The 44,444-nt window shown below is 63.7% G+C and carries 45 protein-coding genes, 1 tRNA gene and 2 pseudogenes; 20 read left to right on the forward strand and 28 right to left on the reverse strand.

Going from position 1 to position 44,444, the window contains the following annotated elements:
• Positions 1–91 precede the first annotated feature (91 nt).
• On the reverse strand, positions 92–727 hold the full coding sequence (locus EBBID32_RS02655; protein ID WP_006950150.1) for a hypothetical protein: 636 nt from the start codon (positions 725–727) through the stop codon (positions 92–94).
• Between the two features lie 59 nt (positions 728–786).
• Positions 787–2,235 carry a sigma-54-dependent transcriptional regulator gene (locus tag EBBID32_RS02660; protein ID WP_006950152.1) on the reverse strand — a complete coding sequence of 483 codons (1,449 nt, stop codon included), beginning with the start codon at positions 2,233–2,235 and terminating at the stop codon, positions 787–789.
• Between the two features lie 153 nt (positions 2,236–2,388).
• Between EBBID32_RS02660 and EBBID32_RS02665 the strand changes: the two genes are divergently transcribed.
• The 5 genes from EBBID32_RS02665 to EBBID32_RS02685 all read left to right on the forward strand — a co-directional run bounded on the left by EBBID32_RS02665 (position 2,389) and on the right by EBBID32_RS02685 (position 6,284).
• On the forward strand, positions 2,389–2,514 hold the full coding sequence (locus EBBID32_RS02665; RefSeq protein ID WP_006950154.1) for an aa3-type cytochrome c oxidase subunit IV: 126 nt from the start codon (positions 2,389–2,391) through the stop codon (positions 2,512–2,514).
• Positions 2,515–2,550: 36 nt separating this feature from the next.
• Positions 2,551–3,672, forward strand: coding sequence for an NAD(P) transhydrogenase subunit alpha (locus tag EBBID32_RS02670; protein WP_006950155.1), 1,122 nt, complete (start codon positions 2,551–2,553; stop codon positions 3,670–3,672).
• A gap of 76 nt (positions 3,673–3,748) precedes the next feature.
• A complete protein-coding gene (locus EBBID32_RS02675) occupies positions 3,749–4,033 on the forward strand; it encodes a proton-translocating transhydrogenase family protein (protein ID WP_006950157.1) in 285 nt (94 codons plus the stop codon).
• Positions 4,033–5,454: an NAD(P)(+) transhydrogenase (Re/Si-specific) subunit beta gene (locus EBBID32_RS02680; RefSeq protein WP_006950159.1), complete on the forward strand. Its 1,422-nt coding sequence runs from the start codon at positions 4,033–4,035 to the stop codon at positions 5,452–5,454. The genes EBBID32_RS02675 and EBBID32_RS02680 overlap by 1 nt, the downstream gene beginning before the upstream one ends.
• A gap of 140 nt (positions 5,455–5,594) precedes the next feature.
• Positions 5,595–6,284 carry an aspartate/glutamate racemase family protein gene (locus EBBID32_RS02685; RefSeq protein WP_006950161.1) on the forward strand — a complete coding sequence of 230 codons (690 nt, stop codon included), beginning with the start codon at positions 5,595–5,597 and terminating at the stop codon, positions 6,282–6,284.
• Between the two features lie 10 nt (positions 6,285–6,294).
• On the opposite strand, the gene EBBID32_RS24400 is transcribed toward EBBID32_RS02685, so the two are convergent.
• The 9 genes and pseudogenes from EBBID32_RS24400 to EBBID32_RS02730 all read right to left on the reverse strand — a co-directional run bounded on the left by EBBID32_RS24400 (position 6,295) and on the right by EBBID32_RS02730 (position 14,414).
• Positions 6,295–6,672 carry a hypothetical protein gene (locus tag EBBID32_RS24400; RefSeq protein ID WP_006950168.1) on the reverse strand — a complete coding sequence of 126 codons (378 nt, stop codon included), beginning with the start codon at positions 6,670–6,672 and terminating at the stop codon, positions 6,295–6,297.
• Between the two features lie 136 nt (positions 6,673–6,808).
• Positions 6,809–7,225 carry a DUF2147 domain-containing protein gene (locus EBBID32_RS02695; RefSeq protein ID WP_006950170.1) on the reverse strand — a complete coding sequence of 139 codons (417 nt, stop codon included), beginning with the start codon at positions 7,223–7,225 and terminating at the stop codon, positions 6,809–6,811.
• A gap of 130 nt (positions 7,226–7,355) precedes the next feature.
• Positions 7,356–8,345: a type II secretion system F family protein gene (locus EBBID32_RS02700; RefSeq protein WP_006950172.1), complete on the reverse strand. Its 990-nt coding sequence runs from the start codon at positions 8,343–8,345 to the stop codon at positions 7,356–7,358.
• Positions 8,346–8,360: 15 nt separating this feature from the next.
• Positions 8,361–9,359: a type II secretion system F family protein gene (locus tag EBBID32_RS02705; RefSeq protein WP_006950173.1), complete on the reverse strand. Its 999-nt coding sequence runs from the start codon at positions 9,357–9,359 to the stop codon at positions 8,361–8,363.
• Between the two features lie 53 nt (positions 9,360–9,412).
• Positions 9,413–10,705 (reverse strand): type II/IV secretion system ATPase TadZ/CpaE,associated with Flp pilus assembly, encoded by a 1,293-nt coding sequence (locus EBBID32_RS02710; RefSeq protein WP_006950175.1) that lies wholly within the window; start codon positions 10,703–10,705, stop codon positions 9,413–9,415.
• 1 nt (position 10,706) lies between these two features.
• Complete coding sequence (locus EBBID32_RS02715) at positions 10,707–11,351, reverse strand: CpaD family pilus assembly protein (RefSeq protein ID WP_006950176.1); 645 nt, start codon at positions 11,349–11,351, stop codon at positions 10,707–10,709.
• A gap of 16 nt (positions 11,352–11,367) precedes the next feature.
• The gene (locus EBBID32_RS02720) at positions 11,368–12,870 is read right to left on the reverse strand and encodes a type II and III secretion system protein family protein (RefSeq protein ID WP_006950178.1); all 1,503 of its coding nucleotides are present in this window, start codon (positions 12,868–12,870) and stop codon (positions 11,368–11,370) included.
• Position 12,871: 1 nt separating this feature from the next.
• Positions 12,872–13,885 (reverse strand): Flp pilus assembly protein CpaB, encoded by a 1,014-nt coding sequence (gene cpaB, locus EBBID32_RS02725; protein WP_006950180.1) that lies wholly within the window; start codon positions 13,883–13,885, stop codon positions 12,872–12,874.
• A gap of 51 nt (positions 13,886–13,936) precedes the next feature.
• A pseudogene (locus tag EBBID32_RS02730) lies at positions 13,937–14,414 on the reverse strand (A24 family peptidase).
• Between the two features lie 41 nt (positions 14,415–14,455).
• Between EBBID32_RS02730 and EBBID32_RS02735 the strand changes: the two are divergent.
• Genes EBBID32_RS02735 through EBBID32_RS23405 form a run of 3 tightly spaced genes read left to right on the forward strand, consistent with a single transcriptional unit; the run spans position 14,456 to position 16,718 of the window.
• Positions 14,456–15,418: an alpha/beta hydrolase gene (locus tag EBBID32_RS02735; protein WP_196805578.1), complete on the forward strand. Its 963-nt coding sequence runs from the start codon at positions 14,456–14,458 to the stop codon at positions 15,416–15,418.
• Positions 15,415–16,518: an NAD(P)/FAD-dependent oxidoreductase gene (locus EBBID32_RS02740; protein ID WP_037488373.1), complete on the forward strand. Its 1,104-nt coding sequence runs from the start codon at positions 15,415–15,417 to the stop codon at positions 16,516–16,518. Before EBBID32_RS02735 ends, EBBID32_RS02740 begins: the two co-directional genes overlap by 4 nt.
• A gap of 23 nt (positions 16,519–16,541) precedes the next feature.
• Complete coding sequence (locus EBBID32_RS23405; RefSeq protein ID WP_006950185.1) at positions 16,542–16,718, forward strand: YegP family protein; 177 nt, start codon at positions 16,542–16,544, stop codon at positions 16,716–16,718.
• Positions 16,719–16,852: 134 nt separating this feature from the next.
• Here the strand turns inward: EBBID32_RS23405 and rplI are convergent, their stop codons facing one another.
• Genes rplI through rpsF form a run of 3 tightly spaced genes read right to left on the reverse strand, consistent with a single transcriptional unit; the run spans position 16,853 to position 18,141 of the window.
• Complete coding sequence (gene rplI, locus EBBID32_RS02745; protein ID WP_006950192.1) at positions 16,853–17,449, reverse strand: 50S ribosomal protein L9; 597 nt, start codon at positions 17,447–17,449, stop codon at positions 16,853–16,855.
• A gap of 13 nt (positions 17,450–17,462) precedes the next feature.
• Positions 17,463–17,687, reverse strand: coding sequence for a 30S ribosomal protein S18 (rpsR, locus tag EBBID32_RS02750; protein WP_006950194.1), 225 nt, complete (start codon positions 17,685–17,687; stop codon positions 17,463–17,465).
• Positions 17,688–17,700: 13 nt separating this feature from the next.
• Positions 17,701–18,141 (reverse strand): 30S ribosomal protein S6, encoded by a 441-nt coding sequence (gene rpsF / locus EBBID32_RS02755; RefSeq protein ID WP_006950195.1) that lies wholly within the window; start codon positions 18,139–18,141, stop codon positions 17,701–17,703.
• A gap of 296 nt (positions 18,142–18,437) precedes the next feature.
• On the opposite strand from rpsF, the gene EBBID32_RS02760 reads away from it, so the two are divergent.
• Positions 18,438–19,838, forward strand: a complete 1,401-nt coding sequence (locus tag EBBID32_RS02760; protein ID WP_006950196.1) for a GntP family permease — start codon at positions 18,438–18,440, stop codon at positions 19,836–19,838.
• 6 nt (positions 19,839–19,844) lie between these two features.
• Here EBBID32_RS02760 and EBBID32_RS02765 read toward each other — a convergent pair whose 3' ends face one another.
• Positions 19,845–20,252, reverse strand: coding sequence for a BLUF domain-containing protein (locus tag EBBID32_RS02765; RefSeq protein WP_231382087.1), 408 nt, complete (start codon positions 20,250–20,252; stop codon positions 19,845–19,847).
• A gap of 132 nt (positions 20,253–20,384) precedes the next feature.
• On the opposite strand from EBBID32_RS02765, the gene EBBID32_RS23410 reads away from it, so the two are divergent.
• A protein-coding gene (locus tag EBBID32_RS23410) for an IS630 family transposase (protein ID WP_440590954.1) occupies positions 20,385–21,343 on the forward strand; the annotation gives its coding sequence in 2 pieces (ribosomal slippage) (positions 20,385–20,726 and positions 20,729–21,343; 957 coding nt in all).
• A 108-nt stretch (positions 21,344–21,451) separates the two neighbouring features.
• Here EBBID32_RS23410 and EBBID32_RS02780 read toward each other — a convergent pair.
• The 5 genes from EBBID32_RS02780 to EBBID32_RS02800 all read right to left on the reverse strand — a co-directional run bounded on the left by EBBID32_RS02780 (position 21,452) and on the right by EBBID32_RS02800 (position 27,234).
• Entirely contained in the window at positions 21,452–21,868 is a 417-nt protein-coding gene (locus EBBID32_RS02780) for an RcnB family protein (protein WP_006950207.1), read from the reverse strand.
• Between the two features lie 318 nt (positions 21,869–22,186).
• Positions 22,187–23,392, reverse strand: coding sequence for an ABC transporter permease (locus tag EBBID32_RS02785; RefSeq protein WP_006950209.1), 1,206 nt, complete (start codon positions 23,390–23,392; stop codon positions 22,187–22,189).
• Between the two features lie 190 nt (positions 23,393–23,582).
• Positions 23,583–24,284 (reverse strand): ABC transporter ATP-binding protein, encoded by a 702-nt coding sequence (locus tag EBBID32_RS02790; protein WP_006950211.1) that lies wholly within the window; start codon positions 24,282–24,284, stop codon positions 23,583–23,585.
• A 5-nt stretch (positions 24,285–24,289) separates the two neighbouring features.
• Positions 24,290–25,771 (reverse strand): efflux RND transporter periplasmic adaptor subunit, encoded by a 1,482-nt coding sequence (locus EBBID32_RS02795; RefSeq protein WP_006950212.1) that lies wholly within the window; start codon positions 25,769–25,771, stop codon positions 24,290–24,292.
• Positions 25,768–27,234 carry an efflux transporter outer membrane subunit gene (locus tag EBBID32_RS02800; RefSeq protein ID WP_006950214.1) on the reverse strand — a complete coding sequence of 489 codons (1,467 nt, stop codon included), beginning with the start codon at positions 27,232–27,234 and terminating at the stop codon, positions 25,768–25,770. Before EBBID32_RS02800 ends, EBBID32_RS02795 begins: the two co-directional genes overlap by 4 nt.
• A gap of 159 nt (positions 27,235–27,393) precedes the next feature.
• Here EBBID32_RS02800 and fabD point away from each other — a divergent pair, with 159 nt between their 5' ends.
• The 3 genes from fabD to fabG are packed head-to-tail and all read left to right on the forward strand — an operon-like array spanning position 27,394 to position 29,871.
• The gene (gene fabD / locus EBBID32_RS02805) at positions 27,394–28,329 is read left to right on the forward strand and encodes an ACP S-malonyltransferase (protein ID WP_006950216.1); all 936 of its coding nucleotides are present in this window, start codon (positions 27,394–27,396) and stop codon (positions 28,327–28,329) included.
• Positions 28,326–29,132: a crotonase/enoyl-CoA hydratase family protein gene (locus EBBID32_RS02810; protein WP_006950218.1), complete on the forward strand. Its 807-nt coding sequence runs from the start codon at positions 28,326–28,328 to the stop codon at positions 29,130–29,132. Before fabD ends, EBBID32_RS02810 begins: the two co-directional genes overlap by 4 nt.
• A 1-nt stretch (position 29,133) precedes the next feature.
• Entirely contained in the window at positions 29,134–29,871 is a 738-nt protein-coding gene (gene fabG / locus EBBID32_RS02815; RefSeq protein WP_006950220.1) for a 3-oxoacyl-[acyl-carrier-protein] reductase, read from the forward strand.
• On the opposite strand, the gene EBBID32_RS02820 is transcribed toward fabG, so the two are convergent.
• Positions 29,825–31,066 (reverse strand): glycosyltransferase family 87 protein, encoded by a 1,242-nt coding sequence (locus EBBID32_RS02820; RefSeq protein ID WP_006950222.1) that lies wholly within the window; start codon positions 31,064–31,066, stop codon positions 29,825–29,827. The two genes, fabG and EBBID32_RS02820, sit on opposite strands and share 47 nt — an antisense overlap.
• A gap of 206 nt (positions 31,067–31,272) precedes the next feature.
• On the opposite strand from EBBID32_RS02820, the gene EBBID32_RS02825 reads away from it, so the two are divergent.
• The 3 genes from EBBID32_RS02825 to mltG all read left to right on the forward strand — a co-directional run bounded on the left by EBBID32_RS02825 (position 31,273) and on the right by mltG (position 33,927).
• The gene (locus EBBID32_RS02825) at positions 31,273–31,506 is read left to right on the forward strand and encodes an acyl carrier protein (protein WP_006950224.1); all 234 of its coding nucleotides are present in this window, start codon (positions 31,273–31,275) and stop codon (positions 31,504–31,506) included.
• 179 nt (positions 31,507–31,685) lie between these two features.
• A complete protein-coding gene (gene fabF, locus EBBID32_RS02830) occupies positions 31,686–32,945 on the forward strand; it encodes a beta-ketoacyl-ACP synthase II (protein ID WP_006950228.1) in 1,260 nt (419 codons plus the stop codon).
• A 10-nt stretch (positions 32,946–32,955) separates the two neighbouring features.
• A complete protein-coding gene (gene mltG / locus EBBID32_RS02835) occupies positions 32,956–33,927 on the forward strand; it encodes an endolytic transglycosylase MltG (RefSeq protein WP_006950229.1) in 972 nt (323 codons plus the stop codon).
• A gap of 114 nt (positions 33,928–34,041) precedes the next feature.
• Here the strand turns inward: mltG and EBBID32_RS02840 are convergent, their stop codons facing one another.
• The gene (locus tag EBBID32_RS02840) at positions 34,042–34,461 is read right to left on the reverse strand and encodes a hypothetical protein (RefSeq protein ID WP_006950235.1); all 420 of its coding nucleotides are present in this window, start codon (positions 34,459–34,461) and stop codon (positions 34,042–34,044) included.
• A 71-nt stretch (positions 34,462–34,532) separates the two neighbouring features.
• Positions 34,533–34,952, reverse strand: coding sequence for a hypothetical protein (locus EBBID32_RS02845; RefSeq protein WP_006950243.1), 420 nt, complete (start codon positions 34,950–34,952; stop codon positions 34,533–34,535).
• 109 nt (positions 34,953–35,061) lie between these two features.
• Between EBBID32_RS02845 and EBBID32_RS02850 the strand changes: the two genes are divergently transcribed.
• Positions 35,062–35,601 carry a peroxiredoxin gene (locus tag EBBID32_RS02850; protein WP_006950244.1) on the forward strand — a complete coding sequence of 180 codons (540 nt, stop codon included), beginning with the start codon at positions 35,062–35,064 and terminating at the stop codon, positions 35,599–35,601.
• Positions 35,598–36,101: a 2'-5' RNA ligase family protein gene (locus tag EBBID32_RS02855; RefSeq protein WP_006950245.1), complete on the forward strand. Its 504-nt coding sequence runs from the start codon at positions 35,598–35,600 to the stop codon at positions 36,099–36,101. Before EBBID32_RS02850 ends, EBBID32_RS02855 begins: the two co-directional genes overlap by 4 nt.
• Before the next feature lie 229 nt (positions 36,102–36,330).
• On the opposite strand, the gene EBBID32_RS02860 is transcribed toward EBBID32_RS02855, so the two are convergent.
• The 3 genes and pseudogenes from EBBID32_RS02860 to EBBID32_RS02870 all read right to left on the reverse strand — a co-directional run bounded on the left by EBBID32_RS02860 (position 36,331) and on the right by EBBID32_RS02870 (position 39,608).
• Positions 36,331–37,557, reverse strand: a complete 1,227-nt coding sequence (locus EBBID32_RS02860) for an NAD(P)/FAD-dependent oxidoreductase (protein ID WP_006950247.1) — start codon at positions 37,555–37,557, stop codon at positions 36,331–36,333.
• 134 nt (positions 37,558–37,691) lie between these two features.
• Positions 37,692–38,231 (reverse strand): annotated as a pseudogene (locus EBBID32_RS24735) (ABC transporter substrate-binding protein); the annotation flags it as partial.
• 48 nt (positions 38,232–38,279) lie between these two features.
• On the reverse strand, positions 38,280–39,608 hold the full coding sequence (locus EBBID32_RS02870; protein ID WP_006950251.1) for a PAS domain-containing protein: 1,329 nt from the start codon (positions 39,606–39,608) through the stop codon (positions 38,280–38,282).
• A gap of 188 nt (positions 39,609–39,796) precedes the next feature.
• Between EBBID32_RS02870 and EBBID32_RS02875 the strand changes: the two genes are divergently transcribed.
• Positions 39,797–39,872: transfer RNA gene (locus tag EBBID32_RS02875), tRNA-Thr, on the forward strand.
• A gap of 91 nt (positions 39,873–39,963) precedes the next feature.
• Here the strand turns inward: EBBID32_RS02875 and EBBID32_RS02880 are convergent.
• Together EBBID32_RS02880 and EBBID32_RS02885 are read right to left on the reverse strand one after the other, a co-directional pair.
• Entirely contained in the window at positions 39,964–42,411 is a 2,448-nt protein-coding gene (locus EBBID32_RS02880; protein ID WP_006950255.1) for a TonB-dependent receptor, read from the reverse strand.
• 86 nt (positions 42,412–42,497) lie between these two features.
• Complete coding sequence (locus EBBID32_RS02885) at positions 42,498–43,388, reverse strand: LysR family transcriptional regulator (protein WP_006950257.1); 891 nt, start codon at positions 43,386–43,388, stop codon at positions 42,498–42,500.
• A gap of 86 nt (positions 43,389–43,474) precedes the next feature.
• Here EBBID32_RS02885 and EBBID32_RS02890 point away from each other — a divergent pair.
• Positions 43,475–44,444: acyl-CoA dehydrogenase family protein (locus tag EBBID32_RS02890; protein WP_037488385.1), on the forward strand; the 970-nt coding region annotated here is incomplete at its 3' end.

The following is a 44,444-nucleotide window of genomic DNA, read 5'->3' on the forward strand; positions in this document are numbered from 1 at the left end:
TAGCGATGACGGAGGGGTGTTGCCCTATCGAGAGGGGGACACCCCTCCGTCTGGCCTGCGGCCAGCCACCTCCCCTTAAAGGGGAGGAACTTTAAGGCGCGACCGGCTTTGCTGTCACGCTGTTGTCCGCGTTGGCCGGAGCCGCTGCCGCTTCGCCCTTGGGCGCGAAGATGCGCAGGCTGGCTAGGGTCTTGTCGACGATCGGCTGATATTGTTCGCTCAGCATTTCGGGATAGACGAAGGTGGCGGTCACGATCGATCCGTCGGGCTGCTTGAGCAGGCGGACCGCGACATTATTGCCTTCGCCATCATTGGCGGTGCCGCGATATTCATTGTCGCCGATGAAATCGCCATCGACCCCTTCGGCCCCGCTGCTGACCGCTTCGACGATCTGCTGGAGCGTTTCGTCATTGTCATTCTTCTGCCAGAAAACGCGCACGTCCGCGCCTGCGCCCTTATCTTCATAGACGGCACCGTCGGCGGTACTGGCCTCCGCATTTTTCATCCAGCCTTCGGGGAAGCTGACCGAAAAGCCGCGTTCGAGATTGACGTAATTGCGCGGTTCCGCGTCCTCCGCTGCCTGCTGCGTGGCGAGCGCGCTGGCAGCGGCGGCATTGGCGGCGGCGGCCAGTTCCTCCTGGCTCGGCATGTCGGCCACCGGTTCGGTGCGACCGCAGGCGGCAAGGAGCAGGACGGGCAGGCAGGCGATGATCGCGGCGTTTTTCATGTGCCGATCCAAAGCATAGCCGGGGAGAGAATACAACGGTCGAGCGACGGGGAGCCGCTTCAGGCGGCGCTGTCGATGCCCAGTTCAGCGAGTTTGCGGTAGAGGGTCGATCGGCCGATGCCCAGGCGGCGGGCCACTTCGGTCATGCGGCCGCGATAATGGCCGATGGCGAGGCGGATGACGTCGGCTTCGATCTCGGCGAGCTGGCGGACATGGCCGTCGCCTTCAAACAGGGTGATGCCTGCGCCGTCGCGGTGCGGCTGGCTGGCGGCGCGCGGGCGGATGGTGAGGCGATCGATCGGGTCGCCGGTCCTGATCTGCGCGGCGATCTGAGGGAAATCCTGCGGCGTCAATGCGTCGCCATCGCATAGCACGGCGGCGCGGAAGAGGGCGTTTTGAAGCTGACGGACATTGCCCGGCCAGCCATGCTGCATCAGCAGCGCCAGTGCATCGTCGGTGAGGCCCAGGCCACGCAGCCCCGGCTGGGTCGCGATCCGCGCGAGCAAATGGCGGCAGAGCGCGGGAACATCCCCCATCCGTTCGCGCAACGGCGGGATGGTCAACTGAACGACGTTGAGGCGGTAATAAAGATCCTCGCGGAAGCGACCGGCCTCTATTTCCTCGATCAGCCGCTTGTTGGTGGCGGCGATGACGCGGACATCGACATGGATCGGGCGGCGCGCGCCGATCGGCTGCATTTCACCATCCTGCAACACGCGCAACAATTTGACCTGTGCGTCGAGCGGCATTTCGCTGACTTCGTCCAGGAAGATGGTGCCGGTGTCGGCGCTGGCGAATTTACCGACATGGCGGTCGAACGCGCCGGTAAAGGCGCCGCGTTCATGGCCGAAAAGTTCGGATTCGACCAGATTGGCGGGGATAGCGCCGCAATTGACCGTAACCATCGCCTGTTTGTGACGGGGGGAGGCGGCATGGATGGCGCGAGCGATCACATCCTTGCCGACGCCGCTTTCACCCTCGATCAATACCGGGACGCGGGCGCGGGCGGCCTTGGCCGCGATGGCCAGCGCGGCGCGGAATTGCGGGGCGGAGCCGACGACATCCTCGAAGGAGAGGGGGGCGGTGATCTTTTCGGTGAGCGGGCGCAGTTCGCCATGGGCGGCGCCTTCGCTGATCGTTGCGTTGAGCGCGGCGAGCAGCCGTTCGGGCGCAATCGGCTTGGACAGATAGTCGGTCGCGCCAGCGCGCATCGCCTCTACGGCAACCGCGACATTATTATGGGCGGTGAGAATCAGGATGGGCAGTGCAGGGCGTCGCTCGCGAATCTCGCGGATCAGGCCTGCGGGTTCATAATCGGGACTCCACTGGTCCAGGATGATCGCATCAAGCTGCATCCCGTCCTGCGTGCCCAGCGTCGCAATGGCGGTTTCTCCGTCGCCGGCAAAGATCGTCCGCCACCCGGCACGCGCCGCCAGCGCCGAAACCAGCCGCCTTTGCGCCGGTTCGTCGTCGATCAGCATCAGCATCGGTATGCCGTCGCGCGCCATTCACACCCCTCAATAGCAACAGGGGACCTATGGTAAGGGCGGGGGGTAAAGGCGGGCTTAACCGCGAAAGATTTTCTTGTGGCGCTACGGGTTGAGGGGGGGGGCGCGACAGGATAAGAGGTTCGCCGCAACCGCCACAGAAGGGGACCGGACATGGCGTCAGACGGAAATATCAAGAGTGCGAACGAAACCTATGCCGGTTTCATTGGCGTGATGAAGTGGGGCACGATCGCGTCGATCGCGGTGGCAGCGCTCGTGGTGCTGCTGATCTCCGGCTAAACCGGGACGCGAAGAACAGGAGGGGATGCCATAATAATGAAAATTGCAGTTTTGAAGGAGCAGGCCGCGGGTGAAGCCCGTGTTGCCGCTACGCCGGAGACGGTGAAGAAGTTTATCGGCCTGGGGGCGCAGGTCGCCGTCGAGGCGGGGGCCGGGCTGACGGCGTCGGTCGCCGACGCCGATTATGCCGCCGCTGGTGCCAGCGTGGCGGATCGCGCCGCGACAGTGGCTGGCGCGGACATTGTCCTGGGCGTGCAGGGACCGGACGTCGCCAGCATCGCCGGCGCCAATCCGGGTGCGTGGATCGTCGCCGGTCTCAACCCCTTTGGGGAGCGGGCGCGGGTCGACGCCTATGCAGCGGCGGGCTATGAAGCATTGGCGATGGAATTCATGCCGCGCATCACCCGTGCGCAGTCGATGGATATCCTGTCGTCCCAGTCGAACCTGTCGGGCTATAAGGCGGTGCTGGACGCCGCCAGTGAATATGGCAAGGCCTTCCCGATGATGATGACGGCGGCGGGCACGGTGTCTGCCGCGCGCGCCTTCATCATGGGTGTGGGCGTGGCGGGCCTCCAGGCGATCGCCACCGCGCGCCGTCTGGGCGCGCAGGTCAGCGCGACCGACGTGCGGGCGGCGACCAAGGAGCAGATCGAATCGCTGGGTGCCAAGGCGATCTTCGTCGAGAAGGTCGCGGGTATCGAGGGTGAAGGCTCTGGCGGCTATGCCACGGAAATGTCCGACGAATATAAGGCGGCGCAGGCCGAGCTGGTATCGGCGCACATCGCCAAGCAGGACATCGTCATCACCACCGCGCTGATTCCGGGTCGTCCCGCGCCGCGCCTGATCACCGACGCGCAGATCGCGTCGATGAAGCCGGGCAGCGTGATCGTCGATCTGGCGGTCGAACAGGGCGGCAATGTCGAGGGTGCAGTGGCGGGCGAAGTGGTCGTGCGCCACGGCGTCAAGATCGTCGGCCATCGCAACGTGCCATCGCGGCTCGCCACCGACACATCGGCCCTGTTCTCGCGCAACCTGTTCAACTTCCTGTCCGCCTTCTGGGACAAGGAAAAGGGTGCGCCGGTGCTGGACGATGAAATCGGCAACGCCATCCGCCTGACGCAGGGCGGCAAGGTCGTGAACGAGCGGCTGCTCGGATAGGGGAATCGCCTGCTCGCGCCCCGCGCGTTCAGGCCAACGTCCCGCAGCCAAATCGGGACGAACGGGGAGTATGACGATGGACTTTATTTCCATCCTGTCGGTTTTCGTGCTGGCATGTTTCGTCGGCTATTATGTGGTGTGGTCGGTGACCCCGGCGCTCCACACGCCATTGATGGCGGTTACCAACGCCATTTCGTCGGTCATCATCGTTGGCGCGCTGGTCGCGTCGGCGGAAGCGGGGAGCGCTGCGGCCAAATATCTGGGCCTGCTGGCGGTCGTCTTTGCATCGGTCAACATCTTCGGCGGCTTTGCGGTCACTGAGCGGATGCTGGCGATGTACAAGAAGAAGGAGCGCAAGTGATGCATGAGATCGCACAGATCCCATGGGGCGTGAGCCTGGCCTATCTGGCCGCTGGCGTCCTGTTCATCCTGGCGCTGCGCGGGCTTTCCAGCCCGGCAACCAGCCGTCGCGGCAATCGCATGGGCATGATCGGCATGGCCATCGCCGTGGGAACCACGCTCTACACGCATGATGTGGTGAGCCTGCCCGAAATTATCGGCGCGATCGTCATCGGTGGCGGCATCGGCTTCATCATCGCGCGGCGGATCGCGATGACGGACATGCCGCAACTGGTGGCGGCGTTCCACAGCCTCGTCGGCATGGCCGCGGTGCTGGTGGGCGCGGCGGCCTTCCTTAATCCCGGCGCCTTCGGGATATTGGACGCGGTGACGGGCGAAATCCACAATGCCAGCCGCATCGAAATGGGGCTGGGCGTGGCGATCGGCGCGATCACCTTCTCCGGATCGGTCATCGCCTTCCTGAAACTCAACGGCAATATGTCGGGCAAGCCGATCATGCTGCCGGGGCGTCACCTCATCAATCTGGGCACGCTGGCCGCGATCCTGGGGCTGATCGGCTATTTCGTGACCGATCAAAGCCCGTGGGTATTCTGGACCGTGACGGCGCTGAGCTTCATCATCGGGTTCCTGCTGATCATCCCGATCGGCGGGGCGGACATGCCGGTCGTGGTGTCGATGCTCAACAGCTATTCGGGCTGGGCGGCGGCCGCGATGGGCTTCACGCTGGGCAACAGCGCGATGATCATCACCGGCGCGCTGGTGGGTTCGTCGGGTGCGATCCTGAGCTACATCATGTGCAAGGCGATGAACCGCAGCTTCATCAGCGTGATAGCGGGCGGCTTTGGCGCCGATGCGGGACCGGCGGGCGCTGGCGGGCCAGTGATCGACCGCGCCTACAAGCGCGGGTCGGCGGAGGACGCGGCATTCCTGATGAAACAGGCCGACAGCGTCATCATCGTGCCGGGTTACGGCATGGCGGTGAGCCAGGCGCAGCATGCGCTGCGCGAGATGGGCGATCTGCTCAAGGCTGAAGGCGTGAAGGTCAAATATGCGATCCACCCCGTGGCGGGTCGTATGCCGGGCCATATGAACGTGCTGCTGGCCGAAGCGAACGTGTCCTATGACGAAGTGTTCGAGCTGGAGGATATCAACAGCGAGTTCAGTCAGGCAGACGTCGCCTTCGTCATCGGGGCGAACGACGTGACCAATCCGGCGGCCAAGACCGACAAATCGTCGCCCATTTACGGGATGCCGATCCTGGACGTCGCCAACGCCAAGTCGGTGCTGTTCGTCAAGCGCTCCATGGGCGGGGCTGGCTATGCCGGCGTCGACAATGAGGTGTTCTACATGGACAATACCATGATGCTGCTGGCCGACGCCAAGAAGATGGTCGAGGAAATCGTCAAGGGGCTGGCGCACTGATATCGCGAACCAGGCTACCCCAACTCCGTTCGCCCTGAGCCTGTCGAAGGGCTTTACTTTCTGCATCAACGTAGAAAGTAAGGGGCTTCGACAAGCTCAGCCCGAACGGGTTGGGGTGGTTTGGATTTTCAGGGGATATCATGCACAAACTTGGCCTGATCGGCGGTCTCAGCTGGACGTCCACTGCCCGCTATTATGAGATCATCAACCAGGCGGTGCATCGCGCGCGGGGCGGGCAGCATAGCGCGCCGCTGCTGATCGAGAGTCTGGACTTTGCCACCGTGGCAGCCTGCACCACCGACGAGGAGTGGGACAGTGCGGCGGGCGTGCTGATCGATGCCGCGCGGCGGCTGGAGACGGCGGGGGCGGGGGCGCTGCTGATCTGCGCCAATTCGATGCACCGTGTCTATGACCGGGTGCAGGGCGCGGTGAATGTCCCCATCCTCCATATCGCCGAGCGGGTCGGCAAGAAGATGCAGGCCGACGGCATCGAGAAAGCCGCCCTGATCGGCACGCGCAACGTGATGACCGAAAAATTCTATCGCCAGCGGCTGGTGGCGCATGGCGTGTCGCTGCTGCCGCCCGACATGGAACTGGCCGACCGGATCGACCGCATCGTCTATGACGAGCTGACCGTGGGCAAGATCAGCCGCGAATCCGAACGCTATATGAAGTCGGAAATGACCGACATCGCCAAGCAGGATGTGCAGGCGGTGGTGCTGGCCTGTACCGAGCTGGAACGGATCGTCGACGTGAAGGCCAATGTGCTGCCGATCTACGACTGCACGTCGATCCATGCCAAGGCCGGGGTTGATTTCATTCTGGGGTAAGCAAAGCAATTCAGGCGGGCAGGCTGCCATCCTCGAACAGCCAGATCATGGCTTCGTCCGGATCGGTAAAGACCTGGACGTGGGCTTGCGGCAAGGCGCGCTTGGCTTGCAGCTTGTTCAATATCGAGCCGACGACGATCGCATAATGGCCTTTGTTTTCGGCCATGATCATGTCGAAAAAGGCGCCGAAGGCTTCACTGATTTCAGCGGATTGCACCGGAAAGTGGCGGCAGTCGGCGAGGACGCGATAGTTTGGGCTGGTCCTGCGGATGCTTGTGTGCCGTTTCATAAATTCGGATTCGAAGGCACGGAAATCCGCAAGAGACCAATAATCCTCTTGAACAAGACGCATCAAATTCCTGTCAGGATCATAGGAAAAATCAAACATCGTCCCCTCACATTTCACATCTTTTCGCTTATGTCCTCTCTGTAACATCTGTGCATGAACAGGTGTATCGGGCCGGGTGAAAATATGCCCGATCTGTCGATTTGTTCCCGTTGCGGTAGATGCGCCACAGCAGACCCTAACGCACCGCCGTCCATGTCTGTGTCTTGCAGAAAAACGCGATGCAGCCCTGCACTTTGAGGGAGCCATTGGGGTTGCGGCTGATTTTGGACATATAGCTCTTGCCGCTTTCCGGGTCGTAGATCGTGCCCTTCCAGATACTGCCTGCGTCCGAAAAGCCGGTCAGCAGGGGCAGGCCCAGCAGCGGGCGGGAACGCAGCGTTGGGTCGATATTTTCCATGTCGGTGTTCGGGCGGCCCGGCGTGGGCTTGAGGATCTTTTCGATTTTACCGCACAGGCTTTTGCCGCAAGGCGCGATCTGGACGATCGCCTTGGCATCGACCGTGGCCCAGCGACCGGTGACCGGTTGTGCGGCATGGGCGGGCAGGGCGATGGCCGCGGTCAGGGTGGCGAGGGTAAGGCGGGCAGCTTTCATGCGATCCGTTTCTCCGTGTCTTTTGCCCAAAGATAAGCCGCAAATGACGACGCCCGCCACCGCCTTTTTCGGCGGAAGCGGGCGTTTTGATCGGAATGCTACGGCGACGGGCCGTTGCGCTGGGTGATTTTCAGAAGGCCGTGCTGATCGAGCAGGCGGCCGGACCCAGGATGACGACGAACAGCGTCGGCAGGATGAAGAGAATCAACGGCACGGTCATGATCGCGGGCAGACGCGCGGCCTTTTCTTCGGCGCGCATCATGCGTTCGTGGCGGAATTCGGCCGATAGCACGCGCAGCGCCGAGGCCAGCGGGGTGCCGTATTTTTCGGTCTGGATCATGGTCGTGACCACGCCCTTGATCGCATCCAGCTTGACGCGGGTGGCGAGATTTTCAAAGGCCATGCGCCGTTCGGTGAGGAAGCTCAGTTCGATCGCAGTCAGCTGAAACTCGTCACCCAGTTCGGGATAGGCCTTGCCCAGTTCGCGGGCCACCCGGTTGAAGGCGGCATCGACGGTCAGGCCCGCTTCGGCGCAGATGACCAGCAGGTCGAGCGCGTCGGGCAACCCCTTGCGGATGGCGGCGGAGCGCTTCTGCACCTTGTTGTCGATGAAGATGTCGGGTGCCTTGTAGGAAAGCAGCAGCGCGACCGCGAAGGCGAAGAAGCGCTTGACCGGACCCCATTCGGGCTGAATGCCCACGCCATAGAGCAGCAAGGCTGCGCCGCCGCCAATGACGATCGGCATGATCATGCGGCCGAAAATGACGGCAACGGCCATGTCCTTGGACCGGATACCGGCCTGTGCCAGGCGGATCTGTGCGTCCTTGAGCTGGTCGTCCTGCAGGACTTTCAGGCTCGACAGAAAAGACCGCATATGGTCGGTCGTCTGATTGCGCTGGACCAGCTTGGCGCGGCGCTTGGCGGTCGATGCGGTAATGCCCGCCTTCAACTGTTCGCGCCGGTCGTTGAGCGCCTTGACCCGCTTGGCCATCGGGTCGCGCACGGTCATGATCGCATAGAGGGCGAACAACATGGCGAGCGTCGCGAGGGCCGCGAGCAGGGTGCCGAAATCGGTGGCGGTCATGCCGAAAAGCGTGCCGGCAGGGGTAGGGGCGTCCATGTCTCTTATCCCCGATCAGATTTCAAAATTGACCATCTGGGCCATGATGAAGGCACCAATCGCCATCCAGCACATGCCCCCGATGCCGATCACCTGCATCAGCGAAAGCCCGAAAATGCCCGCCGGATCGGGCGTGAAGAAGGGGCTCATATAGTTGAAGTTGATGTAGCAGATCATGAAGAACACAAGGAAAGGCAAGCAGCCGATGATATAGGCGGACGCCTTTGATTCCGACGACATGGCGCGGATCTTGAGCTTCATCTGCGCACGCTGGCGCAGCACGGTGGCGAGGTTCGACAGGGTTTCGGCCAGGTTGCCGCCGGTTTCCCGCTGGATCGCGAGCGTGATGACGAAAAACTGGAATTCGGGCGTGCCCAGGCGATCGGCGGTTTCCTGAAGCGCCTGCTCCATCGTCTTGCCGATCTTGATCCGTTCGGTGATGAGCTTGAATTCCTCACCCACGGGCCCGGGAATTTCGCTCGACACGATGCCCAGGGTTTCGGCGATGGGCAGGCCGGAGCGCAGACCGCGCGTCAGCAGTTCGAGCGCGTCGGGGAATTTGGCGTTGAAACGGTTGATCCGCTGCTTGATCAGGCGGCTGACCCACCAGTGCGGCAGGAACAGGCCCGCCGCCATGCCGACCATAACGGCCATCAGGAACGGGAAGCCGCGCATCATCAGCATGGCCGCCAGCGCCAGAAATATGCCCGCGCTGGCGGTCATATACTGGCTGAGCGTCCATTTCTTGCCGGTCATCCTGATCCGCTTGGTCAGATTTTCCGGGTTAGGGATGAGCGACACCAGCATCTTGGCTTCGACGCCGGTGGCGCGGTTGGAAATGGCCTTGCGCATCCGCGCTTCGAGCAGGGCTTCGGTCGATTCGCTGTGGCGGCCGCGGATCATCGCGACCCGGCGCTTGCGCGCCTTTTCCGGTGAAGGACCGGCAAAGGCTATGATGGCCAGACCCAGCAGGGTCGCCACCAGCACCGTTATCAGGATGAAATTGCCGTCCATCTGTTCGCCCGTTCCCCAGTCAACGCCGCCGCCCGGTCAGGCGGCGTGCGCGGTCAATCTTCCAGTGCGGCAGTCTTGGCCTTGCGGCGCGACGGCATCATGTTGCGGAAATCGCCGATCTTGCCGAGCAGGGAGTCGCCCTTTTTGCGCGATGCTGCGCCAGCCGGGGCGTCGTCGGTCTCCGCTGCGCCCAGCACCTGGTCGAGCAACGCGGTGCAGGCCGCCCCGACCTTGCTGCCCTTGGCGGTTTCCGCCAGCGTCTTGCCGAGCTTGGCCGCCTGTGAGCCGATGCGCAGGTCGAACGGGATAAGCACATCGACCTTGCGTTCGATCGAGGTTTCAAAATCCTTGCGGCTGATTTCGGGCGAGCCGGGATGGACGCGGTTGGCGACCACCAGCACGCGCGATTGCGGTGCATTGCTCTTGAGCCAGGACAGGATGCGGATGGTGTCGCGCGCGGCCGCCAGCGTCAGTTCGGTCACGACCAGTGTGACATGCGCATCGGTCATCAGATGCGGATGCTGGATCAGCATGTTGCGCGGCAGATCGACGACGCTGCATTCAAACACCTGCCGGAATTCTTCCAGCAGCTGGTAGAAGGCACCGCCATCGGTCAGCATCGGCTGGCTGATCGGCGCTTCGGCCGACAGGATTGCCAGCGTGTCGCTCGCCCGCACCATGGCGCGTTCGATGAACAGGCCGTCGATGCGGCTTGGATTGTCGATCGCGTCGGTCAGGCCACGGCCCGGTTCCAGATCCATCGCCAGCGCATTGGTGCCGAAATGCACGTCGAGGTCGAGCAAAGCGGTCGGGCGCTTCTTCTTTTCCGAAAACATCCATGCCAGCGAGGTAGCGATGCTGGACGCGCCAACGCCGCCGCGCGTGCCGATGACCGCTACGGTCATGTGCGGGCGTTCGGGCGCGGCGTCGCGCGGGGCCATGAATACGGCCTGCGCCTGCGCCAGCGCGTCGCGCAGCTGGTCCGCGCCGAATGGCTTGAGCAGATAATCCTGAATGCCGCTGGCAACCAGATCGCGATAGAGGCGCACGTCATTGACCTGCCCTGCCGCGATGACGACGGTGCCCGGCTCGCACACTTCGGCCAGGCTGTTGATGTCGTTAAGCGGATCGCCGCTTTCGGACATGTCGACGAACAGGATTTGCGGGGAAGCGGTGATCGACAGGCTCTGGACCGCGTTGCGCATCCCGCCCTTGTTTACCTTTTCCGGTGCCCAGCCCAGTTCGGCGCAGACCGACCGGACCAGATCATAGCTATGGTCGTCGCAGACGAAGGCGTGAAAGGGATCACGCGGGCCGCTATGGCCGGGTTTCCACGGTGCGTTCATATCACTGGCCTCCCGCTGTCATTTGCTTGAGATCGCCAGCGCCGGTAGGCGGCTTGTCGCGATAGGTGGAAATGGCGCGGTTCGACGTGGCCGTGCGCAGATTGCTGTCGGTGCCCTGCCCCCGGACGAGATCTTCGGGATTGGCGACCATCGCGGCCAGATTGCTGTTGGTGCCGCAGCCGAAATTGGATGTGGCGCCCAGGTTCATGTCGGTTTCCTGCTTGCTGCTCCAGTCGGGGCAGCCCGGCACGCTGGCGGTGGCGCGGCGCACGATCAGGCGGACGCTGCCCTGCGGCGCGTCGCCAGCGGCAGCCGAGCTGTCCTCTGCGACCAGCAGGCCGTGGCGGGCAACGATGTCGGCAATGCCATCCCGCAGGCCGGGGCTGTAATAGCCCGCGTCGGTGACGATCGCGACCTGATCACCATAGCCAAGGCCGATTGAGGCGAACCAGTCGTTGAGGCGGCCCGCTTCATAGGCGGACAGCGTATCGCCGCTGGCCTGCACGTCGAACGTGTAGGCGGCGTAGCTGACGACCGGCTGATGCACCGATTCGACGCTGCGGTTGGGGCTGTCAGTGACGCAGCCGGCGAGCGGCAGCGCCAATATGGCGAGAGCGGTAAGGGTTTTGGCGGACAGATAGGTCATGATGTTCGTCCTTCCGTCAGAAGCTGAAGCCGGGAGCGGCTTTGCCAGGCTTGGCCGACTTGCCGCTTGCGGCGACGACTGGCGAAGCATTTGAAGCCTGCGGGCCGGGTGTGACCGGCGTGGGTGAACCGGGGGCGCGGCGCGGCATTTCGCTGCGCTTGCCGCTGATCCCGTCATTGCCCTGCTGGAGCAGCAGCCCCTGGCCGACATTGGCGTTGCGGAAACCATCGGTCGGCAGGCGCACGTCAGATGCGTTCATCGGCTTCACCAGATAGGGGGTGACGACGATGACCAGTTCGGTCTCGCTGCGCTGGAACTGGCGCGACTTGAACAGGCTGCCCAGGATCGGCAGGTTGCCGATGCCCGGCACCTTGTTGATGCCATTGCTGGTTTCATTGTTGAGCAGGCCCGCGATCATGAAGGCCTGACCCGAACCCAGCTCCACCGTGGTTTCGGCGGTGCGGCTCTTGAGCGCTGGGACGCTGGCGTTCAGCGTGAAGTCCAGGCTCGATACGGTCGGGCGGACACGCAGTGAAATACGACCATCGGCCAGCACGGTCGGCGTGAAGGCCAGCTGCACGCCATATTGCTTGAATTCGATGCTGTTGCCCTGCGTGCCATTGCTGATCGTGTAGGGATATTCACCGCCCGCCAGGAAGCTGGCGGTTTCACCCGACAAGGCGGTCAGGTTGGGCTGCGCCAATGTGGTGGCAAGGCCGCTCGATTCAGCGAGGTCCAGCGCGCCGGCAATGTCCATGCCGAACAGACGCGCTACGCCGCCCAAGCTGTAGCTGCCATCGGAAGGCGAATTGAAGGTCCACAGATTTTCGTCGGGATCATAGCTGCCGAGTGAACGTGTGCCGCCTCCGACGAAGCCAAGGCCAGATGGCGTCAGGCTGCTATCGTGGCTGGTGAAATTGGTGCCGATCTTATGACCGACATCCTTGGCGACTTCGGAAATCTTGACCTGGAGCATGACCTGCAAGGGCGTTGCCATCCGCAGGCGGCTGACCACGGTGGTTTCCTTGCCGACGAAGGCCTGCGTCAGCCGTTCGGCTTCCGCCGCATCTTCGGGTGCCTGAATGGTGCCGGTCAAAAGGACCATGCCGTTCATCTTGTTGACCGCGATGTTCGCGCCGGGCATCGCCAGGCGGAGCATATCGTCGATGCTGGTCAGGTTGTTGCCGACCCGCACCGTGCCCGAAAACAGCACCTTGCCATTGGGCGCAGTGGCAAACACCGTGGTTTCGCCTGCCTTCTTGGCGATCAGGTAAAGCTGGTTCTGCGAGCGGACATGGACATCGACGACTTCGGGGTTGCCGATCACCACGTCGGACATCCTGTCCGACAGGTTGACCACGCGGCTGCCGCCGACCGACATCAATATCGCATTATCCTGCGCGCTGGACGGGGCGGCGTTGAGGGCCGTTCCGGGGACTGCCGCCATGGCAACGGCCAGGCCGAGCGCGATGGCGGGTCCGGCGGCCTTGCGCCCGGACATCTGGAGCATCGACTTCATCTTACTTCCCCCCGACCGGAACTTCGGTCACGCTGGTGCCGCGGGCCACGCGGATGACCGGGCCTCTGACAGCAACCGGCGCGGTTATCTGGGCACCAGTGCCAGCCATCTGGCCGCCCTGATTTTCGGCCTTGGCCGGGACGGAGCTGCGCTGGTAGCGCGACACGTCCGCACCGGTCGAATAGGTGGAGCCGCGATCGACAGGGCGCGACGCGATCTTGGCGATGATCGCCTTTTCCGCGTTCGGGCTGGCGCCATCGGGCAGATCGACGTCAGCGCCGGCGATGGCGGCGTCGAGATCCGACGCGGTGTCGGCGATGGAGCGCAGCGACATCGACAGCGATCCGATGGTCTGGGCCACCGCGATCTTTTCCGCGATCTTGGGCGTCACTTCGATGGTGACGTTGGAATAGGTGCGTACTTCCGGCTTCCCGTCCGCGCCCATCGCATCCATGCGTTGGTCGGTGGCAAGGACGCGCAGATTGCGCAGGATGGTTTCGGAGACTTTGAGCGCCTCGCCATCGCCGCCGCCTGCCACGCTCTGCGTCAGGACCAGGTCGATGCGGTCGCCGGGAAAGACGAAGCCTGCAACCGAGCTTTGTGCCGAAACGGGGACGGTGACTGCCCGCATACCAGCGCCAAGCGCCGCAGCCAGGAAGCCGCGATCGCCGGGCTTGACCAGGCCACCCTGGGTCAGCGGCTGTCCGGCGGAGATGGCGGTGCGCACGACGCTGCCTGCCAGCTTCACCGGATCAGCCTGACCTTTAAGATAATAGGCCTGTTCGATCAGATCCTTGGGCCAGGGCTGGAAACGGAAGCTTTCCGCGTCCAGGATGGTGCCGACCGGCAGCGACTTGGTCGCGACCAGCACATGGGGCTGGTCAGCCTCCACCGGCATCGACGAGGCACTGGCCTGCGGTGCGCTGGATGAGCTCAACATGCTGCGTGCAAGCAAGGCTGTAGTGACCGCTATGATAAGCGCTCCTACCAGCAGCACGATTTTCTTGGCATCCATGACGAAATTCGCCTCCCTGTAGTGGGTGCACTGCCCCCAGTGCTTCACTCATCACGTAAATTGGTTAAGATATCGTTGGCCACGGCAGCAGCCACAGCGCCGCGAGCGAGATCGCCACGCCATAGGGGATTTCCGGCTGCCCCAGCCGTCGGGTCATCCGGTGGTGGACGACCGTGACCAGCGTGACCACGCCGCCCAGCAGCGCCATCAGCACGACCAGCGACAGCACCGCCTGCCACGGGAACCACAGCGCCAGCGCGGTGAGCAGCTTGACGTCGCCGCCGCCCATCATGCCCAGCGCAAACAGCGCGGCAAAAAGGGTGAAGATCGCTGCGCCGACCAGCAGTTGCACCGCCATGTCGGGCCATAGCGCATAGCCATTGGCCAGCCACCAGAGCGGCGCCAGCAGCGCGACGGCCAGATTGAGCCGGTTGGAGATGATGCGGGCGCGCAAATCGGTGATCGCCGCCGCGATCAGCAGCGCGCCAAGGGCGCATAGCAGCGCCACCCTGAAATATTCCCCCATCATGGGTTTTGACCCTAGACCCGATGGCTTACCAAACCGTAACCATGGCCCGGATGGATTCGCCCCTTTTCAACGCACCGCCGTTCGACCGTCGCGCCTGGCCGATGGGCGGGCGGCTGGACTATTGGACTGCGCCCGACGGCTGGCCTATTCGCCGCTATCAACTGGGCGATGGGACGCGCGGCCGAATGCTGTTGCTGGGCGGGCGCGGCGACATGATCGAAAAATATCTGGAGGTGATCCACCATTGGGCCGAGCGGGGCTGGGCGGTCACGACGTTCGACTGGCGCGGGCAGGGCGGGTCGGGGCGGCTTACCGCTGATTCTATGACGGGACATATTGGCGACTTTGCCGACTGGATTGCGGATCTGAATGCGCTGGCGGCTGATTGGCGCGACCAGGGGCATGGCCCGGACGTTATGGTGGCGCACAGCATGGGCGGGCATTTGCTGCTGCGCGCGCTGGCCGAAGGGATGCCGCCGCCCGCCGCCGCCGTGACGGTCGCGCCGATGCTGGACGTGCATAGCGCGCCTCTGCCGCGCTGGCTGGCGGTGGCGATGGCGCGGGCGATGCTGTGTCTGGGCCGGGGCGAGCGGCAGGCGTGGACGCAGAAGGAAGGGTCGGAGCGGCAGCGGCGGATGCGGCAGAAACGGCTGACCCATGACCCGGATCGCTATGCCGACGAACTATGGTGGCGCGATCATAGCCGCGACATTGCGCTGGGGCCGCCAAGCTGGACCTGGGTGAGTCAGGCGCTGGAGTCCACGCGGGCCTTGGCGGAAGGGGATGCGATTGACCGGATCGCCACGCCGTTGTTGATATTGGCAACCCACGCCGACCAGCTGGTGTCCACCCCGGCGATCCGCCGCGTCGCCGCGCGGATTCCGGGCGCACGCCTACATATATACGGGCGGGAGGCCGCGCATGAGATATTGCGCGAACTCGATCCCGTCCGGCTGGACGCGCTCGCCCGGATCGACGCCTTTCTGGACGAGGTGGCGGCGTGAGCCATGCTGACATTGTTATTGTGGGGGGAGGCATTGCCGGGGCCAGTCTGGGTGCGGAGCTGGCCGCCCATGCGCGGGTCATATTGCTGGAGATGGAAGACCGCGCTGGTTATCACGCCACCGGCCGTTCCGTGGCTTTCTGGGAGGAAAGCTATGGTGGCGCGGTGGTGCAGCCCTTGACCACGGCATCGGGGCCGCTGTTGAGTGCGCCTGACCCGGATTTCCATGACGGCAGTTTCCTGTCGCCGCGCCGCACGCTGCATATCGGCCGGGCGGGGGATGAGGGGCATCGCGACGCGCTGATGGCCGAATTTGCGGGCAAGGTCGCGCTGGAACCGGTTGATCCCGCCGCTCATGTGCCGGGCTTGCGGCCGGACTGGACCATCGGGGTGATGGAGGCGAGCTGTCAGGACATTGACGTCGCGGCGCTGCATCAGGCCTATCTGCGCCAGTTTCGGCGACGCGGTGGGGAGGTGCGGCTGGCGACGCGGCTGAGCGCTGCGCGGGCGGACGGCGACTGCTGGCGGGTCGAGACGCCGGAGGGGGCCATTGCGTGCGGGGTGCTGGTCAATGCGGCGGGGGCGTGGGCGGACGATGTCGCCCGTGCCTGCGGCGTCACGCCGATCGGCATGGCGCCGCTGCGGCGGACAGTGGTGCAGTTGCGCGTGCCATCCATGCCCTCGCCCGATTTGCCGCTGATCATGGACCTGGCCGGGCAATTCTATTTCAAGCCGGAGGGGCAGGGCCGCATCTGGCTGACCCCGCATGACGAGGCACCATCGCCCCCCTGCGATGCGGCACCAGAAGAACTGGCGGTGGCGGAAGCGATTGCGCGGTTCGAGGAAGCGGTCGACTGGCCGATCGCGCGGGTCGAGCATAAATGGGCGGGCCTACGCAGCTTTGCGCCCGATCGTGCGCCGGTTTACGGGTTTGATGGCGATGAGCCGGGCTTCTTCTGGTTTGCCGGGCAGGGCGGCTTCGGCATCCAGACGGCCCCCGCCGCCGCGTTGCTGGCTGCCGCTCTGGTGCGGGGCGATGCCCTGCCGGAAAGCGTTGCAGGCATCAATGCCTCTGCCTATTCTCCGACCCGGTTTCGCTGACGAAACGACTCTGGAGGCATCATATGGCGCACAAGTTCGTGATCGAGAAGAACAAGGTCGGCGAGTTCGTCGCCAAGTTCAAATATAATAGCGAAACGATCTTCTGGACCGAAGGCTATAGCAGCAAGGCGGGCGCGAAGAACGCGATCGAGTCCGTGCTGAAGAACGGGCCGGGCGCGCCGGTCGAAGAGGCGGAGTAAGGCTTCTTACGGTCGCCGACCCATCCTCCCCTTGCAGGGGAGGATTTTGATGCCGGGCTTGTTCAGAACAGGAATGGCAACAAAAAAGCCGCCCGTTGCGGGGCGGCTTTTTCATTTGGTCCTTACGGAAAAGCTCAGGCTTCTTCGGCCGGCGCTTCTTCGGTGAACGCGGCGAGGTCGCCGGGTTCTGCGTTGGGATCATAATCTTCGGTGAAGCCGGCTTCGTCCTTTTCAAACAGGTCGGCCATGACGTCGACGCCCTGGCTTTGCAGTTCGGCCTCTTCAGGCGAACGCGCCACGTTCACCTTGATGGTGACGGACACTTCGGGGTGCAGCGCGACCTTGACGTCGAACACGCCGAGCGTCTTGATCGGGCGTTCCAGAACGACCATCGACTTGGTGACGATGGTGACGCCCTGCGCCTGAAGCGCTTCGAGGATGTCACGTACCGCAACCGAACCGTAGAGCGCGCCAGCGTTGGACGACTGGCGGATCAGGACGATCTGGGTGCCGTTGACGCCATCGGCAGCCGCTTCGGCAGTCGAACGGCGAGCGGCGTTGTCGGCCTCGATCTTGGCGCGGTTGGCCTCGAACACCTTTTTATTGGCGTTGTTGGAGCGCAGCGCCTTCTTGTTCGGCAGCAGGAAGTTACGGGCGTAGCCGTCCTTGACGGTCACGACGTCGCCGATGGCGCCGAGCTTCTCGATGCGTTCGAGCAGAATGATTTCCATGGGGCTTACTCCCTTACTTCACGATGTAGGGCAGCAGGCCCAGATGACGGGCGCGCTTGATGGCCTGGGACAGTTCGCGCTGCTTCTTGGCCGAAACGGCCGTGATGCGGCTGGGGACGATCTTGCCACGTTCGGACACGAAGCCCTGAAGCAGACGGACATCCTTATAATCGATCTTCGGCGCATCCTTGGCGGCGAAGGGGCAGCTCTTGCGGCGGCGGAAAAATGGGCGTGCCATGATCTATGTCTCCTTATTCGCCAGCGGTTTCTTCGCGGCGCGGGCCACGATCACCACGGTCGCCGCGATCTTCGCGCGGACCACGATCGCCGCGGTCACCACGGGGGCCGCGATCGCCACGGTCGGGGCGGTCCTGCTTGCGCATCATGACCGACTGGCCAGCTTCCAGCTCATCGACCTTGACGGTCATGTAGCGGATGATGTCCTCGTTGATCTGGGTCTGGCGCTCCAGTTCCGCGATCACGCCGCCGGGGGCGTCGATGTTCAGCATCACATAGTGTGCCTTGCGGTTCTTGGCGATCTTGTAGGCGAGCGAACGCAGGCCCCAGGTCTCGACCTTGGTCACCTTGCCTTCATTTTCTTCCACGATCTTGGTGGCGATTTCCGCCAGCGCGTCCACCTGCGCCTGTGCCAGATCCTGGCGCGCAAGGAACACATGCTCGTAAAGAGCCATGATTATACCTTCTCTGTTGGCCGATTGCTGACGCCCACCCCATGTGGAACGCCCCTCCGGCTGTCGTCTTACATGCGCCGCAACCGGGCCGAGTCACCTCTGGCCCGATGCGAAGGCGCGCCTATGGCGGAAAGGCGGGCGAAAGGCAAGGGTGGTGGAAGATAAACACCATCCGTTTGCCCTGGGCGAAGTCGAAGGCTTGGCTTGGCTCCTATCCTTCGATACGCCACTTCGACAAGCTCGGCGGCTACTCAGGACGAACGGGGTGGGTGTGCGGGCGCGGAGAGAATGAGCGTATGGCAGTAGGCATTGCAGCATTATCCCTGATCCTGCTGATGATCGCGGCCTATCGGGGCATGAGCGTCATCATCATGGCGCCCTTGCTGGCAATGCTGGCGGTGTTGCTGACTGATCCTGCCGCTGTCCCGGCCGCCTTTTCCGGCCTGTTCATGGACAAGGTGGGGAGCTTCCTCAAACTATATTTCCCCGTGTTCCTGCTGGGCGCCATGTTCGGCAAGCTGGTCGAAATTTCGGGATTTTCGCGTGCGATCGTGACGGCGGTGATCGGCATTGTCGGGGCGGGGCGGGCGATTCCGGCGATCATGGCGGTTACCGCGCTGCTGACCTATGGCGGCGTGTCGGTGTTCGTCGCGGTGTTCGCCGTCTATCCCTTCGCCGCCGAGATGTTTCGCCGCGCCGACATCCCCAAGCGGCTGGTGCCTGCGACCATCGGCCTTGGCGCGATCACCTTCACCATGGATGCGCTGCCCGGCACGCCGCAGATCCAGAATATCATCCCGACCAGCTTTTTCGGCACCACCGCCTGGGCCGCGCCGGTGCTGGGGCTGATCGGCTCTGCCTGTATCGCGGCGATGGGGCTGGCCTATCTGGGCTGGCGGCGGCGCGCGATGATGGCGGCGGGGGAGGGCTATGGCGCGCCGGAGACTTTGGTGAATGAGCCGGAGCCTGTGGACGACGCAGCAAAGGTGCATCCGCTGGTCGCGCTTTTGCCCTTGCTGGTTGTCGGCGTGGGCAATCTGCTGCTGACGCTGGCGATCCCGCGCTGGGTGAGCGGCGATGTCGTCACCCTCTCGCTGGTGGGCATGGCCGAGCCGGTTGACGTCAAGGTGGCGCAGGTGTCGGCGCTTTGGGCGGTAGAGGGCGCGCTGCTGCTGGGCATCGCGACGATATTGGCGTTCGCCTATCGCACCGTGGCGAAACGTTTTGCCGAAGGATCGAAGGCGGCGGTCGGCGGCGCATTGCTGGCGGGGATGAATACGGCGGTCGAATATGGTTTTGGCGCGGTGATCGCGGCGCTGCCGGGCTTTCTGATCGTCAAGGAAGCGTTGCGGGCGATCCCCGACCCGCTGGTCAATGAAGCGATTACCGTGACGTCGCTGGCCGGGATCACCGGATCGGCGTCCGGCGGTCTGTCGATCGCGCTGGCGGCAATGGCGGACCAGTTCATCGCGGCGGGCGACGCGGCGGGCATATCGCGCGAAGTGCTGCACCGGGTCGCGTCGATGGCGTCGGGCGGCATGGACAGCCTGCCGCACAACGGCGCGGTCATCACCCTGCTGGCGGTGACGGGCCTGACCCATCGGCAGGCCTATAAGGATATTTTCGCGCTGACGCTGATCAAGACGGTGACGGTGTTCATCGTGATCGCGGTCTATTATCTGACCGGGCTGGTGTAGCGCGGATCAGGCCGTCGGACGGTGCAGCTCCGCCGATCCCAGAAAATGGGCGCGGGTCGAAGGACCGGCGCTGGCCAGCAAAGCGGCGACCACATCCTTCAGGCTGTCGGACGGGCGGAGCGGATCGTCATAGGCCATGGCCCATCGGCCGAACTCGCGAGTGTCGATCATGCCCTCGCGCAGTTTGACCACGCCGCGATGGCGGCTGTCGCCATGGATGCGGGCAAAGATGTTCTCGACGGCGTCCTTTGGACCTTCCAGCACCTGAAGGAAGCGGCGGGAATTGAACAGCAACAGGCCGGTCACATCATCGCGCCGGTTGCGAATCGCGGATGCATGCGCGATCGCGGCGCACTCCTGCGGCGTGACCGTCCCGGTGACGGTGCTGATATACATGATTTGATGCAATGACATGGTCGTTCCCGATGCTGCCCCCCCGGACTTGGGACTTGTGCGGGATAATCCCTTACAGCGTGATGCGTGAAAATTGAATCGGGCGATTCCCAAGGTGCGAGATTTATGATTCTCTCGGGCTGGAGGTGGCCGATGGGAAAATCGCATTCGATGGATCTTCGCAAGCGCGTGTATGGAGGCATCGAGACGGAAGGGTCGGCACGCGCTGCGGCGCGCCGTTTTGGCGTCAGCGCGAGCACGGGTGTGCGTCTGGCCCAACGCATGGCGAGGACAGGGTCGCTGGAGCCGGGTCGGCAAGGCCGTCCTGCGGGCGGGGGCAAGCTTGCGGCCTGGCGTGACCGGCTGAGTGGCTGGGTCAAAGTGGAACCGGACATCACCATGCCTGAACTGGTTGCGAAACTGCAGGCGAACGGTGGCCCTGCAGTCCACCCCAGCACGCTGTCGCGTTTGCTGTGCGCGGCGGGCTATTCTTACAAAAAAAGGCGCTGATAGCGACAGAGGCCACCCGCCAGGAGGTGGCTACGAAACGGCGGGACTGGCGTAACGGGCGTCAGCCGCGCATGCGCGAACAAGCGCACAAGCTAGTGTTTATCGACGAGACGGCAACCGCGACCAATATGACGCGGCAACGTGGTCGCGCCCCGAAGGGGAAGAGGTTGCGCGCGCATGCCCCCTTTGGAAATCGCAACACCCGCACTTTCATCGCGGCTCTGCGGCACGATGGGTTGACTGCACCGTGGGTCATCAACGGCGCCATGAACCGCGATCTGTTCGAAGCCTATGTCGAAACGCAGCTCGCCCCCACGCTGGAACCCGGTGACGTGGTGATCCTCGACAATCTCTCGAGCCACAAGAGCGAAAAGGCCAAGGCAATCGTCAAGGAGCGCGGCGCGTGGTTCGTCTTCTTGCCGCCCTACAGCCCTGACCTCAATCCAATCGAATTGGCGTTCTCAAAACTCAAGGCGCATCTGCGCCGGATCAAGGCCCGCACCATCGACGACCTCGTCCGCGCCGTGGGCGATATATGCTCCTTGTACACACCCGAGGAATGCATGAACTATTTCAAGCATGCCGGATATGCTTCAGATTAAATGCACGGTGCTGTAATATCGCGTATTTAACTTGCATCAGGCGTACGGAAACGCAAAAATGCCCCAGGGGAGGAGAGATCCCTGGGGCATGGTGCCGGCTGGCCCGCCTTAGCGGATCGCGCCGCCGATGACCGCGCCGATCAGGCCGCTGGTGATGGCGATCAGCAGCGCGTCGTTACCCGACTGGACCCACTGATAACCGCGCGGCGGGGTGTTCAGGCGATAGCCGCGATAATTGTTGATCACGCGATAGTTGCTCACCTGACGCCGGTCGAAGCGCTGGCCCTTGGCCCAGCGATGGTTCGATGCGGCATAGCGGTTGTTGCGCACATCCTTGCGAACCACCGTCCGCTGCTTGACCACGGTGCGACCGTTGGGCTTCTGCTTGACGACCGTGCGAGTCTGTTCCTGCCGGTGCTGCTGGCCATAGCGATTGCCTGGGCTCTGGGCCTGCGCCTGGCTGCTGATGATCGGGCTGGCGACCAGGGTGGTGGTGGCCAGTGCCATGAGGATTTTCTTGAACATATATTGCTCCTTTGCCGTGTTGCGGGCGCCCTCTGCGGCGTCGAGAACAGAGATAGGAGGTGCTTGTCGCAGCCATGTGTCGGGGAAGGGCAAAGAGTGTCGGAAATTGTAACAGGCTGAGATTTAAGCTGAATGACTGTTCAGGAAGGCGAGGTTTGGAGGAAGGAAGGTGGTTCGCGCGGAGATGCGGAGGCGCGGAGAATAAGTGTTTGGCAGAGCCGCGACGCGATCAGGCCATGGCTTTACCCAGCTATGGCGAATGATGTTTGGGTTGCGTCGCTTTCCCTCCGCGCCTCCGCGTGAAATAATAAAGGCCGCTTATTCGTGCCGCAGCGCGTCTATAGGGTTGAGCGCGGCGGCGCGGCGGGCGGGGAAATAGCCGAACACCACCCCGATGACGGCGGAAAAGACGAAGGCGATGAGATTGACCTTCACGTCGAAGATGAAGGGCACCTGCATCAGCGGCGCGATGGCGAAGGAGGCGAGCAGAGCGAGCAAAAGGCCGATCACCCCGCCCAGGCAGGACAGCACGATCGCTTCGACCAGAAACTGCATCAACACTTCGCCCGCCACCGCGCCGATGGCAAGGCGGATGCCGATCTCGCGGGTGCGTTCGGTCACCGACACCAGCATGATGTTCATGATGCCGATGCCGCCTACCAGCAGGGATATTGCCGCCACCGCGCCGACGATCTGGGTCAGGATGGTGGTGGTGCCGGTCAGCGTGTCGCTGATCTGCTTGGTGTCGAAAACGTTGAAATTATCCTCGCCCCCCGCCTTGATCTGGCGGCGTTCGCGCATCAGTTCTTCCAGGCTTTTCTGCACGGTCGACGTGTCATAGGCGTCATCCACCGCGATCATGATCTGGCTGATGTCGCGATTGCCGGTGAAGCGGCGCTGGACGAACTTGATCGGCATGACGACGACATCGTCCTGATCGCCAAAGCCGCCCTGACCGCGCGTCGCCAGCGCGCCGATAACCTGACAGGACACGCCCTTGATCCGCATCCGCTGGCCGATCGGGTCGCCGCCCTGAAACAGGTTGGTGCGCACCGTATTGCCGATGATGCAGACCGGGCGACCGGCCTCTTCCTCTTCGGGCATGAACAGGCGGCCGCTGGCGACCTTCCAGCTTTGCACCTCGAAATAGGCGGCGGTGGTACCATAGACGGTGGTGGACCAGTTATTGCCTTCATAAATGGCGGTGCCGCTGGACTGGGCCATGGGCGCGACGGCGCGCACGCCGGTCAACTGGCTTTCGATGGCGGTGAGGTCCGCCGGTTTGAAATCGGGCGGACGCGGCCCGCCACCGCCACGGCCAAAGCCCTGGCCAGGACGCAATTGCAGCACATTTGCGCCGAGCGAACTAATCTGTTCCCGCACCGCCGCGGTCGCGCCATTGCCCAGCGTCACCATGGTGACGACGGCGGCCACGCCAATGATGATCCCCAGCGTGGTCAGGAAACTGCGCAGCTTGTGCCGGTTGATCGCGCGAAAGGCGAGAATGATGGTGGTGCCTAGCATGACGATCCTTTCCTCTCCCCAGCGGGGAGAGGGATGCGGAGACTTGGCAGCTTGCTGCCTAGCCGTAGCTGGGAGAGGGGGAGAGCCAAAGGCTGTGTCCAGCCCCCTCTTCCAACTTCGCCTAACCCGCTGCGCGGGTAAGGCTGCGTATCCTTCTCCCCCAAGGGAGAAGGTTTGACTTGCGCGCGGCTCACGCCGCCAGCCCCTTCTCGACCCGCTCGACCAGCCCGTCGCGGAAATGCACGATGGTTCGTGCGAACGCCGCCATGTCGGGTTCATGCGTCACCATCAGCACAGTGATGCCGCTATTTTTGTTGAGGTCGGTCAGCAATTCCATGATTTCGATCGACCGTTCCGAATCCAGATTGCCGGTCGGTTCGTCGGCCAGCAGGACGTCCGGGCTGGTGACGATGGCGCGGGCTATGGCGACGCGCTGTTGCTGGCCGCCGGACAGTTCGGCGGGGGTATGATCCCACCATTGTTTAAGGCCGACCTTGTCGAGCGCGGCCATGCCCATGTCGTAGCGGGTCTGCTTGTCCTCGCCGCGATAGAGCAGGGGCAGTTCGACATTCTCCAGCGCGCTGGTGCGGGACAGCAGGTTGAAGCCCTGGAACACGAAGCCGAGATAGCGGCGGCGCAGCAGCGCGCGCTGGTCGCGGTCGAGCGTTTCAACATGATGCCCCTTGAACAGGAATTCGCCCGCCGATGGCACGTCGAGACAGCCCAATATGTTCATCGTCGTCGATTTGCCGGAGCCGGACGGTCCCATGACCGCGACGAAATCGCCCTGCGCAATGTCTAGGTCAATGCCCTTCAAGGCCTGAAACTCGGTCGCGCCGCTGCCATAGACTTTGGTGACACCGCGCAGGGTTATGATCGGGTCCACGCTCATGGCGATCAGGGCTTGGCCGTCACGGGCGCGGTTTCGGGCGGGGCGTCGCCCGAATTGCCCAGCTTGCCCACGGTCGCAGGCGTGCCGTCCGTCGCCGGGTTGCGCGGCGCGCTGTCCTTGCGCGGGGCGCGCTGGTCTGCGCCATTGCGCGCCTGATCTTCGGCCGGTGGCTGCTGCCCGGCGGCCAATTGCCCGGTGATGACCCGCATCCCCGGCTTCAGATCGCCGCCCGTGACGACGGTGCGCGAACCATCGCTGGCGCCGACCACGACCTGGATCGCCTTGGGCTTGCCCTCTGCATCCACGACATAGACGGTCTGGCTGCTGCCCGCGCCAAAGCTGACTTCGCGCGCCGGGCGATTGCCGCGGCGGCGCGGCATCAGCGTGCTGGTGATACCGCCACCCTGTGCCGCACCCGCGCTGGGCTTGAAGCGCAGCGCGGCATTGGGGACGAGCAGCACGTCATGCAATTCCTGCGTCACGATGTCGGCGGTCGCGGTCATGCCGGGGCGCAGCATCTCGTCGCTGTTATTCACGGTCAGCACGGCGGTATAGGCAACGACGGTTCCCGACGAACTGCTGGTCGTACTGGTCGTGGAGGAGGATGTGCTGGCGCTGTTCGACCCGACATTGACCCGCGTGACCTTTGCCGGGAAGCTGCGGCCGGGGAAGGCATCGACGGCGAAGGTCGCGCTCTGGCCGTCCTTCACCTGGCCCACATCGGCTTCGTCTACCGACACCTCGACCTCCATCTGGGTCAGATCTTCGGCCAGGGTGAACAGTACCGGGGCGTTGAGCGATGCCGCGACGGTCTGGCCCGGTTCGATGTCCCGCGACAGGACCACGCCGTTCACCGGAGACACGATCTGGGCGATCGTCAGGTTGGTCTGGGCCGAGGATAATTGCGCGCGTGATACGTCCACCTGCGCCTGTGCCGATCGCAACGTGGCAAGCGCGCCTTCATAATTGGCGCGGGCCGAATCGATCTCGGTCTTGGCAGGCACTTTGCCGCCCGACAGCTGGAATACATTAAGCTGCCGGTCGAGCGTCGCCTTGGCCAGCGCGACCTGCGCCTGGGCCTGTGCGACCTGCGCCTGTGACGCGGAGACCTGCGCCCGGTTCTGGTTCACCGTGTCGACCAGACGGCGCGTATCGAGTTCGGCCAGCCGCTGGCCCTTCACCACCCGGTCGTTCACATCGACATAGACGGCGGTGATCTTGCCCGATTGCTCAGACCCGACATCGACCTGATTGACGGGTTTCAGATTGCCGGTCGCCGATACGCTGACCGTCAGGTCGCCCTTGCGCACTTCGCGCGTGGCGAAATTGGGCTGATCCTCACCCACGAAACAGCGGCTGACGAGCAGCACGAGCAGGAGCAAACCGACGCCGATCGCGCCGCGCACCGCCCATTTGCGCCATGGCCTGGCCGGTTTCGCGCCCAGAAATGCGTCCAGAGCCGGATCGGTGGTGGTATCATTGCTCATTCTGGGCGGCTTTCCATGCTCTGCCAGCCGCCACCCAGCGCATTGTAGAGCTGGGCGAGGGCAAGGATTTCGTCCGACCGCGCGCCAGCCAGGCTGTTGCGCGCGTTCAAAAGGGTGGATTCGCTGCTGGACAGCGTCTGGAAGTCGGTCAGGCCCGCCTGATACTGGCTACGCGCCAGGATGGCGGCATTGTTCGACGCGTCATAAGCGGTGGCGAACTCCGCCTTACGCAACCGCGCGCTGGTCAGCGACGCCATGGCGTTCTCGACATCCTCCAGCGCACCCAGCACGCTTTGCTTATAGGCCGCGAAGGCGCCGTCGGTGGCCGCCTTCTGCGCGCGCACCTGCGAGGCGAGGCGGCCGCCGTCGAAGATGGTCTGCGCGACATTGGCGAACACGCCACCGGTGATCAGGCTGAACAGGTCGCTGAACGCATTGGAGGTGGTGCCGATATTGCCGCTGATGCCGAGCGAGGGGTAAAGCTGCGCCTGCGCCACGCCGATCCGCGCAGTGGCGGCGGCGAGCGAGCGCTCGGCGCTCCGCACATCGGGCCGCTGGCGCAGCGTGTCGGCGGGGATGCCGGTGGTGATGTCGATCGCGGCGGTGGGAATGGGGGCGGGGGTTTCGAGCGCACGGGTCGCGGCCCCCGGTGCCTGGCCCGTCAGGACGGCTATGCGGTTCAGGCTGCCGCGCAGGCTGGCCTCGATCTGCGGGATGGATGCGCTGGTCTGCGCCAGTTGCGCGCGCGCCTGCTGCTCGTCGAGCGACGAGACAAGCCCCGCCTGCAACCGCCAGCGGGCAATGTCATAATTATCCTGCTGCACCTGCCGACTGTCGCGGGCGACGCGCAACTGCTCCTGCGCCAGCCGCGCCTGCACATAGTTAGTGACGAGTTCGGATATGATCGTCATCCGCACCGTCGCCAGATCATAGCCCGATGCGGTAAGGTCCGCGCGTGCCGCTTCGGCGCTGCGCGACAATTCGCCGAACAGGTCGATTTGCCAGCTGGCGTTGGCGTTTGCCGAATAGCTGCTCGACCAGTTGCTGGAGCCAAGGCTGATGACATTGCCGCTGCTGTCGGTTCGGGTGCCGCCCGCCTGACTGCGGTAATTTTTGCCGCCGCTGCCCGATCCGCTGATCTGTGGCAGGAAGGACGCATTGGCCTGAACCAGCGATTCCCGCGCCTGCCGCAACCGCGCCTGCGCCTGAACGACGTCGAGATTGGCGGTGACGGCGGTGTCGATCAGCGCGGACAGAGCGGGATCGTTGAGGCGCGTCCACCATTGGGCAAGCTCTGCGTCGCTGACAGGTGCGCCGCCACCCTGATCATAGGCGGCGGGGACGCCGAGCGCGGCAGGTTGCGGCGCGCGATAGTCCGGCCCCGCTGCGCAGGCGGAGAGGGCAAGCGCCGATCCCGTCATCCAGACAATGCGATATCGCACCTTTTCCTTGCACTCCGTCATCGTTAAAGGGGCCGTCATTCAGTCCCCCGGCAAAGGGGGCAGGGTGTCGGATGCCTGCCTGCCGCAGTCATGTGTATGCCTCAATGCCATTTATGTCTCAAAGTGTAACACCATTGAAATTACGCGCTTTTTTACAGCGCTTGGGTCAGGGGATGACGAATGCGGGCTTTTCTATTTCCGGGGCAGGGCAGCCAGTCTGTCGGCATGGGCAAGGCGCTGGCCGATGCCAGTCCCGCCGCGCGTGAACTGTTTCAGGAAGTCGATGACGCGCTGAAACAAAATTTGTTCCGCATCATGATCGAAGGGCCAGAGAGCGACCTGACCCTGACCGAAAATGCCCAGCCGGCGATCATGGCCAACGCCATCGCCACGCTGCGGGTGATGCAGCGCGAAGGCGGCTTTTCGCTGAGCGACAAGGGCGATTATGTCGCTGGCCATAGTCTGGGCGAATATAGCGCCCTGTGCGCGGCCGAAGCGTTCGACCTTGGCACGACTGCGCGCCTGCTCAAGCGGCGCGGTTACGCCATGCAGGAAGCGGTGCCGGTGGGCGAAGGCGCGATGGCGGCTCTGTTGGGGGCCGATATAGAGAAGGCGCAGGCGCTGGCCGACGCGGCGGCGGAGGGGGAGGTCTGCACCGTCGCCAACGATAATGACCCAAGCCAGGTTGTGATTTCCGGCCATCGCGGCGCGATCGAGCGGGCCGTGGCGATGGTGAAGAACCATGGCATCAAGCGCGGCGTGCTGTTGCCGGTATCGGCGCCCTTCCATTGCCCGCTGATGCAGCCCGCCGCTGACGTCATGGCGCTTGCGCTCGCCGATGCGACCATCAACCCGCCGCTGCTGCCGGTCTATGCCAATGTGCTGGCTGCGCCGATTGCCGACCCCGATGACATCCGCGCGCGGCTGGTCGAACAGGTGACGGGCCGGGTGCGCTGGCGCGAATCCGTGGCCGCGATGTGGGAAGCGGGTGTCACCGAATTCGTCGAACTGGGCGGCAAGGTGCTGGGTCCGATGGTCAAGCGCATCGCGCCCGACGCGACCATACGCAGCGTCGTGACGATGGACGACATCGAAGCTGCGCTGGGATCGATGTGAGCGACGCCTCTGTCCTCACGCAGCGCGACGGGCCGGTGCTGACGGTCACGCTGAACCAGCCCGACCGGCGCAACCCGATTTCGGACCCGGCGATGGTCGATGCGCTGTGTGCGGTGTTCGATCAGGCGGATCGGGACATATCGGTCCATGTCGCCATACTGACCGGGGCGGGCAGCGCCTTTTCGTCGGGTGGTGATCTGAACGCGATGCGGCCCGACGCGGGCGGTTTGCGTGCCGGGATGCCCGCGCAGACGCGGCGCAATTATCGTGCGGGTATCCAGCGCCTGCCGTTGCTGTTCCAGGCGATCGAACTGCCGGTGATCGCGGCGGTCAACGGCCCGGCGATCGGTGCGGGGATGGACCTGAGCCTGATGTGCGACGTGCGGATTGCGGGCCAGTCGGCGCGTTTTGCCGAAAGTTTCGTGAAGCTCGGCCTGGTGTCGGGTGATGGCGGGGCATGGCTGTTGCCGCGCATCGTTGGTTTCTCCAAGGCCGCGCAATTGTCGCTGACCGGCGAGACGATCGACGCCGCCGAAGCGCTGCGCATCGGTCTGGTGAGCGATGTGGTGCCGGACGAGGATTTGATGGCCACCGCGCGCCAACAGGCTGACGCCATCGCCGCCAACCCGCCCCATGCGACCCGCATGACCAAGCGCCTGCTGCGCGCGGCGCAGACGGCGGAGCTTTCACACATATTGGAAATGGCAGGCGCGATGCAGGCGCTCGCCCATGCGACGGCAGACCATGACGAGGCAATCAACGCCTTCTTCGACCGCCGCCCGCCGACATTCAAGGGAGACTGACATGTTCGATCTGACAGGCATGACCGCGCTGGTGACCGGCGCTTCGGGGGGGATTGGCTCTTCCATTGCGAAGGCATTGGCCGCGCAGGGGGCAACGCTCGCGCTTTCGGGCAGCAATGAGGATAAGCTCAAGGCGTTCGCGACCGAACTGGGTGGGGATCACAAGACCATCGTTTGCAATCTCAGCGATCCGGCATCGGTCGATGCGCTGGTGCCGCAGGCGGTGGAAGCGCTGGGCAAGATCGACATCCTCGTCAACAATGCCGGGGTGACCCGCGACAATCTGATCCTGCGGATGAAGGATGAGGAATGGTCGAGCGTGATCGCGATCAATCTGGAGGCCGCGTTTCGCCTCTGCCGTGCGGCGGCCAAGCCGATGATGAAGGCGCGCTTTGGCCGCATCATCTCGATCACGTCAGTCGTGGGCGTCACCGGTAATCCGGGCCAGTCCAACTATTGCGCGTCGAAGGCGGGCATCATCGGCATGTCCAAGTCGCTGGGTCAGGAACTGGCCAGCCGGGGCATCACCGTCAACTGCGTCGCGCCCGGCTTCATCCGATCGGCCATGACCGACGCGCTCAATGACGCGCAAAAGGGCGCGATCCTCCAGAAAATCCCGGCGGGCGATCTGGGCGATGGCGATGATATTGGCGCAGCGGTCGTCTATCTGGCGAGCAAGGAAGCTGGCTATGTCAACGGCCAGACGCTGCATGTGAACGGCGGAATGGCCATGATCTGATGCCAGCGAGCGCGCCATCCAGCAGGATGGCGCGCCGGCTCGCCAGTACCAGCACGGCAATGGCAGCGATCAGGTTGACGGGGATCAAAGTCATTTCCGACACAGCCCGGCCAAACAGTGGCGCGATCCAAGCATAGGCCAGCCATGTCGGCTCCCAGCGCAGCGTGCCCCGCGCGGCCATGTCCGCCGCCATGAAAGCGATCGCGACGCCCAGCAGCACGAAATCATAGTCCAGCACATAGGGCGTGCAGAGCAAAGCCGCGCTCAAGGCTGCTGCGCCGCGCACCGCCATGGACCCGCGCCGGGCGACCAGCGCCGCCGCCGCGATGGCGAGCGCGGATATGATCGCCTGCACCGCATAGGCGACAGCAATGGAGCCGCCCCATTGGCGGATCGCGGCGAACGGGCTTTGGATCTTCTCCCAGCCAGTCGCGCCTGCCTCTATGATGATATGCTGGGTCAGCGGCAGGGAATCGATAAACGCCTGCCACACCGGCCAGCCCCAGATCGCCAGCGTCAGCAGGCACAAAGCCGTGGCCGTAAGCCCGGCCGACAGGAAGGCGCGCATATTGCCGCGCGCCAGGATCAGCACCGGGATCAGCACGGCAAATTGCGGCTTATAGACCAGAGCGCCGAGCAATATGCCCGCGACCCATGGTCGCCGGTCGAGCAGCAACATCCCCGCACCCAGCAGGCTGGCGGTCAGAAAGGCGTTCTGGCCATGGCCCAGGCACACCAGCACCACCGGTGCGCCCAGCGCGACCAGTATCGCGTCGCGATCATCGGGCAGGATGCGCCGCACCAGCGTCACCACCAGCGTCAGGCTCAATCCCTGCCAGATCAGCAGCGCCGCGACATAGGGAAATTGCGCCAGCAGCGTCGCGATGATCAGGAAGGGCGGGGGATAATGCCAGCCGTAAAAGGGGATGGCGTCATTATGATGGACCTGCTTCTGCACCGCGTGCTGCGTGGGCCAGTCCCACGCATCCGGCGCGCGACCATGATCGGCCATCTGTCCTGCGGTCCAGACGTTGGAAAAATCGGTGCCCAGCGGCCGTCCGAGCGAATCCACCGTGCCATGCGCCATGGCAAATAGCGTGCAAAGGCCGATGATCGTCGCTGCCAGAACCAGCATCGCGGTCAGCCGGACACGCGCACGGGTGATGAAGCGGTCGGTGGCTGGCGGCATGATCATGGCCCAATCCTTCGCACAAGCCGCTGAAATTTTGGTAAATGAAGCGTTGCCATGGCCCGATTGGCGCTATTTTGTTGCGGAATCATGGCCTGGCGCGAATGTGGGGGCTTGGCGGCCTTGCCTCTTGCCTGTATCGGCGCTTGGCACTAGGGCTGCCTTAACAGTTATTCAGAACCACCAACGATACCCAGTAAGAAGGACCACTCATGAGTGAGACCGCGGATCGCGTAAAGAAAATCGTCGTCGAGCATCTGGGCGTTGAAGCCGAAAAGGTGACCGAGGATGCGAGCTTCATCGACGATCTGGGCGCTGACAGCCTCGACATCGTCGAGCTGGTGATGGCGTTCGAGGAAGAATTCGGCGTCGAAATCCCTGACGATGCGGCTGAAAAGATCGGCACCGTCAAGGATGCGATCGATTATATCGACAGCAAGCAGTAAGGCGCTTTGCGGCCTGCCCCCAGGGGCGGCGGGCCGGTAATGCGTTGAGAGAAACGGCTCCTCCTGTCCGGTGATTCCGGGGTGTGGGGAGCCTTTTCGTATCTGGCGCGCCGTTCACAACCGCCACACAAGCGGCTAAGGAACAGCCAGGCGCCAACAAGGAATTTCGGAGCTAGCATATGCGTCGTGTCGTCGTAACCGGTCTTGGCATGGTGACCCCGCTTGGCGGAGATGTCGAAACCACGTGGAAGAACATCATCGCGTCCAAATCCGGCGCGGCGACGATCACCCGGTTCGACCCCACCGACTATAAGTGCCGCATCGCCTGCGAAGTGAAGCCCAAGGACCATGAGTATGGCTTCGACGCCAATCTGGAGGTGGATCATAAGGTCCAGCGCCAGGTCGACCTGTTCATCGTGTTCGGCATCGCGGCGGCGAGCGAAGCGCTCAAGGATGCGGGCCTGCTCAACATGACCGAGACGGAGCGGCTGCGCGCCGGTTGCTCGATCGGGTCGGGCATTGGCGGCCTGCCGGGCATCGAAAGCGAATCGCTGGTGCTGGCGAACAAGGGGCCAAGCCGGGTCAGCCCGCACTTCGTCCATGGTCGCCTGATCAACCTGATCTCCGGCCAGGTCAGCATCAAATATGGCCTGATGGGGCCTAACCATGCTGTTGTTACCGCTTGTTCGACCGGCGCCCATTCGATCGGCGACGCCGCGCGGATGATCGCGATGGACGATGCCGACGTGATGCTGGCGGGCGGCGCGGAAAGCGCGATCTGCCCGATCGGCATCGCCGGCTTCTCGCAGGCGCGCGCGCTCAGCACCGGCTTCAACGACGATCCGACCCGCGCCAGCCGCCCCTATGACGTCAACCGCGACGGCTTCGTCATGGGCGAGGGCGCGGGCGTGGTCGTGCTGGAGGAATATGAACGGGCCAAGGCGCGCGGCGCGAAAATCTATGCCGAAGTGCTGGGCTATGGCCTGTCGGGCGACGCCTATCACGTCACCGCGCCGCATCCCGAAGGCTCCGGCGCGTTCCGTTCGATGGCGATGGCGCTCAAAAAGTCGGGCCTCAGCCTTGAAGATATCGACTATGTGAATGCCCATGGCACGTCGACCCCGCTGGGCGACGAACTGGAGCTGGGCGCGGTGCGCAAGCTGTTCGGCGATCAGATCAGCGCCATGTCGATGAGCTCGACCAAGTCGGCGATCGGCCATTTGCTGGGCGGCGCGGGCGCGGTGGAAAGCATCTTCTGCATCCTCGCCATGCGCGACGGCATCGTGCCGCCGACGCTGAACCTGGATGAACCGAGCGAAAGCTGCAAGGGCGTCGACCTGGTCCCCCACGTCGCCAAGCAGCGCAAGGTGCGCGCGGTGCTGAACAACTCGTTCGGCTTTGGCGGTACCAACGCCTCGCTGATCATGAAGGCGCTCTGAGGCCATTTCCATGCGACGGCTTGGCTGTATCATCTTGGCTGTCGGCCTGGCCGTTGCGGCCTTCATCGCCTTCCGCTTCGTGGTGGGCTGGACCGAGCAAGGCCCGGCGAAACAGGATATCAGCATCGTCGTGCCGGACGGGGCGACGCTGTCGGATGCGGCGGTGCTGCTCAAGCGTTCGGGCGCGGTGCTGTCGGCGGACGCTTTCCTGACGCGGGCGAAGATATTTGGTGGCGGCACGTCGATCAAGGCGGGCGAGTTCGTCATCCCCGCCGGTGCCAGCAACAGCGATATCCTCTCGATCCTGCAGGGCGGCAAGACGCTCACCCGTCTGATCACCATCCCCGAAGGCATGCCGTCGATCCTGGTGCATGAGCGGCTGATGGCGAACGACCAACTGACCGGCGACATCCCGGTGCCGGAGGAGGGCAGCGTGCTTCCCGACAGCTACGCCTTCGACAAGGGTGAGCGCCGTGCGGCGGTGCTGGCGCGGATGCAGGCGGCGATGACCAAGGAACTGGCCAAGCTATGGGCCGAACGCGCGCCGAACACGGTCGCCAAGAGCCCGCGAGAGGCGATCATCCTGGCCAGCATCGTCGAAAAGGAAACGGCCCTACCGTCCGAACGGCAGATGGTCGCGGGCGTCTATGGCAACCGGCTGCGCACCAATATGATGCTGCAGGCTGATCCCACGATCATCTACCCGATCACGCGCGGCAAGCCGCTGGGCCGTCGCATCCGCAAATCGGAAATCGCGGCGGTGAACGATTACAATACCTATGCGATGGTTGGCCTGCCCAAGGGGCCGATCGCCAATCCGGGTCGACTGTCGATCGCCGCCGTGCTCCATCCGGCGCAGACCAAGGCACTCTATTTCGTCGCGGACGGCAAGGGCGGGCATATCTTTGCCGATACCTACCAGCAGCATAATGAAAATGTGCGCAAATGGTTCGAGATCAGGCGCGCGCGGGGGGAACTGTAACGCCACCGTCATCCTGACGACCCGAAGGGCAGCGTAGCTAATGTCAGGATCGAGGGCATCATTGGGCAGCGCGGGCTAGCCTCGATCCCGGATCAAGTCCGGGATGACGGCGGTTTACCCCAACACCCCTCTGGCCTTCATCGCCCGCGCGTACAGCAGTTGCGCAACCCCGGCGACGAAGATCAGCGCAGGCACCAGCACCGCGTCCCATCCCTCGACCGCCAGCATGTCGGTCGCCAGGAAATTCTGTGCAAACAACAGGATGATCGCCGCCAGCGACAGCGCATAGACAGGCACCGCCAGCGCCTTCTTCAACAGCAGCAACACCGCCCCCAATGTGCCCGCGCCCACGGCGACCCCGAATACCACCCAGACCCAGCCGGGCATCTGGCCATAGACCCGCGCTCTATCGGGCGCGGTTCTGGCGAGGGCATCCATGTCCATCGCATATTGGGCGGCGAAGGACATATCGCCCAGCAAATTCCACGCCAGCGCGGCAAGACCGATGGCCAGGAAAGAACGCGGTGTCGGCATGGGACCAGTCCTTTCCTGCGGCTTCCCGCGCTGGCGCTCAAGCGATTTCCAATCGGATCAACCGCTCCAAGTCAGCGCAGCACGCCCTTGCCCACCAGATTGCGGGCATAGAGGAGTTGCACGATGGCCATCACGACGATGAAGGCGGGGAAGGCCAGCACGGACGGTCCCTTTACCGCCAGCAGATCGGTGCCAAGGAAGGTGTAGCCGAACTGCACGATCACCGCGATGAGCGAAATCAGGAACAGGGTCGCGGCGGCGGCCTTTTTCATCAGCAGCAGGATCGCCCCCAGCGTGCCTGCGCCCACGGCAATGGCGTAAGCGATCCAGACCCATGACGGCATGGTCGCGAACGCCTGCGCGGTGGTCGGATCGCTCTTGGCCAATTCGGTCAGGTCGGCGGTATATTGCATGACGAAGGCAGCCAGCCCCATCAGGTTCCACAGCAGCAATATGATGACAATGATGGTGAAATATCGTGATATGTTCATGATCCAATCCCTCCCTCTTATGGCGTGTCCCGTTGCAGGGCCGCCGTTGACCGATCATATACTTGTTGCAGACCGCGCGGAAGCGGCGAGACCATTAAGGACATGAACCATGCTGGGACGATCCGTACCGAATGTAATCCTCAAGACTCGCGTGCGCGACGAGAGCGTGGAGGGGCCGAACCCGTTTCGCTGGCAGGACGTCCAGACTGGCGATCTGTTCGCGGGCAGGCGGGTGGTGGTGTTTTCACTCCCCGGCGCCTTCACCCCGACCTGTTCGACCGAACAATGCCCGGCATTCGAGCGCAGCTATGATGATTTCAAGGCGCTGGGCGTGGACGATGTCTATTGCATATCGGTCAACGACGCCTTCGTCATGTTTCAGTGGGGCAAGCAACTGGGGTTGCAGAAGGTCAAGCTGTTGCCCGACGGGTCGGGCGACTTCACCCGTCGCATGGGGATGCTGATCAAGAAAAATCATCTCGGCTTTGGCGACCGCAGCTGGCGTTATGCGATGGTGGTGGACGACGGCAAGATCGTCGGCTGGTTCGAGGAACCGGGGATCAACGACATTGGCGCAGATGAAGATCCCTATGGCGAAACCATGCCCGAACCGGTGCTGGACTGGCTGAAGGCGCATCCTGCCGGGTGAGTGCGCCGATTATCGTCAGCGCCTTGATGGGCGCGGCGGACTTTGCCTGGGCGGATGGACTGCGCCGCGCGCATTTCCCGCCAGAACGCAATATGCTGTCCGCGCACATCACCCTGTTCCACCATCTGCCGCCCTCTGCATTGGGGGAGGTAGGGGACCGGATCAAGGCGCTGTGCCGGGGCCGCGCACCGGTCGCACGGCTGAGCGACGTCATGCTGCTGGGGCAGGGGGTGGCCTACCGGATCGACAGCCCGGATCTCATGGCGATGCGCGATGAAATGGCCGACGCCTTCACCGGGCTTTTGACCCCGCAGGATCAGGCCCGGCCGCGTCTGCATGTCACCGTCCAGAACAAGGTGAAGGCGGCGGAGGCCAAGGCGCTGGCGCAGGCTTTGCGCGCCGATTTCCAGCCCCGCCCGTTCGTCATTGCCGGGCTTGCCGCCTGGCATTATCGCGGTGGGCCGTGGGAACTGGCGATGAAGGCCAGTTTTCGGGGGTAGGGGATGCTCCATAATCCTCCCCAGTGATCTCCGCCAAAAGACAGGTTTATCGCATATGAAACCGCCCCTTCCTTCATCGTCATCCTGAATTTATTTCAGGATCCATTTCTCGTCCCAAGCGGCGGATTTTGGGGCACGATGGATGCTGAAATAAATTCAGCATGACGTCGGAGGGACAACGAAAAATCTGATGCAAATTCCCTCCCCCAAAGGGGAGAGGATTAAGCGCTTAAGCCAGCCCGACTTCCTTCAACGGCACGCTGGCGTCGGCCAGTTGCGCCTGATCCAGCACCGCGCCGGACAATACATGGGCGCGGCCCTGGACATAATCCTTGACCATGTTGACGCAATCGAGCGCGATCACCTTGCCGCCCTTCAGATAGACGACGGAAAAGCTGCGCGCCGCCGGGTCGCCGCGCAGGATCGCCTGATCATAGCCGGTCGAAAGGCCCACGGTCTGGAGTTTCAGATCATATTGGTTCGACCAGAACCATGGCACCGCGTCATAGGCTTCTTCCTTGCCCATGATGTGCGCCACGGCGGTCTTGGCCTGGTCATTGGCGTTCTGCACCGATTCCACCCGCATCTGCGCGCCACCGGCAAAGCGGTTGGCGTGCGCGGCGCAATCGCCCACGGCATAGATGTCGGGCAGGCTGGTGCGGCAATATTCATCCACGTCCACGCCATTGCCACCCGCAGCGCCAGCCGCGATCAGCGGGCCGGTTTCGGGGATGATGCCGATGCCCACGATCACCATGTCGGTGGCGATCCGCTCACCATCGGCCATCAGCACGGCGGTCGCCTTACCGTCGGTCACCTCGACACAGTCCATCCGCGCGCCGGTGCGCAGGTCCACGCCATGGGCGCGATGCTCGGCTTCGTAGAAGCGCGACAATTCCTCACCCGCGACCCGCGCCAGCACCCGGTCGAGCGCTTCCAGGAGCACGACTTTCTTGCCGAATTTGGACAGGACGGCGGCCGCCTCCAGCCCGATATAGCCACCGCCGATGATCGTCACATGGTTGATGCTGTCGATCTTCGCCATCATCGCATCGACATCGTCGCGGCGGCGCACGGCATGGACATTGGCGGCGTCCGCGCCATTGCAGGTCAGCATCCGGGGGTTGCCGCCGGTGCACCAGATCAGCTTGCCATAGCCGATTTCCTCGTCACCTGCGGTTACGAACTTGCCGACCGCATCGACGCTCTTGACCCGGCGGCCAAGCAGCATGTCGATATTGCGTTCGGGCCAGAAGGTGGCCGGGCGGATCAGGATGCGGTCGAAGCTCTTGTCGCCCGCAAAATATTCCTTGGACAGCGGCGGACGCTCATAGGGCGGGTCCTTTTCGTCGCCGATCATCGCGACCGAGCCTTCAAAGCCCGACTGGCGCAGGGAAATCGCCGCCTGCGCCCCCGCATGGCCTGCGCCCACGATCAACACGTCATAATAGCTCATTGGCCCGCTATCCTCTTTATCCCCGTTGCGCCGCTGATTGGCGCGCTTTGCCGGTGGTGGCAAGGGGGGATATGCGGCTATCCCGGCCAAAAGGGCGCGGCAAATGCTCGCCGCGCCCCCTTATGTCGCATGGATCAGGCGGCGCGGCCGACCGTCGGGTTGCGATAGCGTTCGTGCAGGAAATGCACCACCGCATGACGCGCGGCGGCATATTCGGCCATGTCGAGCGCCTTGAGCCGATCGCGCGGGCGGGCCATGGCAACGGCATGATCCTCGCCAATGCGCGCGGCCGGGCCGTTGGTCATCATGACGACGCGGTCGGCCAGCAGCACGGCTTCATCGACATCGGGGTTGATCCCGCCCGCCGCCAGCCAGTAGCGCAGCCACAAATCATGGGTGCCGCCGGGGAAGGTCATGACCATGGCGATCTTCTTGCCCGCGCCCTTGCGCTGCGCGATCACGTCCTTCATCGACGCGGCATTGATCCCGGCCTTGGCCGCCATATAGTCTTTCGACACCGAAATGCCCTGACCATTGACGTTCAGCCGCGCCAGGATGTTCATCGGCGTCTGCTTGGCCGACACGCCCAGCGACAGGAAATAGGCCATCGGCGTCAGCAGATGCGCGCCGTCAATGCCGGCGCTGCCCGATCCCAACACCAGATTGTCGCGGGTCGCGCGCCCCGCGGGCGATTATTTCAGCGCGTCAAGCGCCGCCTTGACCTAGCGTGCAGCGGCCAGGATCACCCGTTGCGCCAGGTCCGAGCCTTCGGGCAAAGCCGCGACCATTACCAGCGTCCCGTCCGGCTCGCGCCGTGCCACAACGATCGCCAGCCCGTCCGCATCGGTGGCCAGCGCTTGCGGATCGATCGCGGTGGCGGCCTTCATCGCGCTGCGGGCATTTTCGCGCTTGTCCGGGCGCGACGGGGCTTCGGCCCGGCGCAGCGCCCGCTCGTCGCGCACCAACGCCTTGAGGCCGCCGGCATAGGCCGACAGATGGTCGGCCAACATGCCCACGCCCAGGCCCAAGGCCCAGCCATGGTCGAGCGCGGTCGCATATTCGGTGATCCGGGTTTTGTCATATGCGGCGCCGAAAACCAGCTTGATGATCGCGGTCATCGGGCTGCGCGCCTGCACCTTGATGCCGCAATCGGCCAGCAGTTCTGCATAGTCGTCGGGCCGGACCTGCGCCACCAGCGCGAAATCATAGGCCAGGCCAATCGCGCGATAGAGCGCGGCATGGCTGCGCGCCTCGCTGGTGCGGACCTGATCGGCGCCGTCGCGCGCCAGCGCCAGCCAGTCGGCCAGCGGTGCGTCCTCGGTCGGGCTTTCCATGCCGGACAGGTCCAGCGGTTCTTCGTCGAACGAGGCGACGGGCGTAGGCACGGCAGGGGGCAGGGGAGCAGGATCGACCGTCTCGCCGCCCGCCGGACCATCGGCCCATACCGGTACATCCGTTTGCGTCGGCATGGCGTTGGCCAGCGCTGCGCTGACCTCCATTTCCAGCGCCTGCCGTTCGTCGCGGCTGGCCAGTTCCTTCCAGTTGATCACGCCGAACACGAAATCGATCGTCTCGTCATCGGACGAAAAGGGCATCAATATGCCGCGATACAATATCTCCGCATCGCGCTGGTTGACGAATTCCGCTTCAAATCCGATCGGCGCGGCATTGGCGACGATCTGGAGATAATGGTCGGTCAGCCGCGACAGCAGCGATCGCGCAGGCACATCGTTGATATAGCCGATGCTCCCGTCAATCTCGCACTCCTGCCGCAAGGCGGTGCCCAGATAGACGATGGCCGGATTGTCGAGACCGGTGGAAAAATCCAGCAACACGCTGTGCGGGCCAAAATCCTCCAGCTGATCAGGCGCCAGATCCTCGATCGATGGCAGCGCACGGTCACCCAGCAGCGACGCCCAATAATTATAGGCGCGCACCTGCATCCGTCGTTCGTCCGACACCACCGTCAGCGGTGCGTCGATCGCCGCATCCTCGACATAATCGAAGTCGTCCTGGTCGTTGGCGACGTCATGCCCCCGCAGAGTGTCCATCCGGTCGGTCCCTATTTCAGGCAAATTCTACCTCTTTGGGACTCGACAGTGGCACCGGATGGTAAATTTGCCGTAAAGATGGTGCCGATCAACGCCCCGTCCGCCGCGCTGCCTGCAAAAAGACCGACCCGACAATGCAATTGCCCGCTTGTCCTCCGGCCCAACCACTGTTATCTGCCCGCCGCAACGCCGCTTTAGCTCAGTTGGTAGAGCATCGCATTCGTAATGCGGGGGTCACAGGTTCGAGTCCTGTAAGCGGCACCATTTTCCGGCCCTGACCGCCGGATTCTCCCAAATTCAACGCTTCATACGCTTGCCCGCGCCGGAGCCTCTCGCCCCGGCGCGGGCCGCTTGATCAGAATTTGTAACCCAGCGTCGCGCCATAGGTGCGCGGCGGCAGGTAGGTGACGCCGATGATGCGGCCGGTGGAGATCGCAAAGGTGCTGCTTTCGCGCAGCGTGTTGTTGATATTCTTGATCCACAGCGATGCCGTCACCGTGTCCGTCCGGTCGATCCAGCGCAGCGATGCGTCGAACATCGTATAGGCGCGCGTGCCTTCCACCAGCCGCTTGAACTCGGTGAAATAGACATTGCTCTTGCCCGACATATCGCCGCTCAGCGTCAGCGTCCCCGTCTCGGTCAGGACCGGCAGGTCCACCTCAATCCCTGCACTATAGGCCCATGTCGGCGAATTGCGCGTGGGGTTGCCCGCCAGCTGGATGTTGCACGGCGCATTGGCGTTGAGCGCACCGGGGCCGCATGGCGCGCCGAACGCGGTCGGATCGGGATTGGTCACCGGATTATAGGCGGGCTGCCCCGCCTGCGCGACGTTGACCGGGTTCAGCGGATCGACGGTGATGAAGTCGTCATATTTGCTGTCGGTGTAGGAGACCGAACCGCGCAGGCGCACGCCATCGACCGGACGGGCCATCAGGTCCGCTTCCACGCCGGTCGCCGACGTCTTGGCCGCATTTTCAAAGATGGTGGTAAAGCCCGCAGGACCGCCGCCGATCGTCTTGTTGATCTGCAAATCGTCCAGCTTGTAATGATAGGCGGCCAGATTGATCTGCAAGCGCCGGTCGAGCAGTTCCGCCTTGATACCCAGCTCGTGGTTCTTCATTTTTTCCGGCCGCACGATCGTGGTACTGCCTGCCGCATTCTCGCCCGATCCGGCCTTGAAGCCTTCGGAATAGGTATAATAGAGCAGCAGGTCGCGGTTGGGCTGCCATTGCAGGCCGATTTCCGGGGTGAAATCCTTGAACGTCTTTTCGCGGTAGGTGCCCGCAACCGTCGTCTTGCGCACCTGCGCCACGGCGGGGTTGCCATTGGCGGTCAGGATGATCGACGGGTTGGCGCTGTCCACCTTTTCATGGCTGTAGCGGCCGCCCAGTTTCAGCGACACGCCATTGAGACCAAACGCCTCGCCCATGTCGAAATTGAGCTGCCCGAAGGCGGCATAGGCGCGGGTGCCAAGGCTGGATTTCAGGCAGACGCGGTTGGGTGATGTCCCGGCGGGGAAGTTGCACATCGCCAGCGCTTCGGCCAGCGTCACCGAACCCACGGGCGCTGCAACATTGTCGACGAAGGTGGGCCGAGTCGCCAGCACGGTAATATTGGACGCCAGATCGTTGGTCGAACTCAGGCCCACCTGATCGCGCGGACGCTGCCGCTCGTGGAAATAATAAAGGCCAACCACGCCCTTCACGATGGCGCTGTCATATTTGAATTGCAGCTCGTTGCTGAATTGCTGCGCGTCGATGGTGCGGACCTGCACCGACGTCGAGTTGGGCAGGGTCGCGACCAGCGCCGATCCATCGAGATACTGAATGAGCTGCGTCTTGAAATCGCGATAATTGGTGATGTTGCCGATGCTGAAAGCGTCGCTCAGCTCGATGTTGAGCGTGCCGGTGACCGAATAGCTTTTGGTATCGACAGAGGGCGGTTCGTCGCTGCCCAGATCGCGCGGGTTGGTTGCAAAACCGCCCGTGCCGGTCGGGGCCAGCCGGGGGACGCCGGGAAAGGCGGGGCCGCGATAATGGACCGCGCCGCTATTGTCATTCTGGCGGAAATATTCGCCCGACAGCAGGAAATCCACCTTGTCCGACGCGATCAGATGGACCTGCCCGCGCACCATGTAGCGGAACAGGTCATCGACATCGCTGCCGCCCTTGAACGGGTTGCCGCCATAGCCGTCCCGCGCCTCGACCTTGCCAGCCAGACGGAAGCGGATGGCATCGGCGATCGGGCCGCCGACGGCGGCTTCGGCGGTCATGGCATTGTAATTGCCATAGCCCATGCGCGCATAGCCGGCGAAATCTGCGGTCGGCTTGGCGGTGATCAGGTTGATCGAACCGCCCACGGCATTGCGGCCATAGAGGCTGCCCTGCGGTCCGCGCAGCACTTCGACCCGCTCCAGATCGAACAGCGATGTCAGCTGCGCTTCGGCACGGGCGACATAGGCGCCATCGACATGCAGCGCGACGCCGGTGCTGGACCCGGTCGTCGAGGTATTGGCACCGACGCCGCGAATGAACACTTTGGCCTGGTTGAAATCATTGCCGAAGGTGACCGATGGCACCAGCTGCTGGATGTCCTGCAAATTGCTGACCCCGGCATTGGCCAGCTGATCCCCGCTGACCGCGGACACCGCGACGCTGACGTCCTGCAAGGACTGGCTGCGTTTCTGCGCGGTGACGATGATGTCCATGCCGTCGGTTTGCGCCTGAACAAGGGGCGTCAGCCCGATGCCGGAAACCGATGCGAACAAGGCGCACGTGACGCGCGCGTTGATGGATGCTTTCAAAGCGTCTCTCCCTGGAACCGAACATCGTTAAATTGTGTCCTGGGAATACAATTAGCATGGCGCGTGTTGGCGCACAATCGGTCGGGTCACCTGTCTTTAGGACCATGTGGCTTATCGGCCACTATCGCTTCCAGCGCCATCAGGATCGGCGGCAACGCCCGGCTCAATCCCTGTGCGCGCGGGCTGAACAGCAACCCGACCGTGCGCCGCTCGCCAAAATCCTTCAGCGCCGCGCGCGCCATGCCCGGCCAGCCATAGCCCATCGGCATCACTGTCACGCCCAGCCCCGCCGCGACCATCTGCATCACCCGTTCGTCATTGGTCGCGCGAAAGGCGAAATGCGGGCGCACGCCGCGATCGACGAAATAGCGGCTGGTCGCCGACAGCGCCTCGCAATGGCGGCGCACGATCATCACCTCGCCCGCCAGCTCCTCCGCCGCGATCGTTGCCTGTCCTGCCAGCGCGTGGCTGGCGGGCAGGGCCAGGCCATAGCCTTCCTGCACAATCGGCCGCGCCGCATAGCGATCCGCCCCGTCGCGCACCAACGTCAGCGCCACGTCGATCCGTTCCGCGTCCAGCCGCGCCAGCAACTCGCGCTCGGTTCCCGGCACCAGCTCCAGCGCCTGCGCGTCGCCGGGCGGGCAGGCCGCCACCGCCTGCGCCACCAGTGCGCCGGGGATGCTGGTCAGCAGGCCGATGCGCAACGGCGCGACCTGCGCCGACCGCGCGCCCGCCTGCTCGGCCAGGTTGAACTCCCGCTCGATCCGCCGCGCATGGCCCAGCAACCGCGCGCCCGCACCGGTCAGCTCGACCCGCTGGTTGCTGCGCAGGAACAGCGGCGCGCCGACGCTCTGCTCCAGCTTGGCGATACCCACCGACAGGGTCGGTTGCGACACATGGCAATGCGCCGCCGCGCGGGAGAAATTGCCCTGGTCGACCACGGCCAGGAAATAGCGCAGCAGATAGCGTTCGATCATAGATGCAGACTATACAGTTGCGCCCGTCCTTTCAATTTTTCTCTTGGCATTCCAGCCGCTAGGATAGGCGTAATGGAGAGATGCCGATGACCGATTTCGATTTTGCCCTGGGCGAAACTGCGGACATGATCCGCGACACCACGCGCCGCTTCGCTGATGACCGTATCGCCCCGCTGGCGACCCGGATCGATGCGGAGGACTGGTTCCCCCGCACCCTCTGGCCCGAAATGGGCGCGCTCGGCCTTCACGGCATCACGGTCGATGAGGCTGACGGCGGCCTGGGTCTTGGCTATCTGGAGCATGTCGTCGCGCAGGAGGAGGTCGCCCGCATATCCGCCTCCATAGGTCTCAGCTATGGTGCCCACTCCAACCTCTGCGTCAATCAGATCCGCCGCTGGGGCAATGCAGAGCAAAAGGCGCGCTACCTTCCCAAACTCATCTCCGGTGAGCATGTCGGTTCGCTCGCCATGTCCGAAGCGGGCGCCGGGTCGGACGTCATGGCCATGAAGCTGCGCGCCGACAAAAAGGGCGACCGCTATATTCTGAACGGCACCAAATTCTGGATCACCAACGCGGCGGAAGCCGACACGCTGGTCGTCTATGCCCGCACGGCTGAAGGCTCCAAGGGGATCACCACCTTCCTCATCGAAAAATCCATGCCCGGCTTCTCGATCGGGCAAAAGATCGACAAGGTCGGGATGCGCGGATCGCCGACCGCCGAGCTGGTGTTCGACGATTGCGAAGTGCCCGAAGAGAATATCATGGGTCCGCTGAACGGTGGCGCGGGCGTGCTGATGTCGGGCCTGGACTATGAGCGCACCGTGCTGGCGGGCATCCAGCTTGGCATCATGCAGGCCTGCCTCGACGTCGTGCTACCCTATATCCGCGAACGCCAGCAGTTCGGCAAACCGATCGGCGCTTTCCAGCTGATGCAGGCCAAGATCGCCGACATGTATGTCGCGCTCAACAGCGCGCGCGCCTATGTCTATGCCGTAGCCAGGGCGTGCGACGCGGGCCGCACCACCCGCTACGATGCGGCGGGCGCGATCCTGCTGG

It is taken from the genome of Sphingobium indicum BiD32, assembly GCF_000382885.1.
In the GTDB taxonomy this organism is placed as follows: Bacteria; Pseudomonadota; Alphaproteobacteria; order Sphingomonadales; family Sphingomonadaceae; genus Sphingobium; species Sphingobium japonicum_C.

Excerpts from the sequence above, each read along its gene's own strand:
- EBBID32_RS02655 (WP_006950150.1), bottom strand. The coding sequence starts at position 727 with ATGAAAAACGCCGCGATCATCGCCTGCCTGCCCGTCCTGCTCCTTGCC.
- EBBID32_RS02660 (WP_006950152.1), bottom strand. The coding sequence starts at position 2,235 with ATGGCGCGCGACGGCATACCGATGCTGATGCTGATCGACGACGAACCG.
- EBBID32_RS02665 (WP_006950154.1), top strand. The coding sequence starts at position 2,389 with ATGGCGTCAGACGGAAATATCAAGAGTGCGAACGAAACCTATGCCGGT.
- EBBID32_RS02670 (WP_006950155.1), top strand. The coding sequence starts at position 2,551 with ATGAAAATTGCAGTTTTGAAGGAGCAGGCCGCGGGTGAAGCCCGTGTT.
- EBBID32_RS02675 (WP_006950157.1), top strand. The coding sequence starts at position 3,749 with ATGGACTTTATTTCCATCCTGTCGGTTTTCGTGCTGGCATGTTTCGTC.
- EBBID32_RS02680 (WP_006950159.1), top strand. The coding sequence starts at position 4,033 with ATGCATGAGATCGCACAGATCCCATGGGGCGTGAGCCTGGCCTATCTG.
- EBBID32_RS02685 (WP_006950161.1), top strand. The coding sequence starts at position 5,595 with ATGCACAAACTTGGCCTGATCGGCGGTCTCAGCTGGACGTCCACTGCC.
- EBBID32_RS24400 (WP_006950168.1), bottom strand. The coding sequence starts at position 6,672 with ATGTTTGATTTTTCCTATGATCCTGACAGGAATTTGATGCGTCTTGTT.
- EBBID32_RS02695 (WP_006950170.1), bottom strand. The coding sequence starts at position 7,225 with ATGAAAGCTGCCCGCCTTACCCTCGCCACCCTGACCGCGGCCATCGCC.
- EBBID32_RS02700 (WP_006950172.1), bottom strand. The coding sequence starts at position 8,345 with ATGGACGCCCCTACCCCTGCCGGCACGCTTTTCGGCATGACCGCCACC.
- EBBID32_RS02705 (WP_006950173.1), bottom strand. The coding sequence starts at position 9,359 with ATGGACGGCAATTTCATCCTGATAACGGTGCTGGTGGCGACCCTGCTG.
- EBBID32_RS02710 (WP_006950175.1), bottom strand. The coding sequence starts at position 10,705 with ATGAACGCACCGTGGAAACCCGGCCATAGCGGCCCGCGTGATCCCTTT.
- EBBID32_RS02715 (WP_006950176.1), bottom strand. The coding sequence starts at position 11,351 with ATGACCTATCTGTCCGCCAAAACCCTTACCGCTCTCGCCATATTGGCG.
- EBBID32_RS02720 (WP_006950178.1), bottom strand. The coding sequence starts at position 12,870 with ATGAAGTCGATGCTCCAGATGTCCGGGCGCAAGGCCGCCGGACCCGCC.
- cpaB (WP_006950180.1), bottom strand. The coding sequence starts at position 13,885 with ATGGATGCCAAGAAAATCGTGCTGCTGGTAGGAGCGCTTATCATAGCG.
- EBBID32_RS02735 (WP_196805578.1), top strand. The coding sequence starts at position 14,456 with ATGGCCCGGATGGATTCGCCCCTTTTCAACGCACCGCCGTTCGACCGT.
- EBBID32_RS23405 (WP_006950185.1), top strand. The coding sequence starts at position 16,542 with ATGGCGCACAAGTTCGTGATCGAGAAGAACAAGGTCGGCGAGTTCGTC.
- rplI (WP_006950192.1), bottom strand. The coding sequence starts at position 17,449 with ATGGAAATCATTCTGCTCGAACGCATCGAGAAGCTCGGCGCCATCGGC.
- rpsR (WP_006950194.1), bottom strand. The coding sequence starts at position 17,687 with ATGGCACGCCCATTTTTCCGCCGCCGCAAGAGCTGCCCCTTCGCCGCC.
- rpsF (WP_006950195.1), bottom strand. The coding sequence starts at position 18,141 with ATGGCTCTTTACGAGCATGTGTTCCTTGCGCGCCAGGATCTGGCACAG.
- EBBID32_RS02760 (WP_006950196.1), top strand. The coding sequence starts at position 18,438 with ATGGCAGTAGGCATTGCAGCATTATCCCTGATCCTGCTGATGATCGCG.
- EBBID32_RS02765 (WP_231382087.1), bottom strand. The coding sequence starts at position 20,252 with ATGTCATTGCATCAAATCATGTATATCAGCACCGTCACCGGGACGGTC.
- EBBID32_RS02780 (WP_006950207.1), bottom strand. The coding sequence starts at position 21,868 with ATGTTCAAGAAAATCCTCATGGCACTGGCCACCACCACCCTGGTCGCC.
- EBBID32_RS02785 (WP_006950209.1), bottom strand. The coding sequence starts at position 23,392 with ATGCTAGGCACCACCATCATTCTCGCCTTTCGCGCGATCAACCGGCAC.
- EBBID32_RS02790 (WP_006950211.1), bottom strand. The coding sequence starts at position 24,284 with ATGAGCGTGGACCCGATCATAACCCTGCGCGGTGTCACCAAAGTCTAT.
- EBBID32_RS02795 (WP_006950212.1), bottom strand. The coding sequence starts at position 25,771 with ATGAGCAATGATACCACCACCGATCCGGCTCTGGACGCATTTCTGGGC.
- EBBID32_RS02800 (WP_006950214.1), bottom strand. The coding sequence starts at position 27,234 with ATGACGGAGTGCAAGGAAAAGGTGCGATATCGCATTGTCTGGATGACG.
- fabD (WP_006950216.1), top strand. The coding sequence starts at position 27,394 with ATGCGGGCTTTTCTATTTCCGGGGCAGGGCAGCCAGTCTGTCGGCATG.
- fabG (WP_006950220.1), top strand. The coding sequence starts at position 29,134 with ATGTTCGATCTGACAGGCATGACCGCGCTGGTGACCGGCGCTTCGGGG.
- EBBID32_RS02820 (WP_006950222.1), bottom strand. The coding sequence starts at position 31,066 with ATGATCATGCCGCCAGCCACCGACCGCTTCATCACCCGTGCGCGTGTC.
- EBBID32_RS02825 (WP_006950224.1), top strand. The coding sequence starts at position 31,273 with ATGAGTGAGACCGCGGATCGCGTAAAGAAAATCGTCGTCGAGCATCTG.
- fabF (WP_006950228.1), top strand. The coding sequence starts at position 31,686 with ATGCGTCGTGTCGTCGTAACCGGTCTTGGCATGGTGACCCCGCTTGGC.
- mltG (WP_006950229.1), top strand. The coding sequence starts at position 32,956 with ATGCGACGGCTTGGCTGTATCATCTTGGCTGTCGGCCTGGCCGTTGCG.
- EBBID32_RS02840 (WP_006950235.1), bottom strand. The coding sequence starts at position 34,461 with ATGCCGACACCGCGTTCTTTCCTGGCCATCGGTCTTGCCGCGCTGGCG.
- EBBID32_RS02845 (WP_006950243.1), bottom strand. The coding sequence starts at position 34,952 with ATGAACATATCACGATATTTCACCATCATTGTCATCATATTGCTGCTG.
- EBBID32_RS02850 (WP_006950244.1), top strand. The coding sequence starts at position 35,062 with ATGCTGGGACGATCCGTACCGAATGTAATCCTCAAGACTCGCGTGCGC.
- EBBID32_RS02860 (WP_006950247.1), bottom strand. The coding sequence starts at position 37,557 with ATGAGCTATTATGACGTGTTGATCGTGGGCGCAGGCCATGCGGGGGCG.
- EBBID32_RS02870 (WP_006950251.1), bottom strand. The coding sequence starts at position 39,608 with ATGGACACTCTGCGGGGGCATGACGTCGCCAACGACCAGGACGACTTC.
- EBBID32_RS02885 (WP_006950257.1), bottom strand. The coding sequence starts at position 43,388 with ATGATCGAACGCTATCTGCTGCGCTATTTCCTGGCCGTGGTCGACCAG.